Here is a 55206-nt window from a genome sequence, read left to right on the forward strand (position 1 = left end):
TACTATTGCTTATATTAAAGTGAATGTTACTATGAGGAGCCGTATGCGGGAAAGCCGCACGTACGGATCTGTGAGGGGCTAAGATTGAGAGGTCTTAGTCTACTCGACTTACGAGGAGAACACAGTGTACGCACAGGCAGCGATAAAACCGAATACCTTACTCCGTAACGGTGCATACGGCATCGTTATGAGGGGTGTGCAAAAATGCACCTGTGCGGGTGCATCGTTAAGGGGTAGATATTCCGCTCCGTTATGTTGTATCAAATTAGACACGGCAACAGATCCAGCATGTGGCAGTGGTAACTTCCTTACGGAAACATATATTAGCATTCGTAGGCTTGAAAATAAGGTATTGGCTGAGTTGCAGAAGGGCCAGATTCGCTTCGGATTTGAAGAAGCAAATCCAATTCAGGTATCCATTGCTCAGTTTTATGGCATTGAGATTAACGATTTCGCCGTTACTGTTGCTAAGACAGCGCTCTGGATTGCGGAGAGCCAGATGATGAAAGAAACAGAAGCAATCGTATTGATGCAACTTGATTTCTTGCCTTTAAAAACTAATGCATCTATCATCGAGAGTAATGCTTTGCAGATTAACTGGGAAGATGTTGTGCCGAAAATGAGCGTCAATTATATTATGGGTAACCCGCCGTTTGTAGGTGCACGGATGATGAATAAAGTCCAGAAGGACGATATAGCACTCGTTTTCCCAGGTTGGAAAAATGCTGGTAACTTGGATTATGTTTGTTGTTGGTATAAAAAATAGTAGAATTTTCTGCCGTTCCACACAATAAAATTTGATAGGTAAAACGCTGAAAAGCCGCATAAACACTATGTTTTTGCGGCTTTTCGCGTTCCTGCGTCAGCGGTCAAAAAATGCCGTTTGACGCTTTTTTGCCGCCCTAACTCGACGGGGTGATATAAAAGGCTATAAGAAGCGGTAAAAAGATAAGTCGGTCAAAGCTCCATTTCCTTGTGTTTTTTCTTTGTCGTTCCTTTTTCTGTTTTTGCGCCTGCTTCCTTTGCCTGTGCCGGGGCTGCTTTTTCTACTGCGCCGTGGTAGGTGTCCAACACCTCCTTTTTTCGCTCCAGGCGCACATCAACATATCGGGCGGTTACTGCTTCAAAGTTCATGGATAAGCCAAGCGACGCGCCGATACCCGCAAGCGTATGTCCCAAGACTTCGCCCACGGTATAGAAGTCGCCTGTCAGTTGGTGCATATTCGTAGCTGCTGTATGGCGCAAATCGTGAAAACGGATATGCGGCATTTCCAAATCTTCAAGAAGTTTACCAAACTGCGACGATACCCAAGACGCATTGATAGGCGCACCGTCCGGCTTTGCCACAACAAGGTCATTGTCGTAGTAGGGCTTTCCCTCCTTTGCTGCCTGTTCCTTTTGCACTTCCTGCATAGCAAACTGTTTGAGGAAGAACGGACGGGCAAGCTCGGTAATCGGTAGCTTCCTGCCGTTGGATTTTGGCGGTGCCATTTCTTCAATGACTTTTGTTTTCGGCGGCACCTTAAAGGGTAGCTGCTCGGTAACGTCAAAGGTATTGTTTTCTAAATCCACGTTGCGCCAACGCAGCCCCAAGATTTCAGAACGGCGCATACCATAAAGCCCGCCAAGAATAACGGGCATTTCCCAAACTGTCCCCTCCACCCGCTGCATGAGCAGCTTGACTTGTTCCGGCGTGTAGGGGTCGGGTGTCTTATCGCCTTTTCCAAACTTCGTAAGGGTGTCCTTTGCAGCGTTTGTTTCAATATAGCGATATTTCCGGGCATGGCTCAACGCCACGCTCAACACGCGCTTTGCCCCGGCTGCGGTGGACGGTTTCAAGCCCTTGTCAATAATCTGCTGAAACATCTTGTCTACCATAGCCGGGGTAAGCTGATTAAGGGCAACGCCGCCAATGTATGGATTGATATAGTTTGCAATGGTCTTTTTGTACCCGTCGTAGGTAGAGGGGCGCAAGTTTACTCTTGCATAGCTTTCCACCCAATCATTGAGATAGGCGGCGACGGTCTGCTTGCGCTGTGAAGTAATGGAAGCGATCTGCCCCGGATTTTGGAGTTTCGTTTTCATTTCCGCTTCATGCTGCGCCGCTTCGCGTTTGGTCGCAAATCCTCGTTTGGTATAGGATTTTTTCGCCCCGTCGGGGGCGGTGTACTTTATATCAACGTCGTAAACCGTACCCGGTCGCCCGGTCAGTACGCCGTTACTGTCGCGTTTGTTTTTCGCTTGTCTTGTTCTGATTGCCATAGCTTAACCCCCTTGCGTTGCCGGGGGCTTTGCCGCTTTCTTTGCTCTGTGGTACCAATCCCAAATAGCAGCGTCGGCAATCAAGCGGCGGTTTCCATTTTGGATATATTCAAGCTCGCCACTATCCATAAGCTCGCGCAGCTTGTTTTCGCCAATGCCGCTAACCTTGCTCATTTGCTCTACTGTTTTCAGCATAGGCAGCAAAGGGGCGGCATAGCTTGTAGTTTCTTTTTTTGCCATAGAGATTACCCCCTTTCGTAAAAATGGCAAAAGGTTTGTTTACGAAAAGTGGGTTTCATCAGACGGTCGATTCGCTTCTCAACCTCACGGGAATTGCACCCCTGCGCGGTTCTCGCGCAGCCCTACCCATTGCCTGCGACGCTTTGAACGCTCGGACTATGGCGATAAGGGAGTATCATTATGTATTTTGCGCTTCGTCGCCGACAAGCTGCTGTGCCTGTTTTCCGGAGTCGGTGTTGATCGCTCGGCAATCCGGAGCGGGGAAATCCCGCCGGGAATGCGTCATGGCGCACCCGCCGCATGGCTCGACGCAAAAGGAACGTATCTGATTTGCCCTATGCTGCGCCGCCGTTATCTTGCGTCGCTTTCTTTTTCAAGGTACAAAAGACAGAAATATACAAAGAGGAAAGGGGAGGAACACTTTGCGTTTATTTCTCTGTCTTAAAGGATAGGACAGCCCGCATGAGCTTTGCTTGCAGCCGTTCGCGCAAGTCCTCGTCTATGCCGTAATAGGTATTGCCGTTCTCGTCACGGATTTTCCGCATAGACAGGTGGGCTATGTAGCTTTGGTAGTGCTGCATTACAATTTTCATGGCGTCGGGGTCGCCCTTTGTCGCGGCTAAAATGACCGGGTAGGGTAATAAGCCGCGCTCATTGTCATTACAATTCGTTCCATTCATCAGCGCGTTCCTCCAAATATCGTTTTAGCAGTTCAAAAGAGCTTGTCCGTCTATACTGTACTGTGCTGCGGGGTACTTTCATAAGCTCCGCGATTTCAGCGTCGGTCATGCTGAAAAAGTAATACAGTAAAACGGCTTGCCGTTTTTCTTCCGGCAGGGAGTGCATTGCTTCGGCAAGCAACTTCGCCGTAATCTTCAAACCGCCTGCACAAAAAGCGTCCTCGTCCTCATTGACAAAATATCTGTCAACGGTATAAAGCTGCTTTTCCTCATGCGGGGCAAGGTCTGAAAAGTTGACTTCGTGCTTTCGCCGACTTTTGCTTTCCCGGCAGGCGTCAATCAGTTCGTTGCGTAGCGTGTGTTTGCAGTACGCATTAAACTCACATCTTGTCTGCCATTCCAACCGATTAGGATAATCCATGTTCTCACCCCCTTTCGTCCCGGGGGCGGGTTATTTATCCCCTTTCGGCTGCCTTCCACGGACGTGCCGCAGATTTGCCAAACGGAATAGAAAAGTTTTTCAAAAAAGTTTTGAAAAACACAAAATGCGCCCGTCTGCAAGGCGCAGACGGACGCAAAGGAAATGTAAGCAGTATTCAGATGATTTGACAGTTCATACTCATGGGTAGACTTGCCCGGAGGTGGAGCTATGCTTTTTTTAATTGATGAAGCTCATGGGTATTATGGAATACCAAAGTAGACACGGCGGCAACCTCCTAAAATACCGCCGTGTCAGTTCATGGTGTCCGGGTCGTCGCAAGTTTGGGATAGATTGACGAAAAGAAACGGCGGCTCTGAAAAATCAAAGCCGCCGAGATAAAATAAGCGCGTGAAAATATGGCTGCTGCACGACGGCTTTTTTTCTTTTGCCGTCGTCCGGCAGATTACTATTTGCTATCAAAGAAAGAGCCGATAACCGCAAATTTATGTTTTGCGGATTATCGGCTCTGCGTCTGTGCGTCTGGCTCTTTGATAACAGTAATATTCAATTTGTGGACGCTAATAAGATTTTCTTGTTTACACTTTGGGCAATATAAAGGGAAATTTTTAAGCACAGTATCATCTCGAATTTTTAATCTTGTTTTATTGCCGCACACTGGGCAAAATATCCACTCACATTTTATCATTTTTATACCTCACGAACATAATAACAAAAAGAGTACCTCTATAACGCTTGATAAAGGTGTTCTCCTCGCCTATTTAGACAAAGTACCAAAATACTTATTAACAGTAGAATAATGCCGCACACAATATACCCACCCAACAGCAATGAGTTTGAGAAGTATTTCAGAAGCAAATAGCATGTTCCACAGGTTGAGAGTGTTCCAATCAGTGCGCTTAATATTGCAGGTAGACTTTGCTTGATAATATGTGTAATATTTTCCCATTCAAAGTTGGGGAAAAATATGTTTATTAAACATCCTATTATGCCAATAAATAAAGAATATAGAAATGGCATAGCATATCCTAACATGACTTTTTCCAAAGACCAATGCAAGTAAAAAGCCATTACTGTATTCAAAACTAATATAATAGGCCCCGATACAGAAAGATGTAACAGTATCTTTGATTTGATAATGTATTTTGCGGTTATCGGCAAAGATTTCAATATTTCAATTTGTTTTCCCTCAATGGAAATACTGGGATAAGTCGTGCTGGATAATGTTACTAAAACAGTAAATACAAAAATATAAAACACATCATATTCCGCAGGGGCAACTTTCAAGTATTCGGCTAATTGATAAGCATACAGGCTAATTTTGTCTGTCATAAAAACAATTAACACTACAAATATAGCAGCAAACAAAAAACCACAAGCAGTATTTGTTAAATATACAGGCAACGAAAAATAGCGTACTCGTTCTCTTTTTACAAGCGCGGTCATAAGACTGTTTTGCTTAAAAGATTGTTTATTCCGATTAGTATTTTGGTATTTTGTATGATGAATGATGTTACAGTACCAATTTTGATATATTCTGCTTAAACCAAATAGTAACGAACTACCTATGATAAGCACAATTCCAGTATATAATCCTAATGATAAATAATCACAACAAAGAATTAAGTGTACATATCTGCTTCCAGGAATAGAAATAGCTGAAATTGAAAAGTTAAAACCCGTATCTCCCGCAACTATATCAGGAAATTTGCAAAACATGAATGTCATAAATGCAAATAAAATCAATACAGCTCCGATTGTTTTTAATCGTGTAACGAGAGCAGATGAGCTTTTCAATATATGATGAACTTTTGTTCCAACAATCGTTCCCAAAAGACCGGGAATGATAGGAAATAGCAAAACAACCCCTGCCATGACTGGATAATATGAAATTTTCATATCGGCAGTTAAGCCGAATAATACTGCCATAGGAAACAATAGCGTCATATCAAGGACGGCTTGAACTAAATATAAAATGCTTAACTTTGAGATTATTAACACCATTAAAGGAACAGGAAACGCAAGCAGGTTATCTATGTTCGTATCACTAAGGAGTAGTCCACTTCCCCAAAAGATACTGATAAAAACATTGAGTATCATGCAGATTAGGATCACTGGAAGAATAAGATTTATGATTATTTCGTCCAGTGTCCATGATAAAGAGAAAACAATGTTCAAAGAATAACTTAAATATACAAGCCCACCTATCAGGATAGTTCCAACAAAAATGTAGAGATAAATAGTGTTTCTACGCTTCTGGTTATCTGCATAGCGCAGTTGGTTAAGCCGGCACAACTGTATCAAATTATTTTTCAATAGAAGTAATAAAATTTTCATCGCTATTCATCTCCATAAAAACTTCTTCCAACCCCTTTGTTCCGGTGATTTCTACTGTCGGGCCGGAATATAGTAAATGCCCTTGTTTAATGACCGCTACTTTATTGCATACCTTCTCTACCACATCGAGAATATGACTTGAAAATAGAACGGAGCTTCCGTCCGCACATAATTCTTTCATTTGCTCTTTTAAGATTATAAATGCTTCGGGGTCTAAGCCAACGAACGGTTCATCCAAAATCAAGAGTTTCGGTGCATGTGAAAATGCAGCAATCAGCGCAAGTTTTTGTTTCATTCCATGTGAGTAAGAGGAGATTAAACTGTTCAAATGCGGTTCCATTTGAAATGTCGAAGCTAACTTTTCGATAATGTACTTGCGATTTTGAGATGGAACGGCATAAATGTCAGCAATAAAATTAAGGTACTGTATTCCTGTCATATACTCGTCAAGTTGTGGATTGTCTGGTACATATGCCATTTTCTTTTTGCAAACTATTGGTTCTTTGAGTATTGAAACACCGTCTAATAGGATTTCACCCTTGTCAATACCAACTATACCTAAACAAGATTTTAAGGTAGTTGTCTTACCAGCTCCATTTTTCCCAATGAAGCCCATTATGTCGCCGTCCTCAACTATTAAATTTAGATTACATACGGCTTTCTTTTCACCATAGCTTTTGGATAAGTTTCTGATTTCTAACATAGTGTCCTCCATTCTCATTTAGAAAAAAATCGAAATGAAAGTTAAAAAAATAAACCGTTCCGCTATCAATTCTCATTTCATACCTAAATAAATCATAATACCTGTCACAGCAAACGCCACCACTGGCATGATATAAAACATGTATGTCTTTTTATTTTCATGCTGGCTAAGAACTGCATCAACAATCAGATTGAGCAGGACACAAAATGCGGGAACACCAAAGACTACGACATTACGAGGCCAAAAAGAGTTCGCATTTCCGGCAGAATCAAAGTGCACTGGAACAGACTCTGGCAGTTTGCCAGAAAAGGCGATAAGGACTGCCAATGTCAATGCACATAGTACGGTACTGATAATGATATGTTTCTTTACAGATTTCATAAGTATATCCTCCTTAAATTAAGTGTTCTTCTTTCTTCTGAAATAAAGAAAGAGTGAATAGGCCAATGGAACAACGCCAACTAATAGAATAATTAGCGGAACGGTCACAAAGTAAAATTTGTGCAATGGATGTAGGATAAAGACTAATCCAGAAAGAAGCCATGTATAACTTCCCAATTTGTGTGTTTTATACCAACTTTCTTCATCATTGAACAGCCACGGGAATTTCAATCCAACATAAGGATTTATATGATTTTTAGGAAAGTAATTTCCGCTGATAATGAACATTATGCCAACAAACACATAGATAAATGCTTCCGTTATATCCTGCTCTGGAAATAGCAAAGAATAAAACTGGGGAATTAAATATACCACACCCGTAATCGGCATAATCCATTTGCCTAAAAATATCAGACTTTTAGCCCCGTTGGTCGAAGCAACCTTAATACTTAGTCCAAAGTTCAAGACTATATTAAGCAGAATGGCAATTACATAAAGTAGGATATACATGTCAGCATTGCTATTCTTTAGCTTTGAGATTATCAATGTTGTAAAAGATAAAATAATACATGCTATGGTTGAGATGATTAAAGTACGCTTATTTTTCTGGTTCATTCTTATCCTCCTGAAACTGCATAAGCCACATAACGGCGTCTTCAAATACAGAAATGTTTATCTCGTAATAAATGTATTTCTGATAACGTGTTTCAAAAATTAAATCAGCCTTTTTTAGAGTAGAAAGATGATATGAAATAGTGGCATTTGATAAATCAAATTCTGCGGCAATCTCTCCGGCAGACATCTTTCGTTTTTGTTTTAGTTTTAGTAATATTTCCCGTCGAACGGGATCGCTAAGTGCTTTGAATACATTTGGTAAGCTCACGGTATTATCACCTTTGGTTCTTCTCATTTTGATTTATTTCTAAATGACAATCACATTATATCACGGGCGTGCTAAAAATCAATATCATTTTGAAGATTTTCTAAATGAAATCGCTAAAAGCGAACAGTGAAACCAAAATAATGAATTATTTTAGTGCATAGTAGGAAGTATATAGACATATCCAACGAGAAAGGGGAACAGTAAAATGTAACTGGGTGAATGAATATGGCAAAAAGACCAGTAGAAAAATATGACTTCAAGGCTTTCGGGCAAGCAATAAAAGCAGCGCGGACAGCAAGAAAGGAGAGCCGCAAGAAAGTAAGCGACGAAATGTTTATTTCCCCTCGCTACCTTGCGAACATTGAGAATAACGGGCAACACCCAAGTCTGCAAATCTTTTTTGAGCTTATGCTCCGTTACGATATATCCGTAGACCAGTTCCTTTTAGAGAAGCCGGATACGAAAAATACGCAGCGTCGGCAGCTTGACACGTTGCTTGATACCATGAGCGATAAGGGAATACGGATTGTAACCGCAACGGCGAAAGAAATTAAGGAAGTTGAAAAAGAGGACAAATGAAAATGTCCGGCAAAATTGAATATGGATTTTAGGAAGCGTTGTAATCTTTTTTTGAGATTGCAGCGTTTTTCTTTTGGATAAGTTCGGCAAAATAGCTTTTTCTCCGTAGTGGGAAATAAGGACAGAAGAGATAAAAAACTTGAATAGCAAGCATAGGAAGCGGGTACCCACTTCCGTATTTTGCCCGTCCTGCGCTGCGGCAGCGTCGGCAAAATTGCTTGTTGGGAAGTGTCCCAAACCCTCGGAATGGAAAGGAGCATTTACACATGGACGGAAGAAAAAGAACGGTGCAAATCAAGTTCAGAGTAACAGAAGCGGAACGAGATTTAATTCTTGAAAAAATGAAGCTCGTTCCCACCCGGAACATGGCGGCGTATCTTCGCAAGATTGCCATTGACGGCTATATCATACAGGTAGACCATATCGACATAAAGGCAATGACAGCGGAGATACAGAAAATCGGCGTCAACGTCAATCAGATTGCAAAGCGCGTGAACAGTACGGGCAGCGTCTACCAAGAGGACATAGAAGAAATAAAGGGGGTGCTTGCGGAAATATGGCGGTTACAAAGATTAAGCCTATTAAGGGAACGCTAAACAAAGCCCTTGACTATATCCAAAATCCGGCAAAGACCGATGAAAAAATGCTTGTGTCCTCCTTTGGCTGCTCCTATGAAACGGCAGACATTGAATTTACATTTACTTTGTCGCAGGCGTTGGATAAGGGCAACAACCTCGCCCACCATTTGATACAAGCCTTTGAGCCGGGAGAAGTCGATTACAGAGAAGCCCATGAAATCGGGCGGCAGCTTGCCGACGCAGTAACCAAAGGTCAGCACGAATATGTTTTGACTACTCACATTGACAAGGGGCATATCCATAACCACATTATTTTTTGCGCGGTCAATTTCGTAGACCACCACAAGTACAATTCCAACAAGCGCAGCTATTACGGTATACGGAACATGAGCGATAAGCTGTGCCGGGAACATGGCTTATCAGTTGTCCTTCCGAACCGGGGCAGCAAGGGAAAAAGCTATGCAGAGTACCAGGCAGAGAAAACAGGTACCAGTTGGAAAGGCAAGCTGAAAATTGCCGTGGACGCTCTCATTCCCCAAGTGTCAAGTTTTGAGGAATTGCTATCACGGTTAGAAGCGACGGGCTATGAGGTAAAACCGGGGAAATATATTTCCTGCCGCGCTCCCGGACAGGAACGGTTTACCCGCCTTAAAACTCTCGGCGCAGATTATACAGAGGAAGCTATCAGAGAACGGATAAGCGGCAAACGCGCCCGCGCTGCGAAAGCTCCCCGCGCAGATCGTGGCGGCGTTAGTCTGCTCATTGATATTCAGAACAGTATCAAGGCGCAGGAAAGCCGGGGCTATGAGCAATGGGCAAAAATCCATAATCTGAAACAGGCAGCGAAAACCATGAATTTCTTGACAGAACATAAGATTGAACAGCACGCAGAATTGACCGCGAAAATCACGGAAGTTACCAAAGCAAGCGAACAGGCAGCGGACAGCTTGAAAGAGGTTGAAAAGCGGCTTACCGATATGACGCTGCTTATTAAGAATATCACTACCTATCAAAAGACAAAGCCCGCCTATGCTTCATACCGCAAGGTAAAGGATAAAGACAAATACCGGGCAGCCCATGAGAGCGATATTATTCTCTATGAAGCAGCGGCAAAGGCAATTAAGGCGGCGGGGATAACCAAGCTACCAAGTCTTGCCGCCCTGCAAGCAGAGTACGCAGCACTTCAAGAGCAGAAAGAAGCCCTGTATGCCGACTATGGGAAGCTGAAAAAGCAGGTCAAGGAATACGACGTTATCAAGAAGAATATCGACAGTATTTTGAAAGTGGAACGTCAGCCAGAACGGACAAAGGGAACAGAGCGCGGATAAATGAACACAAAAAAAGAACGGACGCGGCAGCCGGTATGTTGGCCACCGCGCCCGTTTTCTCTATGGGTGCAAATTATTTTTTGTTACGCAGTAGAACCGCGATTTTAAGGGAATAGGTATTAAGATATTACCGCCCTTCAAAACGGCTGTCAGAGCCGCATAAAACAAGGCTTTTTTCGCCCCTACTGCGTAACAAGAGCGCGTCTTTTCCTCATGCGCTCGGCTGCCTGTCTGCGGGTAATCCGCTTCCGGCAATCCGGGCAGTATTTGACGCTGTTTGAAGTAGATACAAAGAACGTGCCGCACTCGGTACATTTCTTTCTGTCCTCGGTCTGATTGAGTTCTGCATACAGGAGCTTGTCGGCGGGAAGTACGGCAATCCGAAACCACTTGCAGAGCAGCGAATAGGAAATGAGCTGCGGGCATACGCAAGTGTCCCCGTCGTCCAGTAAGATACAGTTGCCGTTATCGCAGTTGCAGCACTCCCGGCGTACAAGGGTATTGACTTTCCGGCTTTGGGGCGGCGTCAGCCGCTTAATCCCAGTCATACTTCATCAGCGGCGTAAATGGGAAGCCCCGCAAACTCCGCTTCGGTCATGGCTTCCACTTTGGAAAGGGTGCGCTTTGCAAGCTCTCGCATATCCTCGTCCATGAAAGGCAGCGCGGCGGTCATGTTCTCTACAAGCTGCGCTTTGCTTCCCTCGTGGTAAATGCTTAAAAGGTTTGTTTCCTCAACAGTCAATCTATTCATGCTCATACCTCCAAATCGTGATTTTTTGCTTTTGTCGTCGTCTTTTTAGGGGCTGTCTTTGTCTTATCTGCTTTTAGCTGCGCCCGGACAGAGGGGCGTGGCTTTTTAATCTCTTTGTCCCGGTTCTCTCCTTTGTCAATCAGCGCATACGTCCCATGTCTGCCCTCGATTTTGGAAAAGGAAAGGGTCTTGTAGGGCAGCATGGAGAAAAGGCGGTCAATGTCCTTTGTGTTCGCAAGCTGCATGAACGCCGGGGAAAGCTCCACCATGAAATGGGTCTTGTTCGGGCTGTTCGGTGTGTCATTCCGCTTCATTTCCCGCACAATGCGCCGCGCTTCCGTTTCAATCAGTCCGTCATGCAGCGTGGCGATATGTGCCTTAAAATCTCCCGGTAGAAGCTGCTCCCTGTTGCGGTGTTCCTCCCGTAAGAGCCATTTAAGCGCGTCCGGGTCGTTGGGTAGGGCTTCAAAGCGTTCAAACTTCCCAAGCTGCGGGTCTGGACTTCCGTTGAAATACTGTCCGGCGGGTATCGTCTGCTCCCCGCGCTCATAAATCAGCTTGACCGTATCGGCGGGCAGCCCCTTTTCCTTGACGCGCTCATAATGGCGGGAATAGTCAAGCTCATACAGATTGCCCTTGATTTTTCCATGCTCCCTGTCTGTCAGCTCGATTGCATAGGCAAGAATACGGTCGCTTGTCTGCTCCATGTAGAAACGCCAGGTGTTATGGGGCGCGGTGTCCTTTAGGAATACGTCGCGCTCCCGAAAGCAATGCGTCCCGGACGGTCGGCAAAACCATAAGAGGGTCTTGTCCTCTTTACTCGCATTTGCCGCCGCCCTTGCGATAATCTCCCTGTCAATGTCAAAATCGCTCTGATAAAATCCTGTATTCTGCTTTAATATCGCATGGAGAGAAGCAAGTACGTCCACATTTTCAAATTTATTCTGTTTCGGCATGGGTCAGCTCCTTTCCAAGTCCTGTGACTTCTGCTTTGTGTTCTTCTTTTTCCCCGTCCGTTCCTTGTCAGCTTTAAGCTGCGCCCGGATAGAGGGCTTTTCTTTGCCGCGTTCTTTGTCTGCCTTAATCGCTTCTGCAAGGTCAACAAGGGAAATCTGTTCCCCGGCTTTTACCTTTGCTTCCAGTTCGTCAACCGTAGGGGTGTTGTTGATGATACCGTCAAAGTTGTTGTCGTTCTGCTCGATTGTGTCCTCGACGTGCTTTAGCGGGTTTATCTTTTCCGGCTGTTGTGTCTGCTCCTGCAAAAACTCCGGCACTTCCTTGTAGCCGAAACTATCTACATAATGCGCCGCGTCCTGTCCGTTCTGATGAAGCACTACCACGTCGGAAACGGAAAGGCTGTGTCCCTTAAAATCTTTCGGGTGTTCGATATTGAAACGGGTGTAAATATCTTCAAGGGAAGTACCCGGCGTAAGCTCTGCGGAATAGACAAGCTCATAGTTTGCCTTATCAACCACATTTCCCGCCGCCTGCAGGCGGTTGTAAGGCTCAAAGCGGAAGTCCCGCGTTTCGTCCCCTTGCTTTAGCTGATAAATGGAAAAGGTGTCTTTGTCGGCTTCGGCTTCCTGCGCCTTTGCATATAGCTCCTTTACTTCTCCCTGCGTCAGCTCTCCGGCGTTCAGCCGCCCATGAGTTCCCGGCATTTTGCAAGGCTGCCGATATACAGCACGTCCCCGATTTTTGCCCTGCCGTTTTCCTGCGGGAGATAGGCTTGCAAGAAAAAGCGGTCGTTGTCGCCCGTTGTGCGGGGGTTGGCTTCAATCTTGTAAATGTACTCCGGCATGGCGGCTTTCTCCCTCGGCGCGTCCTGCACCTGTTCCTTTTGCAGTTCTGCGATATGTTCATCAATGCTGTTGATGATTTCCGCTGCGGTGCTGCGGATTGTTTCAAGAGAGCTTTTCAGTTCGGTAAGCTCCCGTCCGGCACTCCACCCGGCAACATACCCAAAGGAATAATCAGAGGTATCAAGCCCGTAATGCTGGCACACGGTATAGGCGATACTTTCTGCCTGTACCTCACGGGTGCGGCGGTCGGGTCTGTTCTCCAAGTCCTCTAAAGGGGCGTTTAGGTCAATGTCGTGCAGCTTCGCATGGGCGATTTCATGGATAAGTGTCTTTAAGGTTTGCAGCTCGCTCATGCCCTCATCAAGGGCAATACGCTTGTCCTCCAAGTGGTAGTAACCATGTGCGCCGCCCTCGATTTTTTCAAAGCCAACAGGAACAGGAGAAGTCTTTTCAAGGGCAGCGAAAACCTCCTTGTAATGCTCCACGTCCCCGGTCAGCATATTTACGGCAATATCGGGGATTTCCCTGCCCTCGGTCTGCGATACGTCAAAGACCGATACCACCTTAAAGGCGGGGATTGTGATTTCCTTTTCCTCGGTTACGGGCTTTCCGTCTTTGCCGATAATGGCTTTCTGTGTCTGCGGGTCGATTTTCTCCATTTCTTTTTTAATCTTGAACGGCGACGGGGCAAGGATTTTGATACCCTTTTGTCCTTTCATCACGTTTCGTCCAAAGTTATTTTTCCATGCGGAAAATCCGGCGATAAGGGAAGCGTCGGGCTTTTGCATGGCGATCAGCAGCGTATTGTTAAAGCTGTAATTATGAAACTTTGACATGACGCGCAGATATTCCTTGTAACGCTCGCTGTCGAACAGTTCCGTAATGCCTTGCTCCAAGCGGTCGGTTATCTCTTTGAGCTTTTCGGCGGGCTTCTCGGAAGTTAAGACAATGGGGATAACCGGGCGCGGCTCCTGCGGCGTTGCTTCGGGAACAGTCGCCTGTACTGCCGGGGCTGCGTCCAGTTCGACGGTTGGCTGCGGGTAGCTCATAATGCGGTAGTCCTCCGGCACATCGCGCCCCTCAAAGTGCTGCTCCCATGCGTCGCCGCTTTCCACAAGGTAGCCGTATTCCGTAAAGCTGCCTTTTTCCTGTGCGGCGGCGTTTCGTCCAAAGGCGATAAGGTCAATGCTGTTTTTCCATTCAGCGGGCATTTGCACCATGCCGGATTTGTTAAGGTAATAATCGCCCAATTCGCGGAGATTATGTACTTCGGGGATATGCACGAAAAAGTCCTCGTTATAGGTAAAGTCAATGAGCTGCCCGATATTCTCAAAACCATTCCTGCGCTGCGTGGCGGCGTTCAGCGCGGTAATCCCGGAAGCGTCAAGGGTTTCCAGTCGTGCCGCAAGGAAATTCAGCTCGTCCACCTGTGCCGCGCATACCATGTCATACGGCAGGGCAATGTGTCTGTCCTCCCGGTCAGAGTAGCCGTGAATGAAAAATTCCTGCGGATTGTCTGCGGTAATGCCGACGCTTTGCATGGCTTCGTGAAGTTCTTCCTTTGTGGCGGGCATGGATAACCAGCAGCCGCCCGGTTCTCCCGTTTCAAAACGGGTGCGGCTGTCAATAAGGATTGCAAACTGTTCCGTATCCTGTCCCGGTTCGGTTCTCGGTGCAGCGGCGGGAATGTCGGCAGCGGGCTGCTTGATTTCCTCGCCCTCTACGGTATAGCCCGGTAAGAGCTGCCCGTTTACCTTAAACTGTTCCGCGTATTCCGGCGGGATAGCCGGGGAGATTTCCGTAAAAAGTTTTTCATACGCCTTGATACGCCCATTCAGATATTTTTCCATAGCCGCCCGGTCAGCAAATACCTTTCTGTCCTGTCCGGCGATTTTCGCCTGTCCGTACCCGTGGGGGCTGTTGGTGTAGATGTTCCAAGACAGCGTATAGGAATACGGGATAGATTTCTGTGCTGCCTTGTCGTAGCGGGTATTTTCATACACATGGTAGCTCATTTTATATACCCGGTTGCTGATGGTGTGGCGGTCGTTGTCCTCGTCCTGCCACTTGTTCGCCGTATGCTTCACTTCGGGTATTCTCGCATACTCAATCGCCTTGTCAAATAGCAGGGTCTTTCCTGCCTGTTCCTCCCATGCGGAAGCCTGTACTTTCAGATTTTCAAAAACAGTCTGCTCCGCAGCCGCGCTTTCCTCCCGCAGCTTCACAAGCTCGGCAAGAGGTAAGGCGGTCAGCGGGGAAATATCCGCGCCTTTCGTGTCAAAATAGATACCGCGCTCAATCTTCATCTTGTCGGCGGCTTCCAGTCTGTCATGGTCGTATGAGGAATAACCTGTTTTCCATTCGTCCATTTGCTCGCTCCTTTCTTTTTCAATCATGCGGTGCATAAGCTCGTAGTCCTCAATACTCATGCTCCCGTCAAATACATAAGGGTCAAAATCTTCCCCGTCCCGGTAGGGCTTTTCGGAAAAGGGAAGCCCCGCTGCATGGGCGGCGGCTTTTGCTTCCTCGATAAGCTCCGGGGGAAGTCTGTCGTCGTGGGCTTCGATAAATCCGGCAACGTCATTTGTGCCGTTTTTGTAGTGGTGGCGCACTCCGGCGGTCAGCTCGTCAAGGCTCATATTCTCGCCTAAATGCCCGCAGTAGTAGCCGTTTAGAATAACGGCGGCGGGGTCAGCCGCCTTGATTTCCTCTAACCGGCTCCTGTCAAACGGTTCTAAAGTACCGTCCACTTCAAGATGAAACAGCTCGGCGTTCCATGAACGTCCCTCTTTCCAAAATGCTACCCATGCAATACCGTCCCTAAGTTCCTCTTGATAGTCCTTTACGCTGTCGCGCAAACTTGCCATGTGTAAAACCTCCTTTCGCGTATGGCAGCGCGGACGCTGCGTTTGTGGTTACATAGTCCTACTACGGTGCGCCCGCATTTCTGCCAAAGATTTTTGAGGATTTTTAGAGGGTTTGGGAAACTTCCCAACAAGCAAAATCCCCGCCAAGCTCGGTTAGAGTGGCAGGGATTTTACGGAAGTGGGTACCCGCTTCCTATGCTTGCTATTCAAGTTCTTTGTCCTTTGAAATGGTTACTTTGTAATTCACATACTTGCCGCCCGTATCAGCTAAAAGTACCGTTCCGTCATAGGTTTTGCCTGTTTTCGGAGAGTACAGCTTTTTGACTTTTACCTTGCCGGATTTTAAGAGTGCTGCGGCAATCGACCGGGTAAAGACGGTTTTACGTTCCTCAAAGAAGCGGTCATTTTTCCACATGGTAAAGCCGCACTCTTTGTTGGAACAGTAGTAGTTTTTCTTTCCCTCATAGACCGGGGACTTGCAGCGGGGACACTTCCCAATCTCTGTTTTTTCTGTCTTGAAAAGCTCTTGTTTCTCACCCAACACGGAAGCGTAGGTTTTTACAAGCCCCTGTGCCATTGCTTCAATTCCCTGCATGAAAGCGGCAGGGTCGGCGTTGCCCTTTGCAATCTGCGTCAGATTGTTTTCCCATGCAGCCGTAAGCTGCGGAGAGGTCAGACTATCCGGCAGGACGCAGACAAGGTTTGTGCCGTCTTTGGTGGGAAATAGCTGCTTGCCCTTGCGCTCCACAAAGCCGCCTTTGACTAACTTTTCAATGACGGCGGCGCGGGTGGCAGGCGTACCAAGCCCCCGGCGTTCTGCGTCCGGGTCGGTGTCCTCATTCCCGGCGCGTTCCATAGCCGACAAAAGACTTGCTTCATTGTGGGGCTTCGGGGGCGTGGTGGCATGCTCTGTCACTTTTGCCGCCGGATTTTCAAAGGTCTGCCCCTCGGAAAAGTCCGGCACATCTAACACAAGCTCGTTTTCGTCGTCGCTGTCCGGCTTCTTTTTGAGGGTCGCCCGGTAAAGCCGTTCAATCTCTTTCCACCCGGCAGCGATTACCGCCTTTCCCTTTGCCGTAAATTCATGGTCGGCGCAGGAGAAAACCGCCGTTACCGCTTCGTAAACGTGCGGCTCTGCGGTTGCCATAAGCAGACGCGCCCCGGCAAGGGTCAGGATATTGCGCTCGCTTTCCGGCAGCGCGGTAAGGTCAGCCTTTGCAAGCTCCATAGTGGGAATGATTGCGTGGTGGTCTGATACCTTTTTACTGTTCAGCACCTTTGCAATCTCCGGCGAAAAATCCGCGCCCTCCATAAAGGAAAGTTTCTCACAAAGCACCTTGATAATGCCCGTCGCTGTTTCTCCCATGTCGTCGGTCAGAAATGCGCTGTCCGTTCTCGGATAGGTCAAGAGCTTCTTTTCATAGAGCTTGCGCCAGGTCAAGGGTCTGCTTCGCGGTGTACCCGTAAATACGGTTTGCTTCCCGCTGTAAACTGGTAAGGTCAAAGAGCTTCGGCGGGGCAATGGTTTTCTTTTCTTTCACAAGGGAAGTACAGACAGCCGCCGACGCTTCGCAGGCTGCTTTCAGTTTGCCCGCTTCATCAGCGGCACAGATCTTCGCGCTTGCCGCTTCTGCGCCGGGGAGAGTAAGGCGCACATGGTAGTAGGTTTCTTTCTGAAAGCCTGTAATCGCAGCGTCCCGGTCTACAAGCATTTTGAGGGTCGGGGTCTGCACACGCCCCACGTTCAAGGTCTTTCCATACAGGCAGGAGAAAAGGCGGGTCGCGTTAATGCCGATAAGCCAGTCAGCCTTTGCCCTGCATAGTGCGGAATGGTAGAGGCGTCGTATTCCCGCCCGTCCTTCAGATTGTCAAAGCCACTTCGGATTGCTTCGTTTTCCATTGAGGAAATCCAAAGACGGGTAAAGGGCTTCTTGCAGCCCGCTTGATGATAGACAAATCGGAAAATCAACTCGCCCTCGCGTCCTGCGTCGCAGGCGTTCACGACTTCCGAAACGTCGGCGCGGTGCATGAGGTCTTTTAAGATTTTGAATTGTTTTCCCTTGTCGGCAGCTACGGTGTACTGCCATTCCTGCGGCAGAATGGGTAAGCTGTCATAGCTCCATTTCTTGTACTGTTCCCCATAGGCGGCAGCTTCGGAAAGCTGTACCAAATGCCCGATACACCAAGAAATGAGGTAGCCGTTTCCCTCGATATATCCGTCTTTTCTGCCCGTAACGCCAAGGGCGGCGGCAACCGCCGCCCCGACGCTGGGCTTCTCACAAATCACAAGTTTCATGCTTCCTCGTCCTCCTGTTCGGTATCTGCGCTGTCAGCTTCTTCCTCCGGCTCGTCCTCGTCGTATTCGTCAAAATCAAATTCGTCAAGGTCGGTGCCGCCTTTTACGCTCTGCTTCGGTTTCATAAACTTAACGTAGTAGAGGGCTGCGCCGCCGCCAAGAAGTCCCACAACAAGGAAAATGAGAAGCCCGCCCATGCTGTTTTTGGGTTTCTCCGGCTCTGCGGGTGCTTCCGGCTCGGCTTCCTTGCCTGTGCAGTTATTCATGGCTGCGGAGCAGACGGGGCAGGCGGTGTTTACTTCGCCCGCCTTGCATTTCTCGGTACAGTTGCAGACAGCCGGGGGCTGCTCGGTCTGTTCCTCCCCGATAATCGCCATAAGGTCGCTTTCGTCTACTTGATTTAGGAAGTGGACGGAATTTTCGCCCTCGGCTGCCCGGTCAACGATAATGTAAAAATAGTTGCCGCCTTTGCTTTTCACGACGATAAACTGCTTATCCTCGGCAGCGTCCCCGTCGATGTCGTCCACAAGGGTCATGTTGCCCTCCGGGGTAAGGGGCTGCGGTTCGGTTTCCACGATTACGCCGCTGTCGTCGGTTTCCTCTGTCGGGGTCTGCGCGTAGGCAGTAACGGAAAAGCCGCCCACAAGGACAAGGGCGGCGCAAAGTGCGGTAATGCTTGCAAGGATTTTATTCTTCATCTGCATTGTCCTCCTGTTCGTCATAGTCTGTGGGCATAGGGCAATGCCCGGAATACCGTTGCCGGAAAGCATAGCGGTAAGCTCCTGCGGGGTCAGACGCATAGCGCGTACAAGCTGCACGATTTCAAGGTTTTCCGCTTCGGTTTTCTGTGCTTCCAGTCCGCGCAGCTTGTTCTGATACTCCGTGATTTTCTCACGGGTCTTTTGGATTTCCTTTTCAATTCTTTCGATTTTACTCATTGCCATAAATTTTTTCTCCTTTCGATTTTCAAAAATGTGTCAGTTCCAGTTCATCAGCCCGTACCCTTTGATACAGGCATAGTCAAGGGGATAGCTCTTAATCTTGCAGGCGTCGCCGGAATTGCCCTCCACGGTATAAACGCGGTTTGCGTCCCTGCCGATAACAAGCCCTACATGGTCTGCGCTTCCGTCTAAATCCCAGTCAAAAAAGATAGCGTCACCGGGGGCAATGTTCTCATAGCCCCGCGCGCCCCATTGCCCGTGAGAGGTAAACCACGGAATACCCTGCGACTGGCAGGCGGCAAAGCGCGGCTCGGAAAGTCCCATTTGCCCGTAGCACCAGGACACGAAACAGGCGCACCATTCCACGCGGGAGTTGAAGCCGTACCAGCTCCAATACGGATAGCCGCCCACATTTCCGACTTGCTGCTTTGCAAGGTCAACGATAGCGGTATTACCGGGGCGCGTTCCGTTTACAAAGTCCACGCCGCTTAAATCCTCGGACGCGGAAGTGTCGGGAGAGCCGCCGCCAAAGATAAGGGGCTTGTTCCCGCTTGTCTGCAAGTACACCCGGTACATTTCCAGTTGTTCCGGGGGCAGATTATTTTCCGCAATGGTGGATAGCGGGGTGTTCGTCATCTTGACGTTTAAGATGTAATACTCATAAGGCACTTGTACCGTATAGGTGTCCGTATGCTCGTTGCCGTCCTCGTCTGTCCATGTGTCGGTGCGTTCTTCCTCCCGGTAGCGTATTTCCACTTCCTCGGTCAGCGTCAGCTTGTATTGCTGATTGAAAATCCGTTGTAATTCGCTCTGTACCTCGGCGCGGGTGTAGCTTTGGTATTTTGCGGTCAGATAGGACGCTAATTCGTGGGGGTTATGCCCGATATTTGCAAGGTCATAGCGGTACTCGTCATAGCCGGGGTGGGTGCTTTCGATAGCGTCAATCTCGTTTTGCAGCCCGCTTTCCAGTCCGGCATAGGCATTTTCCACTTCCACAAGGTCGCTGTCCTCGGAGGTATAAGACGTTCCAAGCACGCCGTTTAACGTGCCGGAAAACATTGCACCACAAGAGGACAGCCCGGACAGAAGCATAATGAAAAGTAGCAGCGCCCCGACAGCGATTGCCACGCCCGCCGGGTGTCTTGCCACAAACGCCGCTGTCTGCTTCGTTTTCTCGGCGGCTTTGGCTGCCGCTTTGCGGGTGCGTTCCGCTGCGCCCTTGATACCCTTTGCAGTATTGCGGGCTTCCTTTGCATACTGCTTTTTAATCTGCTGTTTCTGCCAAAAACGGGAAATAGGGTTAGAGGTAAGCTGTGGGTTATCATGCAGGGTCTTATGATACTGAAAATCCACGTTTGCCTTGAAAGCAGCTTTTTCAGCCTTTGCCGCTTCCCGGTAGGGTTTCAGCTTATGGTTGCGGTAGCCCTGCTTGATTTTCCGCGCCCCGTACTTCAATCCCCGTTCTGCGGCTTCCTCGCTCTTGTGTGCGCCCTCCACGCCGGAATTATCCTTTTCGACAGAATGGATTTTGTTATGTACCAAAATCCCGGCTTCCTGTGTGGGGCGGGATAGCGGGTTGTGCTTCTCCTTAAATCCGGGCGGCTTGTCCTTTTCCTCAAAGTGCAGGCGGGTCTTGCCTTTCCCGGTGGTTTCGTCAAAGGTGCGCTCTTTTACCAGTTTCTTTTCTTTGGGGATAGCTGCCTTTGCCTTATCCAAGCGGTCGGCGGCTTTGTCGGATTTCTTGATATACTTTTCAAGCTCCGGGGCAGCGCGTTCCTCGTCGGTAAATTGCAGCCGGGAAGATTTCGTCCCGGCGGTAGCTTCCGCCTGTGCCTTTCGTACCGCTTTTTTAGACGCTTTGCGGGTATGGGCGGCTTCGATATGCTCCATGACGCGCTCCGTTTTGCCTGTGTCCGCTTTGGGGGCAGCTCCCGGCACATGGGGCAAGGGAGAAGTCGGGGAAGCTGCACCTTGTAGCTGTGCTGCCTGTTGCTCCGGGGATTTCTGAAAATCCGCGTCCTGCGTCCGCTTGCTGATACGTTCCGTGTCTCCCGTGGTCTGATTTTCTGCGATAGCCCCGTCGCGGGTCATTTTCTGCGTGATTTTATCACGAGGTTTGTATTGCTTTATGGTTCTGCACCTCCAATCCGCGCCCCTGCAAGGGCGCAATACTCGGCGTTCAGTTCAATGCCGATATAGCGGCGGTCAAGGCTTTTCGCTGCAAGCCCGGTGGTGCCGCTTCCAAAGAAAGGGTCAAGGACAACGCCGCCTGCCGGACAGCCCGCCAGTATGCACGTTTCCGCGAGCTTCGGGGGATAGGCGGCAAAATGCCCGCCCTTATACGGTACGGTATTGATAAGCCAAACGTCCCGCTTGTTCCTTGTGGTCGGCATAAGAGCGTCGTCATAATAGCCGCCGCTGCGGGTTTTATTGATACCCTGTACCTTGCCCTGTCCGGGTATTTCCTCGGCATATTTGTGTCCTGCGCCGCGCCCCTGCCGGTACCGCGCAGCCGTTCCCGGCGCAATCGGCTCTGCAATGGCGGCAGCGTCATAGTAATATTTCTTTGATTTCGTCAGTAAAAAGATATGCTCATAGCAGCGGCTCGGTCGGTCGCGGCAGCTCTCCGGCATAGGATTTTCTTTCAGCCAGATAATATCGCTGCGTAAATACCACCCGTCAGAGCGCAGGGCAAAAGCAAGCTGCCACGGAATACCGATTAAATCCTTTTGCTTGCAGCCCGCTTTCATGCCTGTGCCGCAGTAAGTGTCTGCGATATTCAGCCAAAACGTCCCGTCGTCTTTGAGTACCCGGCGCAGCTCCCGGAATACTTCTACAAGCCTGTCAATGTACTGCTCCGGCGTGTCCTCCCGTCCAATCTGTGCGTCAAGCCCGTAGTCCCTAAGTCCATAGTAGGGCGGGCTTGTGACGCAGCAGTTCACGCTTTCACTCGGCAGCTCCCGCAGGGCATAGAGGCGTCGCGGTTGATGATTACGTCCGTTTTCATGGCTTGCTCACTTCCTCCGGCTTTGTCGTAAGCAGACGGTAAAGCTCGGTGTCGGTTGGGAAGCGGTCAATGAACGGCAGCACCACATTCCCGTAAAAGATAAGCCCCTCGCCTGCTTCGGTGTGGGTTACATACTTCATCTGCTGCGGGGAGATGTTAAGCTGCTTTGCAAGGATAGCCCGGTCGCCTGCGGCTTGATTGAGCATGAGGACAAAATCGGAGTTTTCAAAGATATTCTCGACTTCGCGGCTGCTTAAAAGGTCTTTGACGTTCTGTGTGATTGCCGTCGGTATGCCGCCCCATTTACGAAAACGCTTCCAAATCTCCACGGAATAGGCTGCGGTCTGTTCCTCTTTCAAAAGCAAATGAAATTCGTCCATATAGTAACGGGTTGCCTTTTTCTCGGCGCGGTTTACGGTAACGCGGTTCCACACCTGGTCTTGCACAATGAGCATACCTAATTTCTTGAGCTGCTTTCCAAGCTGCTTAATATCAAAGCAGACAAGGCGGTTAGAAAGCTCTACATTCGTTCTGTGGTTAAAGACGTTCAGACTTCCCGAAACATAAAGCTCCAATGCCGCCGCAATGCGGGCAGCTTCCGGCTCCGGCTGTTTCAGCAGTTCGTTGTAGAGGTCGCCCAAAATCGGCATTTTTGCCGGGTCGGGGTCTGCAAGGAAAGGTCGGTACACATTCCTAACGGCGCGGTCAATGACGGTCTTTTCCACGGGCTGCAAGCCCTCTTTGCCGCCGATAACAAGCTCGCAGAGGGAAAGGATAAAGTCGGATTTCAAGGCAAGCGGGTTGTCGTCCTCGGAGTAGTTGAGGTTAATATCCATAGGGTTCACATACTGGGGCTTGCCGTCCATGCCTTTTCCGGCAGGCGACAGACGTATCACTTGCCCGCCCAAACGCTGCACAAGGGAAAAATATTCTGCTTCCGGGTCGCAGATAATAATATCGTCGTCGGTAATGAGAAAGGCGTTTGTCATTTCCCGTTTTGCCGCAAAGGATTTACCGCTTCCCGGTGTTCCAAGAATAAGCCCGTTGGGATTTTTCAGTTGCTTGCGGTCGCAGAGTATCATGTTGTTACTAAGGGCATTTAAGCCGTAGTAAAGGGCTGCACCCCTTTGGAAAAGCTCCTGCGTGATGAACGGGATAAAAATAGCGGTGCTACTGGTCGTAAGCCCTCTTTGAATGGGGATAAGGTTCTCCCCAAGAGGAATAGAGGACATAAAGCCCGCTTCCTGCAAATAGTCAAGGCGGGTCAGAGCGCAGTTGTTTTTCTGTGCAAAGCCCGCCGTAGCAAATACGTCATTATCTAGTTTCCGTTTTGTGTCTGCCATGTTTACCACAAGGAACGTCAGCAGAAACATTCGCTCGTTGCGGCTCTGTAAATCCTGCAACAGATTTTTTGCTTCGCTGCCGAAAGTAGCAAGGTCGGACGGAATTATATCCATGTCATACCCGCTGCGTACCGCTTTTTTCTGTTCCTCAATCTTCATCTTGTCGAGGTCGGTTATCTTGCGCTTGATAGTCTTGATTGCTTCGCTCTGGTCGATACTGCGGATATGCATATTGACGATTATCCCGTTTTCAAGGTCGAGAATGTCCGAAAGCATACGGTCATTCAGCTCCGGCGCAAGGATTTCAAGGAACGATACCGCACCAAGTTTTCGCCCCATGCGGAACGTGCGCCCGTCGCCAAAACGGAACGAGGACGGGGCGATAAAGTCCTTTGTAGAAAGCCCCGACGGCACAAGCCAGTCCCAAGAGAAGCGGAACGGCTCGCCCTCCGGGTGGAAAATCCCATGCAGGACGTTCAAGCGTTCCTGTCCGTTCATGGGGCGGGCGGTTACACCAAGCACCTTAAAATTATTCAGTACATCGGTTTCGATACGGGAAAGGCGGGCTTTTGCCGCCGCAAGATTGTCCGCTTCAATGGAAAAGGTAATGTACTTGCACTTTTCCAGTCCGTTGTTGCCTTTTTCAAGCTGATTTTTCAGCATATCCGCGTACTCCCTGCGGATAGAGTTAAAAGCGTCGTCCTGTGCCGGAATTTCGATAGCCGCCTGTGCCTTTTCCTTTCTTGCGCCCTGATTGATGAAAGAGAGCTGCACCGAAACGGAAGCGTCAAAGTAGTTGAGAAAATCGCACCAGTTTTCAAAAATGGCGGTCTTATCATCTGCCTGTGCAAGCTGATAGTTAATATCTTCAAAGACAAGGCTTTTACTGTATTTCTTTTCCGTTACCCTGCAAATCCCGTCCGGGTACATCTGCAAGTAGGGAATGGTCTGCTGCGCGGTGTGGGGCTTCCCGTCGCCCTTTGCCGCCTGTATCACGGCGGCGATTTCTTTCTTTTCTGCGCGGGTCAGCTTACGCTTCACGGGATTTTTTACCGCGCGGGTCATGGTTTTTCGTTCTGCCATTGACAATAGCCGATACCTCCTTTTCCAGTTTTCGTTGTTTTTCTATGACGGCATAAAAATTTTCCGTCTGATAGGGGCGTTCCTTTGGTCGGATAAACTTTGTCTGAATGACGTTCTTTATCACGACTTCAAGGGGCTGCCCGTGTTTTTCATACATTGCCAAGAGGAAGCAGGGAAGCATAACGACAATCATTGCAAATGCCGCCATGCTTGTTCCCGCGCTGTCTTTGAGCAAAAAGAAAAGCGGTAGTCCCATAGCGAGGGCTGCCGCAAAACATATAATCTGCCGCTTTGTCAGATTAAAAGCGACTTTCGTTTTGATTTTTGATAAGTCTTTGGGTACGGGTACATACGCCAAGTGAAAACCTCCTTTCGGTCTTTAGTGGGCGTTAAAAATTGACTTCGCAAGTGTGCCTGTTTTGAATAAAGAGAAGCACAAAATCACGGTGTAGGCTGCAAGGGAGAATATCGCGCTGTGTAGGTTATCCGCTACAATCATGCTGCCAACCAAAACCGCATAAATGCCGACGCATATCATTATGAGGAAGCCTTGAAAACCGAGGGCGAACAGGGCTTTTAAGTAGTTGTTGCCTATCTGCCCCCACTCTCTGTTGGTCATAGTTGCAAACGGGATAGGCGATACCGAACAGTAAAGGTAAATTTCTATCATTCTGCCGTACAGAATAACCGTGATAAGCACCGACATGATTTTCATGCAAAGGCTCACAAGGCTTGTTTCCATAACGAGCAAAAGCAGTTCGGGGATTTCCATAGCGTCAAGTCCGGCTTGCATGGACGAGAGGGCGGCGTCAACGTCGATATTCGTATTGCCGCCGATCACGCCCGCCGCGCCGGAAACAACGTGCTGCGCCATATCGAACACCGCCATAGTGATAGTAAAGGTGTGGGTAACGAGATACACCGCTACCCACGCCTTGAAAAACCACTTAAAGAACATGAACGTGTCAATATCGTGCATATTGTTCTTTTCCGTTACCATGCTGATAGCTCCACGCATAGAACGTAGGTAATGACAAGCCCCGCAATGGGTACAATCACATTTTCCGATAAACTCTGTATCATGGAAAATATGCCTGCGTTCCACCCCTGCGGGGTCTTGCCTACCTCTGCGGCGATAGTTCCGACTTTTTCGTTTACGTCCCCGAACATAGTTGACAGATTACCGTTAATGGCTCCAATGAGGATTTCCTTTATCCATTCGTTAATCGCGTCAAGTATGCTCTGCATAGGCAGTTACCCGCCGCTTAACCGAACAGGCCGGAAAGCAGAGGTACAAGGGTGCCACCGATAAGGGCAACGCCGCCGCCCGCCATGAGCTGTTTCATACCCAAATAGGTGTAGGAAACCGGCTCGATGGCGGGCGGCGGCGTGTCAAGAAATATCTATGGAGTTTTTTTAGAACCGCCCCGGCGGGGCAGGTCAGGCTGTGACCTGCTCCACTTCCGGGAGGGGTTTGAGATTAAAATGAATTTCGATAGAAATGTGTCTTGTTTTATCGCTGTCTATGCTCTCATGGACAACGATTTCTTTAATCAGGCGATTAAGGGTAGCTGCGTCCAGTTCCGTGATGTCGGCGTATTCCTGAATGGCTTCTACCCACTGGCGGGCGTCATACGCAAGCCGGATTTCATCGGCCAGCTTCTTCCGGCCTTCCTCAACCCTCGCCTTCAACTCGGCCTGTTCCTTCTGCGTCTTTTCCATCAGCAGATTGAAGTTTGCTTCGCTGATACGTCCGGCAACCATATCCTCATACAGCCGCAGAACCATCTTTTCCAGAACGTCAATCCGTTCCTCGTCTTTGGCAAGGGAGCGTTCCAACGCTTCCCGCTGGCCTTTCTGCTCGGCTTCGCAGGTGTCGGACAGCTTCCCGGCAACGGCTTCCCCGTCCATCAGGGCGGCTCTGGCACACTCCCGGATTTTGTTCAGTACAAGCCGGTACAGGGTGTCGTACTCAACCCGGTGCTGGGAACAGTGCTGTTTCCCGTAGGCATTGTAGGTCTTACAGGAATAAATCTGCTTCGGGTGCTTCTCGTTGGTGTAGCGGATAGTCAGCGACTTCCCGCACTCGCCGCATTTGATAAGCCCCGCAAACAGGCTGATTTCCCCGGTCTGGCGGGGGCGCTGCCGGGATTTCAGCTTGCGCTGCACGATGTCAAAGGTCTTGCGGTCAACAAGCGGCTCATGCTGGTTCTCCACGACAATCCATTCCTCCGGCTTCTTCTCCCCGATGGTGCCGATTTTGAAGCGGTATTCCTTCTTCTGGGAAGCGATAGCGCCGGTATAGACGGGATTCATCAGGATGTCCTTAATCACGGTAAAGTCCCAGATATACCGCCCATTTACCGGGTCTTTCTTTTCCCACTTGGTTGACACGTTCCGCAGCCCCCGTACCCGGTTCCAGTAGGTCGGGCAGGGGATTTTTTCTTCTTCCAGCCTGCGCCGGATGTAGTTGGGGCCGTGTCCTTCCAGCGCCCACGCAAACAGACGCCGGACAATGGGTGCCGTTTCCTCGTCAATCAGCAGGTGGTTTTTGTCCTCCGGGTCTTTCTGGTAGCCGAAGGGGGCAAGGCAGCCGGTAAACTGGCCTTTCTGCGCTTTCAGCAGATAAGAGGAATGAACCTTCTTGGAAATGTCCTTGCTGTACATCTCGTTGAGGATGTTCTTGAACGGCGCAATGTCGTTGTTGTCCCGCATGGTGTCGATACCGTCATTCATGGCGATATAGCGCACGCCGTGGCGGGGGAAGAAATCTTCAATCAGGAAGCCGGTCTGCAAATAATTCCTGCCTAACCTCGATAAATCTTTCGTTATCACAAGGTTGGCCTGCCTGCGCTCGATGGCTTTCAACATCCGTTTCAGGTCGGGGCGCTCCATGTTCAGCCCCGTGTAGCCATCGTCCTGATAGACTGCAACAACCTCCCATCCCTGCTTCTCGCAGTAGTTTTCCAGCATATCCCGCTGGTTTGCAATGCTGGCGCTCTCCCCGTCAAGGTCATCGTCCTTGGAAAGCCTGCAATAAATAGCCGCCCGGAAGCTGCCCGCCAGTATTGCGTCCATGCCTGTATATTCCATTCCGTTCATCATAACCGTTTACCCGCACAATCCAGACGGAACACGGTCATGCTGAACCTTGTCTTTATTATACTCTAAATCTTGCTTTTTCGCAAGATATTCTTTATCATTTCTCTGGCTGTATTTCTGTGCAATCAGGCTCACGAAAACGTCCGTAGCGTCCAGTTCGCCGTCAAATACCGTTGTGACATGGATTTCAGTTTTGTTTTTTGCCATAGGCAGTTACCTCCATAAATGAAATAAGCCAGACAGGAGAGGGTCGGCAACGAAGTCCGGCAACGGGCTTCAAAAAACCTCGAAAACAATCTCTGTCTGGCGGGTTATTGTTTATTTACTTTTTCTTTTATTTTTCTGTTGCTTTGGTTGTCAGAGGGGAGAAAAGCCCGCAGTTACGGGCTTTTTCCCGGCAACCGGCTCGGCAACGGGATAGCAACGGGGTCGGCAACCGGCTGTGATTTTCCCGGATATTTCAGAAGGGAAGTTCCATCTGCTCCGTGACTTCCACAAATCCGTCCGGCGTTTTTTCACGTCCGTTGTCAGCGCCCGTTGCCGGGGCTTCCTGTTCCCAGCCCTTCTGCCTGCCGTATCCTTCAAATATCCGGGGATTGGAGAAATACTTCCATCCCGTGATACAGTGGTTCATGATGTCATTGACCTCCCGGATTTCCCATTGCTTCGGCTCGTCAAAGGGGTGGTTCAGGGCTTCTTTGAAAAGCTGCTTGGAGCATACGGCGCTGCCAGTGTAGCGGTCAAGGTATGCCTGTATCATCCCGGCCTTGGTGTCCTCCGGCATGAAATCCCGCTGGTGTTCTTTGAGGTACTGTATCATTTCGGGCGTAAAAGACAGCTTAAAATCGCCACTTTTGTAGGTTGTCATGGCTTCCGCCCATACCTGTTCAATATAGGCTCTGGAAGCGGCTTCATCGTCCAAAATGTGTATCTCGGCCTGTCCGGGGTAGACCATGACCGGCAGGAAGCGCCGGTTCCCGGAACGGTCAAGGGGCAGGAAGTCCAGCGCATTGGAAGTCCCGCCGAACACGCATTGCCGCAGCCTGTCCTCCGGGTGGGTTTCGTAGGGGATTTTATAGACCTCCTTCTGGCGGCTTAAAAATGACTTGATTTCCTCTATGCTCTTGGCGTTTGCGGTGGCAATCATCTCCGACATTTCAATTATCCAGTGGCCTTGTAGCTTGCGGTACACGTTATCATCGTCCAACTTCCGCAAATCATCGGAAAACCACTCGTCTTTTACGGCCAGCAGCCGGAAGAAGGTGGATTTCCCGGCTCCCTGACCGCCAACCAGACAGAGCATGACCTCAAACTTACAGCCGGGGCAGAAAGCCCGGTGGATGGCTCCCAGCAGGAACAGCCGCAGGGAATGGTAAGTGAAGTTGTCTGTGTCGGCTCCCAGAAAGTGACGCAGGCAGTAGCGGATACGCTCTTTCCCGTCCCAGACAAGGCCGTTCAGGTAGTCCCGGATGGGATGGTAGCTGTTGGCGTCTGCGGCCAGATCAGCGGCGTCTGCTATCTTTTTCTCGCTTGTCAGGCCGTAGGTATCTTCCAGATACAGCCGGATATATTTCATGTCCGTGTCGGTCATGGCCTTGCTGCCGGTTCTGCGTTTCCTGCCGATGGGCTTTAGAAGGTCAATACGCTCGGTCAGGAGATTTTTTGCAACCGCCCCGGAAAGAATGGGGTCATACTGGAACACGGTCAGGCAGTTGTGGATACTGTTCCGCACGCCGCCTTTCTCGGTGCCCTCCAGCATGGCCTTGACTTCCTCAACGCTCCGGGGCGGGGGTGCGGCTTCGATGGTGTCCGTCACGGCCTGCCGCAGTTCGGGCGGCAAGGTCTGCCATTCTCCACTCAAGGTTCCTCACTTCCTTTCCGTAGCTGGTAATCAGGGCAGCCCGTTCCCCTATGTCGGAGAACAGCAGCACATCCAGCAGATATTCCACATGGGATTGTTTCTGCAAGGCTTCCACGAAAAGCGGGTGCCATTCTTCCTCCGGCGTCTTGGGGGCATAGTCCCGCTTCCAGCGGCGCAGCAGATTGTGATAGTCGGACAGTACCCGGAAGCAATATCGCTCCATGCGCTTAAATTGCTGTTCCGGGCTTTCCTTCCGGGGATTTCGCTTCGGGCGGCTCCTGCTTGGTGGCTCCTTATCCTCATAGGGGATGGAGAAGTCCTGCGCCAGCATGAGGGCGGCTTCCCTGGGGCTGACGTTTTCCAGACGGGAAACAAAGTCAATCACATCCCCGTCTGCCTGACAGCCGAAGCAATGGAAGCGCCGGTCAACCTTCATGCTGGGGTTTTTATCGTCATGGAAGGGGCAGACGCACATCCCGTTTCTCCCTACCAGGATACCGTAATGCTCGGCAGCCTGCCGGGTGGTAACAGACTGTTTCACGGCTTCAAATACATTCAATAGGCAAATCCTCCTGAAAATAGAAAAAGCGCCTGTCATTCTCACGGGGAAAATGGCAAGCGCCTGATTGGTTAAAGTTCCATATCCTGTTTTTGCTGGCGGCGGGGCTGCTGGTGTTTCTCTGCCTGTTCCTCCCGGATACGCTGCTCCCGGCCTTTGACCGCCTGCTGGATGGACGGTTTCTTTCCCGGCTCTGCGGTCTGGCGGTACTGCTCGGATGGTAAAACCTGATTGAGCCAGTGGCGCACATCCCGCAAAATCTTTACATCCTCCTGTACGGCAGTCAGCGCTTCCGTCTTGGAAGCGATATTCTCTGAAAGCTGTGCCTGTTCCCCGGCCAGCTTCTTTGTGCTGTACTTCGCCCCATCAAGGTGAACCTTGAAATACCGCAGGGCAGCGTTGTAGGCGTCCAGTTCCTCCTTATGGTCGGCGGCAAATTTCTCCTTGGGTTTCTTCCAGCGGATAGCGGCATATTTCGCATGAACCGGCTTGTTTGCTTCAAAGTTCCCGATATGGAAAAGCAGCCGGTCAATCTCTTTCACACGTTTCTCCATCGGCCTGATTTCCTCACGGATGGAAACGGCCTGTGCGCTGGCTTCATCCAGATAGGCGTCAAGGCTCTCTACGGTGGAAATCTCTTTCTGCCGCAGGAAGTCAAGGGCTTCCATAACCTTGTTGAAATCGCCAACGGTTCCTTTTAACTTCCCCTTGGAAGTCCAGCCGGTACGTTCCTCGCTCCGTTTATCCAGATACCGGGAAAGCAGTTCGGGGATGGTCGGCTCCTTTGCCTGTTCCAGCGCTTCCAGCAGCGCCGCCTTTTTCTCTTTCAGGCCGGACAGCCAGCCCTTTAAGCTGCGTACCATCTGCCGGATAGACTGCATGAGGGAATTGGCGGCTTTGATGTCCCGGTTCAGGTTGCCGATGTTGGTCTGTATGCCTTTTTTCTCCAACTGGCTGACCGCTGGTCCCATGTGGACAGTGGGGATTTTATCAATCCCCTGTCGGACATAGGAGCGAAGGTCAAGGCGCTCCGGGCTGCCGATGGCTTCCAGATAGCGGTTCGCTGTGTCAGCCCAGCCCTGCCGCCATATCTCAGCGTACTTCTGGTCGTTCCAGTCCACGGTATCCTCCTTGTGGCTTTTCCATCTGCCGGACGCAAGCCGGATACGCTCGCCGTTCTCGTCAAGGTCGTAGACTTCCGGCTCTTGGGAAGCCACTTGCCCTGTTCGTCCATCGCCCGCATGGTAAGAAGGATGTGGGCGTGGGGATTTCCGTCCCCCTTGTCATGGATGGCAAAATCGGCAATCATGCCCTTGGAAACGAAAAACTCCCGGCAGTAGTCCCGGATAAGGTCGGCGTACTGTGACCGGGGAAGTTCCCTCGGTATGGCAAGCACGAACCTCCGGGCAAGCTGGGAGTTCCATTGTTTTTCGATGGCTTCGGCGGCGTTCCACAAGGTATTCCGGTCTGCGTACTCCGGCGGGGCATGGGGCGGCAGCATGATTTCGGTGTGGACGATTTCGCTTTTATGGGAATAGTATTTCTGTTTCTGGTCGTATTCGGAAAACAGCCGTTCCCCGCTCTGGTAGGCGGCAGACGCAACGGCTGACTGGCGCTTGCTGCGCTGGATGATTTTCACATCAAAGTGCGGGCATGGCAAGTCGTGTCCTCCTTTCTCCCGGCGTCCGGGCAAAAGAGCAGGGAACCTGTTTCAAGATTTCCTGCTCGGTGGTGCCGCCGGTGGGCGGCTGGTATTCAGTTTTGAAAGTTCGGGTCAGGTTGGCCCGATGATGGGATATTTTACAACTCAAAATTCCTATCTCAAATCAAAAAGAACGCTTTCATAGTCCTTTACGAAATACTTTATATTTGTGCGTCCTTTCTGAATAATTGTGTGGCCTTCTGCTTCCAGTTTTTCCTTTTGTGCTTCTATACCGCCGGGATATTTTGCGTTCAATTCCCCGTTTGCCTTTAAGGTTCGCCAATACGGGGTTTCATCTTCGGAACGCTGGTAACTCGCCCATGCTGCAATAGATACAAAAATTCCTGCTGTAATAGGCTCTGTGAAATCCGCTCCATTCAGTTCAGCAAAATATTCACGGATTTTTCCGACAGTAATTACTTTGCCATAAGGAATTAGTTTCATTACCTTGTCATAATCGATTGGCGGGGCAAAATACATTCTGCTTCCGCCATATTTCTCAATGCTTTTCTGGTCGGTAATGGTCTGAAATTTAGGCATATCCTTGCTATCGTGTAGCATGGCATTAAAATCTTTTTTATCTTCATTCGCCATTTCTCAACACCTCCTGCCTTAATTATAGTGGAGTAGACTACTCCATGCAATGAGACGGTTTGAAAATAATCTTGAAAAATGTAATTGTGATTGGATTTGAATAAACTTGCTGAACGGGAACAGCTTGCAGCGCAAGGTGTTTCCGGGCGGCAAGTCCACAAAGGGGTAGCTGGCGGCAGCCAGCGCAGGGGAAGTGTAGCTTCCCCTGTGATGATTGGCTGGAGCCGGAACGCTGCGGGCAATCATCCGCTTTCCGCAGGAAGCCCCGGCAGGGCGCAACACACTACCTCAGGTGGTGTATAGTTGCGCCCTCTTTCAGAGGGGCAGTCCACGGGCTGCGGCTCTGAAAGCAATCATGGCCGTTTCCGGCCTGCGTCCTCTCCCTGAAAATTACCGTTACCGGCAAATACTTTTTCCATGAGCTGACGAGTGCTGTCTTTGTGGAACAGCAGCTTCAAGAACAAACTGACCTGTTCATCCGTGATGGCTTCCGGGTGGGGAAGGTAGCTTTCCAGCATGGCGGCTCTGGTGCAAAGCCGGTGCGTCCGTTCCTTCCGTGTCAGCGTCTTTATCTGGTGTTCCAACATCTTTTCTTCATGCTGCGCCCTCTGCAGCTTCTTTTCCGTTTTCTCTATCTCCTGATTGAGTGCTTCCAGCTTTTCATTCATAGGCGGCTGTCCTCCTTTTTCGGAATGAGTACATATATCTTGTTGGGTTCCCCGAAGCCCTGACGCACTCGCAGTATCAGTCCGGCGTCCTCCAATTCATTCAGGGAACGCTTCACGGTCATGGTGCTGCGGGCAAGTGCCGCCGCCAGTTCCACGATGGGGAAATGGATAAATAAAATCCCATTGGTGTCCTCTATGCCGGATACAAAAACAATATCCAACATCCGGGCGTACATGACCTTGGCGGTGCTGCTGATCGGGAGCCGCAGCATGGCTCTCGGCAGCGGCATACAGGGCGGCAAGGGGGTGTCTGCGGTCATAAATTCAACTTCCATTCAATCGGTGTCCTCCTTTACTTTTCGTTTTGAGCGTTTGGAAAGATAATGGGGGCAGTCCACAATGACCGCCCGGAAACTCTGCTTGCAAGTACGCTGGCATTTCCGGCAAAGGTCGTTGTACGTTACCCGCCCCCGTTCATTGAGGAAGAAAGACAGTTCCAGCTTCCTCTTTTTCGGCATTCTCGGCATGGTGCTCCTTAAACAAAAATCCGCCCATTTCAGCCGTAACAGCCGCAATAGACGGATAACAGATTTTAGTGTTGTGTTTCGGGGCGATTTTCAAGGGAAAAGCGGCCATAGAGCCGCCCGGAAATCCCCCGTAGTATTACGGATAGGGTAGACTATGCCCTATCGGATTGTTGTGTTTCGGTATCAATTCGGTGTTCATTTTCGCCGGTTCTCCCTGATGTCGTTCCTGCCCCTGGCTCTCACAACGGCGTTTCGCTCCCTTTGGTACGCTCGTTGCGGTCATGGTTCCTCCATTTCCCTGCCGCAAGTCGTTGCGCTACATCGCCGAGGAGCATATCCCATACAGGCCGGTCATTCGATTGGAATAATCCATCGATGAACTAAGCCCATTATGGCACATTTTTGAGCCTTCTCCCGTATATCCACAAAGTAGGAAAACCGTCCCAAAAACGAAAATTTCCACGATTGCGGAACGGGTATGGTATAATGGGATGGACGGCGGCAGCCAGCCGCAGGAAGGAGCGATGTATCTATGAAAACCCGCATTTCCGTACAGGAACGCCTGAAAGATTTACGGGTGGAACGGGGCTTAAATCTGGAAGAACTGGCGCAGGAAACCGGCATTTCAAAATCAGCCCTCGGCAGCTATGAAAACGACAACGATGAATACAAGGAAATCAATCACGGCAGCCTGTTGAAGCTGGCAGACTTTTATCAGGTGTCCGTTGACTATCTGCTCGGCCTTACCAACAATCGGAAATATGAAAACACGCCGATAGAAGAATTACATTTGAGTGATGAAGTCGTGGAACTGCTGAAAAGTGAACGCTTCAACAACCGGCTGCTGTGTGAGATTATCTCCCATGAAAAATTCAGGGAACTGTTGGCAGACGCAGAAATCTATGTGGACGGGATAGCAACCATGCACTTTCATGACACAAACAGCTCACTGGCTGCTTTACGGGCTATGATACTGGAAGAACATCCCGAAGCTACGGCAGACCGGGCAATCAAAGTATTGGAAGCCTGTCAGGTAGAGGAAGAAGATTTCTTCTGCCATGTGACGCACAAAACATGGGATGCCATTCTCCACGACATACGCAAGGCGCACGAAAATGACAGTGAAAGTGCGCCGGATACCACGCCCGCCGATGAACTGATACGGGAAGTACAAAAGGCCATGCAATCGCCGGGGGACAGGGTTCAGCAATTCACGGAGATATTCTGCAAGGCGTTTCAGCTTAAATATAAGCGGCTCTCACAAGAGGAACGAAGCCTTTTGAAGAAGCTGTTCAAGAAATCCCCGCTGATAAAACAGTCCGGTATGAACTTCCGGCGCAGGCCGTGGAAATGAAAACTGCCGTTGTGGGAATGGTTGTTCCTGCAACGGCAGCTTTGATTATATATGAATTTGGAAATCCTGAAACTTAAACAATCCATTTCCCTGTTTGAGTTTTCCGGCTCTCTCTAATTGTGCAAATCCGGCTTCAATATCGGCTATCAAAGAAACGGGAATATCCAACTGATGGTGTCCGGGCAGAACTTTTTTTATATTGTATTTCCGTATTCGCCTTATAGATTGATAGAATAGCTTCGGGTCGGTAGTTGGGTAAAATGCGTCCAGGCTTCCCTTGTATATCAAATCCCCGGAATACAAATAGTTTCGTTCTGGTTCGTAAAAGCAACAATGTCCGGGAGAATGTCCCGGCGTGTGAACAACTTGAATTTCCCGCCCGCCTAAATTTAGAAAATCGCCATCGTGTAAAATTCTTTGTGGGATACCTTGAAAAATCTGATAAGCGTTAATATCAAAATCTCTTGGAAAATCACAAGGAAGCCTTGTCAAATTATTCTTCACAACTTGCAATGGTATCGGAAACCTGACCGATAGCCAGTCCTTTTCCGCTTCATGTACGGCGATATTATCAAAATACTTATGCCCGCCAATGTGATCCCAATGAACATGAGTTGTAACTGTCATAACAGGCAGCTTTGTCAGAGAGTCCACAATTTTTCTGATGTTGGAAACGCCTAAACCTGTATCAATGAGAATAGCATATTTTTCCCCACATAATAGATAACAATGTGTTTCTTCCCAGTGCTTGTATTCGCTAATAGAGAATGTATCACGGTCTATTTGCTCAATGGTAAACCAATTATCCATTCCACATAATTACCTCCAGCAACTGAATTTCCAGTTAAAACCACTTTGCATTTTCATCTCTGAAATGTGGTATATTGCCATCTTTATAAGGGTCATACCGATTTTCGTTACAACCAAATTCTTTTAAGAGAGCAATCTTGCCATCTGGCGTCCATTCTATCAGTGACATTCCATCAAACGCTTCTACGTTACCGGCGTCCATCTTATTTTTGAAATACCATTCAACAATGGTTTGATTGCCTTTATGGAAAAATTGCTTGATGTCCCATTGCAAGACAGTTCCACGGGTATTCCATTCCTCAAACCAAAGTTTTATTTTCTTGGAGCCGTGGTACTCTGGCCCCCAACTTTCAATATATACGGCATTATCAGAAAATACATTAAATATACCCAAATCTTTTTTTGCAAGCCACATATCAAACCAAAGTCTGATAATTTTTTCTCTATTGTCCATTTCGCAGCGCCTTCCTTGTCAATTTAATTTTTCAGCGTCTTTGTCCTGCTCTAATTCAATTACATCCAAAATGCCACAATTCAGGGCTTCGCAGATACGAACCAGCGTTTCCATGCTGATGTTTTTGCCTTTACCCATGTTGGCAATCATATTTGTGGTAAGACCGGCGGCAATCCGCAAGTCCTCTTTCCTCATATTGCGCTCAACCAGCGTGTGCCAGAGGGGTTTATAGCTTATGTGCATTTATCCTCCTGCCTTTCTCCCGGTTCCGGGGTTTCTGTTCCCATTATATCAAAGTTCTTGCTATTCCACAAATATTTCTTGACACAACCGCCGGTTCCGTCTGGATTGTGCTTTTCCTTTCTTTTCTTGATTACATCTACTTAGCCATGAGCTGCTTCATGCCCTGGCTTTTTGCACCTGGGTTGTCATTTCCGTAGCCCTCCAAGAGGTTGATAACGCCCCAAATGCCAAGACCTGCTCCGAGAGCGATAACGAGTGTCTGTAAAACGCCTACTGCGCTGTTGAAAAATGCCATAATATAACTCCTTTCTGCCGCTGTGCGGCTGCCCGAAAAAGGGCATAAAAAACGGCGGTCAGTTTTCGATAACTGCCGCGGTCATAAGTCCCCGCGCTGCGTTTGTTGCTGCGGCGCGGCGGTATTCAGTTGTAAGGGTGCGGCTTCCTGCCGCGATACGCGCAAGGAGTAGGGGCGCGTACCATGTAGCCCGTGTTTATTATTTTTACTTTAAGCTCCCTCCTTTTCAAAAAGTGGTGTGTAGACAGGCATAATGCCGTACTGCCGTTCCCGGACAGCTTCGATATACTTGATATAGGAAATACCTGCCTGTCTTGTCCTGCGTTCCTGTTCCCGCTGCATTTCCTCGGCAGCTTCCACAAGCCCGCTGATAGCCCGGATTAGCTGCTGTTTTGCCTTTTTCTTTCTGATACGCTTATTCATTTTCTGTGTCCTCCTGCAAATCTGCTTCGTCAACTTCGTAATAGTCAAATACCTCGTCCGGCTTTACGATTGCAGGACGGCGGCGCAAGTGCTTTTCCATGTCAAAGGCATTTTTCTTGTCAAAGTCGGAAAGGTACTTGTACTTCGGGTGTTTGGTAATATCGTATTTTTCGGAGAAGAACGGACGCACCCCGCGTAGTTGCAAGATACATTTCCCGCCGTCCATGACCGCAATTTCATCTTCGCTCATAAGCTGCTTGCCTAACTTCTGATAGTTCAGCCCGTGGGAAAGCTCCCGTCCTCTTGTTTCGGAAGTGTTGAAGCTGTCAATGGTTTCTTTCCCCAAGATTTCCGACATTTCTTTAAGGGTCGTTTTCTCCTTGCCGCCCAAGAACAGGGTCGTATCGCAGTTGCCGACAATGGTATCGGCGTTGTCCTTGTAGATAGCCTTTAGCTGCGACTGGCTCTGCAAGATGATGGACGCGGAGATTTCGCGGCTCCTTATCGTGGCAATGAGTTTTTCAAACTTCGGTATCTGCCCGATATTTGCAAACTCGTCAAGCAGACAGCGCACATGAACAGGTAGCCGCCCGCCGTACACATCATCTGCCTTGTCACAAAGCAGATTGAAAAGCTGTGTGTAAAGGATTGATACAACAAAGTTAAAGGTGTCGTCGGTGTCGGAGATAATAACAAAAAGCGCGGTCTTTCGGTCGCCTAAGGTGTCAAGCTCCATTTCGTCGGTTTCCATCAGCTCGCGCAGTTCCCGAATGTCAAAGGGGGCAAGACGCGCACCGCAGGAAATGAGGATAGAGCTTCTTGTTTTTCCGGCAGACAGCAAAAACTTCTTGTACTGGCGCACCGCAAAATGTTCCGGGTCTTTTTCCTCCAAGCGTTCAAACATGAGGTCAACGGGGGATTGAAATTCCGGGTCGTCCTCGCGGGCTTCCGACGCATTTATCATTTCAAGCAGCGTCGTAAAGTTTTTCTCATTCTCCGGGGCTTCGTACCAGATGTAGCCGATAAGGGCGCAGTAAAAAAGCCGTTCCGATTTCACCCAAAAATCCTCGCCGGATTTTTCCCCGTCGCCTTTGGTGTTGGCGATAATGGTATTTACCAGTTTCAAAATATCCTTTTCGCTGCGCAGATAGGCGAAGGGATTGTACCGCATGGATTTCTTGAAATTGATGGTGTTTAGCACTTTGATTTTGTACCCGCCCCGCTGCAAGAGCTTCCCGCACTCGATTAAAACCGTTCCTTTCGGGTCAGTGACTACATAGCTGCTGTGCATTTGCATTAAGTTGGGCTTTACAAAAAACCTCGTTTTGCCGCTGCCGGAGCCGCCGATGACAAGTACATTTTTGTTTCGTGCATATTTCGGGTGCTTCGGGCGGCTTGACATCATCAGCCGTTCGGTCTGCGTCAGCAGCACGTTATTTTCAAAAATGGGGTCGATATACGGCTTTATATCCTCGGCATTGCCCCATGAAGCGTTTTGTCAAGTGCTTTTTAGAGTTATTGACGCGACATATGCTCTTTTTTCCACGATAAAGCCCCACGCGGTCATACATGGGGCTGTGGGATTATGGTTGAAGTGGCGAAGTGGCAAAGTGGCAAGGTATCTGGGTTTTGCCACTTGGATTTTGCCAGTTCACTTTTTTAGGGCGTGATACCATGCTGCGCCGATACGCTTTGAGGTAATGCGCCCGTCAAGGTTTTTCTTTGCCGCCCGGACAGTACGGGCAGAAATTCCCGCGTCGGCTGCGGCTTTCTCTATGTCCTCGCTGGCAAGTTCTTTTCCGTCTGCCAGTAGGTCAAGTATCAGCTTTTCAGCCTGTTCGGTTTTGGTGGCGTTGTTGCCGCCCGCGCCGGACAGCAGCTCGTCGGCAGTTATATCATATTCGCTATCCACTCAAAGCCTGTTTCCGGGTCAAGGCAAAAGGCAACGGGCTTTCCCTCCGGCGCAAGGGAAGATTTGTCGTGAATGATAACACGCACATTCGGCTCACGCTTCACGCGCCCGATTAAAAGGACGCTCCTTGCTGCGGCTCTAAAGTCGATAGAACCTAAGCCCCTGTATGCGCTCTGTCCTCCGGCAGCTTTGTTAAGGTGTCCGATAAGGATAACGGCGCACCCGGTACGCTCCGCAACTTCGGCAAGGCGGCGAAAAATGGGGCGCACCTCGTTTGCCTTGTTCATGTCGGCTTTGTCGCCATATACGCCTGTATGGGGTCAAGGATAATCAGACGCGCCCCGTTCTGTATGATTGCTTTCTCTATGCGCTCGTCGGACAGGGTAAGCTCCCGTTTTGCTTCATCAATCACAAGCACCCGGTCAAGGTCTGCGGCGGCTTCTATCAAGCGGGGTTTGACGGTATCTCCCAAACCGTCCTCGGCGGTCTGATAAATAACTTGAAACGGCTGTATGGGCTTCATGCCCGGAAGCGTCCCGCCAGTGTACAGGCAGCGGCAAGGCGCAGCGCAAAGGTGGTCTTTCCCTCGCCGGGGTTGCCCTGTACTATGGTTACTTTCCCAAAGGGGATATACGGCTCCCATAGCCATTCAACGGTCTGTGTGTCAACCTCGCTCATGCGGATAATCTCAACGGTTTCTTCCTGTGGCGGTTCTTTCAATCCATAGACAGCTTCCCGCAGATATTTCCCGTCTGTGATTTCGCCCCGGCGCGTCTGCACCTCGTTCCAGTCTTTGAAAAGAGGGATAAGGCGGTGGACGGTCAAGCCCTCCGGCATAAGCTCCACAAGGCGGCTACAAGCGTCGTTTCCGGCTTGGTCGCTGTCAAGGCAGAGATATACGGTCTTGATGTTCGGGCGGTCAGAGAGAAAGCGCATAAGGGCTTTATCTCCCACGCCACCCAGCGCAAGATAGCTTTGCTTCTGCCAGTCCTTTTTGAACAGACAGAGAAAAGATAACAGGTCAATAGGGGCTTCAAAGACAAACAATCTTTCGCCCTCGCCCCGATAGCAGAAGTTAAAGGCTTTGTCGCTGCCTTTCACATCAAGCCGGAAGTTCCCGGCTGTGCCGCGTTGGTGGGCGTATCGTGGTACTCCGTCCTCGTCCCGTCCTACGAATACGGCGTTATGGTGGGCGGCTTCCTCGTAAATATCCCCGGTGGAAAAGAAAAAGCCCGACACATCTTCATCAATGTGGCGGGCGGCTGTGAGGAAGTTCCTCGCTATGTGGTTGTCGGTGTTGTGGGGCGGCAGTCGAAAGTCAGAAAAGGACGCGGGGCTTGGTCTGTCCGGCGGCGGTGCTGCGCCTTTTTCTCCTGTCAGCAGTTCTACGGCTTCGGTAAAGCTCTTTCCGAAAAACTCCATGACAAAATCAATGGGTGCGCCGCCTTTGCTCTGGCTGTGCCTGTACCATTTGTTTCCCCGAATAGTCAAGCTGTCATGCCGTTTCCAGCGGTATTCCTGTCCGGCGCGGGTAAGCTGCTCGCCCTGTCCTTGCAGAAAAGAAACAAGGTCGGCTTGGTTGGCGCAGTCTATTTGTTCTTGGGTGTAATACATAAAATTTCAACTCCTTTCAGCGGTCTATATCGTGCCGCTTGGTGCGGCTCTGTGTTTGCTCCGGCTGCTCGGCTTTCAGCGCAATATCGACGCACTTGCGTATCTTCTGAAGCTCGGCAACTTCGGCGCGGGTAGCTTTCAGTTTGGTGTAGTCAGTATCTCTCTGCTCTTTGAGGTCGGCGTATTCCTGTTTCCATTTGGAGATAGGCAGCGTCTTTGTATCCGTCAGATTTGCATGGAGATAGCGGCTTGCTGCGTTCCATAAGGTCAGCTCGGCGCGGTGGGCTTCCTCATACTTATCCCGTTTGTTCGTCCAGCCGTTTTTCAGCTTTTTTAGTTCGGCATGAATGGGCTTATACTGCAAATAATTCTCTCCGTTCTCTATCAGCTTTTGCAGCTCTTTCATGCGCTGCTCGGCGGCTTTCATTCCCTCCCGGATAGAAAAGGCTTCATCACTGACAGAGGAAAGAGAAGCGTCCAACTCGTCAAGTGTAGAGATACCATGCTCCGCAAGATAATTGGCTGCCTGTGATATGGTTTTCAGTTCGTCGGCTGCGTGTTGGTGCTGCCAGCTCTGCGAATACTTCCGGCTCTTTTCCCTCTGAACGCCCAAATACTTCATCAGAAGATTTGCAAGGTTCGGAGATTTTGGCGGTTGTTGTTTTCTTGGGGAAGTTTCCCACGCCGCAAGCAGTCCGGCAATCCATTCTTTGAGGTTGCCGATCTGCGCCCGGATTTCCTTTATCAGTCTGTTTGATTTGCGGATAGCCCGGTTCAGTTCGCCTTTCTCGGTGGCTATGCCTTTCTTCTCCATTTGACAGGCGGCTACGCCCATGTGGACAGTAGGTATCTCGTCAATTCCTCTCTCGGCGTTGCTGCGGTGGTCGATACGCTCTGTGCTTCCGGCGCGTTCAAGATAGCTGTTTGAAATATCAGCCACGCTTTGCGCCACAAGAGGGCGTTGCCTTTGTCGTTCCAGCCTGTGAGGTCAACCTTGTGGGTCTTGTATCTGCCATTCGGCAAGCGTATGCGCTCCCCGTTTTCATCAAGGTCATATTCCTTTTTAGACTTCGCCGCCCACGCGCCGCGCTCGTCAAGTGGTCGCATGGTCAGCATGATATGACAATGGGGGTTGCCGCTGTCGGTGTCATGGATAGCAAAATCCACGCACATTCCTTTAGAAACAAATTGAGAGGAACAGTATTCCCGGACAAGCCGTATCTGTTCCTCTCGTGATAATTCTATGGGGAGTGCTGCGTCAATCTCACGCGCAAGCTGGGCGTTCCCGGCTTTCTCATAAAGTTCCACGCTGTTCCATAGGGTAGAACGGTCAGAGAAAGAGGGCGGGGCATGGGGCGGCAGCATGATTTCGGTATGGACAACGCCGCCTTTGCGGGTGTAGTCGTGGGTCATTCCGTCCCACTCGTTTGTCAGCTTTTCGCCGCTTCGGTAGGCGGCTGCGGCAACTGCTGATTTGCCTTTGCCCCGACTGACTATGCTGATGTTACAATGGTAAATGGCTATGGGTATCACCTCCAGTATAGCGGATATAAAACTTGTGGAAAATGAATAGCTTGCGTAGCAAGGTGTTCGGTTTCCGCAAGTACACAAAAGGGTAGACAGCGCAAGCTGTCGCAGGGGAAGTGTAGCGTCCCCTGTCTGCGGCAAAGCCGCCAATCGTAGCGCGGGGTAAAATCCCTGTGCTTAAGATAAAGCCCTCGGCAGAGCGCACACGCCCGTTAGGGTGTATAAGTGCGCCCTTAGTGTCTAAGGGATTTATTCAGCGTTCCCGTTCTCGGCTCGTTTTTTCAGATATTCCCGTACCAGCTCACTCGTCAGTGCAAACCTAAGAAGTGCTGCGGCTTCCTCGTCGCTCATGTTCTTTGCTTCCGGCACAATGCTTTCAAAGACTGCGCCTCGGACAATAAGGCGGTGGCTGCGTGTCCGGCGTTCCTCTTGCGACAGCTTTTGCCGCAGCACCTTTTCCCGGTTCTCAAACTGCCGGATTTTCTTTTTTCCGTCCTCGATTTCGGCTTGCAGTTCCTCGCGGGTTTTCTCTCTTGGCTTTGTCATGGTTGATCGCTCCTTTCTGCTCATAGCATAGAAAAGAGCAGCCGTTTTTGTGTGAAAAAGGCTGCTCTCATTGAATTATTTGGTTTGTATTTATATCGGTAACTACGAAAACTTATTGACTTATGCTTTCTAAAGGGAAAGTAACACTCCAATTTCCTTCGATATGTGTATCGCTCGTAACAAAATATCCATATACTTTATATTGGGTTAAATCAACATCTGACAAATCATAAACATATTCCACATACCGTTCTTGATGTTCACTATCAGTAGAAAATGCAATATTTGCGATACAGTGGATTTCCTCTCCTTTGTCATTTTTGAAATAGATATAGCCATGATTATCCGTTTCTAAACTATCCTCGTACTTGACTTGTATATGCAATTTCCCATCCACATATCCCATGGCTGTAATATCTACCTCAGCAATAGGGGAACACAGAATACCTGTTGTTTTCAATGCCTGAAAATTGTTTTCCATTTCATTGTAGTTTGTTCCCCCACCACCCCAAATTTGAGTCGGGGTAATTGTTTTTGGTGTAGCACTAATTTGGGTCAAATCCAAATCTGTCAATATCGCATCATATTCCTGCTTATTGCTCAGCATTTCTCGGACACAAAAAGTAATTTTCTCACCAATAATGTCTTTTTCATTCCATTGTGATATAGAAATTAGGAAAGTGGCGGTTTTTGTTTCGGTGTCATAGCTTATATTTTCACACGAACTGCTACAATCAAAAGGTGTATTGATACTAAAGCTATCAAACAAATCTGTCGTTTCATCAATTCTATCTCCGTCAATATCTTGTACGGAAATAAAAATCTTTGCTTCGCTACCCTCAACATAAGCCGAAATTACTTCAAACTTAATCCCATTATCCTCGCAGGACATACTAACAGGCTTTAACTTTTGGGCAATTGCCGGAGATACCTTGTAGAGTAGATTATAAGCTGGTCCAAAATCTGCTGCCGCTAATGCTGGAACAGACATGGTAAAAACAAGGAGCAAACTGGCTACCATAGCTCCCCATTTAATCCAAATGGGCTTCTTGACCTTTTTCTTATAGTTAAGGGCTTCGTCAATGTATTTGTTGTCAAGCTCGCTCATAGCGTCGGAAAACTTCTTTGCGTTCATATAAAGACCTCTCTTTCAATTAAATATTGTTTCATCTTTTCGCGGATACGGGTCAGCCGGACAGAGACATTTTTCTCTGAAAGCCCCACAACCTCGGCTATGTCTTTGTAGCTGTCAGAAAACCAATAGCGGCGCATGAAAATAACGCGGTTTTCAGTAGTCAGCGTATCTAAAAAACTTTCAATGATACGGGCTAATTCTTTAGCTTCAATTTCTGCTTCTACTGTGTGAGTATCTGCTACATAGGTTTCAATTTCCTCCAAAGCAATCGTGTAATGGCTGCTTCGTTTGGCTGCTTCCTTTCTCCAATAAATTTTGATTGAAATGTTCCGAACGATTTTCAGAACATAGGATAAAAGTGGGTTAGGTCGTGCAGGGGGAATAGTGTTCCATACACCTAAATAAGCGTCGTTTACACATTCCTCTGCGTTCTGCCTACTTCCTACGATATGATAGGAAAGATTGTGGCAGACTGTTCCGTATTTTATATCCAACTCCCGTATGCCTTGTTCTGAACGTTCAAAAAACATTTCTATGATTTTTTCATCCTCTATCATTGCACCGCCTCCTCTCCGGCTTCACCTATATACTACGGTTTTAACGACGAATACTACATCAAATCTCAAACTTTTTCAAAAAATTATACCACACTTCGCGTGAGATTGCTTGCGTTAGCTTTCGCCGCTTCGCTGGCGGCTCTCCGGCGTTGCTCATTGTATGGGGCGGTCAGACGGAAAGAGAAACGCCCCTTTGCAATATCAAACTCCATGCAGCCTGTTTCGTGGTCTGTGTCGGTCTGGTAGCACTCGTCGGGGTACTGCTCGGCATAAGCGGCAAGCCGCTTTTTGAGGTTGGTGTTGTGGGTGCGGATATGGATAAGGGGGTCTTTCTCGTCAAACCATATATCGGTGGTCTTTTCCTGTTTGGTAAGCCCTGTTCTCATGCAAGCTCCTTTCTGCGTCCCTGTTACGCAATAGGGGTGTTTTTCGGGTGTTTTCCTCGGCTCTTGACTTGGGGAAAACTGCGTTTTTGACGATAAAAACCGCCCAAACGGGGAATGTATCGTCGGGGCGGCTGTTATCGCAAGATTTCTGTTTTTTCCGGCTCTTGACCGTCAGACGCAGAAAAACGCAGACTGTCGGCAAGTATCGTTTTCAGCAGCTTGTCGGAGAATGTTTCTGTGGCGTTGTGGTTAAAAAACAGCTCCGCAACAATGGTCTGCCCGTTTCTCTGTGTCGTGATAACTCCGTCCGGTTTGGTCGGCGGGGTGGGTGTTCCTTTCTTTTCTGTCAATAGGTTACTCCTTTCTCCGGGCGTAAAAAAGGGACTTCCCGTAGTTCGGAAAATCCCTCTATGATGTTGCTATTCTGTTTTATGGTGCGGACAGTGCGGCGGCAGCCTGCGCCTTTTTCTTCGCCCGATATTCCCGCGCTTTGATACGGTCGTACTCCCGCCTCTTTTCAAGATTTCTCGCCCGGTATTCTCTTGAATAGTTGCGGTGGTAGGCGCGGCTCTTTTCCTTTCTTGCTTCTTCGATTTCCTCACGCATTTGCCGGATTTCCTGCTCTGTCGGCTCTGCAAGCTGTGTCAGTTCATTTTCAAATCTGCCGATATGGTTAAAATATATCCCGATATGCTGAATAGCCTGTTTCGCCCTTTTCTTGTCACGCTCATGCACTTCAATCCGGCTGATAAACTCGTTGAGGATAGTCGGGGTAAGGTCGGTAAAGTCAGCGTAACGGTCTATCAGCTTTACAAACTTCTGCGCCCGTCCTCCCGCGTTCTCAAAAGCGGATAGCTGTTCCCTAAGCTGTTCAAGCTCGGCTTTCAGTGAGTAGTATTCTTCGGAATACTTCTGCGACATCTGCTCATAGCGGTCTTGTGGGATAGTACCCAGCGCGTTGTCCTCATAAAGTTTATTCAGCACCTTGTCAATCTGTTCAAGGCGCGTCGTGATTTGCGGGATACGCTTCTGCTGTTTCTTTGTCTTGTCGGTCTGCTGCATGGCAAGGCTCTTTTTCACTAAGGCTTCAAACTCTGCCCGGTTGCTGATAGAGTATTCCGCGATTTTTTTCAGCACATCTGCGACGGTCTGCATAAGCAGATCCGCGTCCATGATGTGCGGGGAGCTGCACTTGGGATTTTTGGCTTTTCCCTTGTGGTACTCGCTGCAATAGGCAACATGGCGCTTGCCGCCGTTTCGGTAATCTATGCGAATGTGCATTTTTGCACCGCAGTCTTTACAGAAAAGCAAGCCGGACAGAGGGTGGATTTCTCCGTCCCCGTTGGGGCGTTTGACAGGTGCGTTTTCCAAAATCCGCTGCACATTTTCAAAGTCGGTGCGGTCAATAATCGGCTCATGCACATTTTCTGTGATGTGCCACTGGCTTCTGTCTACATAGTGGTTTCGCTTATCCCGGAAATGCTTTGTGGTCTTGAAGTTGACTACATCGCCGCAATACTCCTGCCGCGTGAGGATATGGGTCAGCGTGGCTTTGTTCCACTTGTAACGGTTATCCTCGTTGAGCGTCTTATTTTTACAAGTTCCCCGCCCGCGGTCTTTCATGTAGAAAGTGGGGGTTGGGATTTGCTCCTGTGTCAGATATACGGCGATTTGGTTTCGGTTTTTCCCGTCCAAAAACAGACGGAAAATAAGGCGTACAACCTCGGCGGCTTCCTCGTCGATTATCCAAAAATCCTTGTTGTCCGGGGCTTTGATATAGCCGTAAGGGGCTTCGGTGGCAATCGGCTTTCCACTCATGCCTTTGGTCTTAATGCCCGTTTTCACTTTCTTGCTGATGTCCTTTGCGTACCACTCCGACATGATATTGATAAAGGGGGCAAACTCTAATGTGTCGGGGTTTTCGCTGTCTATACCGTTGTTGACTGCGATAAAGCGTACATTGTTCCGTCTGAAAATCTCCATAGCGTTGCCAACTTGGAGATAGTCGCGCCCCCAGCGGGTAAGGTCTTTCATAATGCAGACACCGATTTTGCCGCTTTCCACATCTTCAATCATGCGGGAATAAGCGGAACGGTCAAAGAACCTGCCGCTTTCGTCGTCGTCAATGTAGTGGCGGATATTGGTTAGGTGCTGTCCTTTGGCGTAGTTCTCTAAAAAGATTTTTTGGTTCTGTATGCTGTTGCTCTCGCCGCCGTCCCTGTCTTCGTCGCCTACGGAAAGGCGGGAGTAAAGGGCTGTGATTTTATTGTAATTGCTCATGTGCATATCCTCCTGCGTCCATAAAGTCGTTGTTTACAGTTAAGATTATGCACTCCAACGTGCAGAGCCGTACTCCATGCCCTTACGGTATTTCTTTGCGTTCTTGCCTTTCACATAGACCGCAAGCCGGATAACGACAGCCCCGACAATGCCGATAAGCAAGTCCATAGGGGCGAAACTCGGCAGGGCATTTGAAAAGGCGGCAGAAAAGCCGCTGCCAATGGAAAGCAGCTTGCCGGAGAGGTCAGCCCCCGGAGAGAGCCGCACCGCCTGTCCGACTTTATCAAAGAGATACACAAAGAGCAGATAGGGGGCGTTTAGGATAAGCAGCTTCTTGATATTCGGCTTCATAGCGATACCTCCCTGTCCTTGTGTTTTGTCTTTTGACGGTTCGCATTAAGCTGCTTTGCTGCGTCCCGGAATGTGGCAAGTGCCTTTCGGATAGAGGGCTTTTGCTCCTGTGTCAGCTTCTTTGCGGAAAACTCCTTAAAGGCTGCGGTCAGAGCGTCCGCGTCCCGCCCCTTGAAAAATACAAGATAACGGGGCGGCGTTTCGGTGCTGTCTTTCTTTAGGGCAAAGTCGATACCGTATTTTTTTGCCGTCTGCTCAAAGGCTTTGATATTGCCCTCGGTTATCTCAATGTTGGAAAGCCCCGCGTTCTGCTTCGCAAGCTGCTTTAGGGTCTGCTTCCCGTGGGGCTGTTTTTCCTGCTGCTTTTTTGCCTGTGCAAGCATGGCTTTGATTGCCTTTTGCAGCATTTCAGCGGTCAGCTTTGCTCCCTTGACAGAGAGCGCAACCACTTTTTCGTTGATTTCATCTTGCAATGTTTACCGTTCCTCCTTTCCCGATAGTGATAGTGTTCTTTTGGGCGTGAAAAAAGGGCGTCCGTTCTTCACGCCGCCCTGTTAAATCCGTACCCGCAGCCCGTTCAAATCCTCGGCGCGGATACCTACAAGATACCAGTTGTCCCCGTACTCAATGCGGGTAGGCTTCCATTTGCCGCCTGTGAATACGTCCATGCACTCGCCGCAATGCAAGCCGCCGTAATAGTCGGCAATATCAAAGCGAATGTCGTAGCGGTCAGCGGTTTCATCAAAAATCAAAGCTCCTGTTTTCTGTGTCATGTGGTAAATCCTCCTTTTTTCGTTTACAGGCTTTCGCCTCATTGTAGGTGTAATAGTCCGGGTCGCCGTACTTCGGCTTTCTCGGTGCAAGTGCGCCGCTTGCCATATCGTGAGCGACAAGGGAAGTATAGTAGCTGTCAATGGTAGACGGGGCATTGAAAAGCACCGCCTTTAGGTACTGCTTGATGTTGCGGATTTTGGTGGTGTTCTCCTGCATACAGTCAAGCACAAAGCGGATATGTTCGCTGTTCAGCTTCATAAACTTTGACTTCACAAGTTCGGCGGGGTAATCGTCCCCGGCAATACGGATTTTCTTTCTTGACGTACAGAGTGTTTCAAGGATAATGTCAACAATCTCATTCAGACGGTCATGGTCAAACTTCATATCCTGCAAGAGAATGTCATACTCGATATTGTCCTTGATGATTTCCTCATACACTCTATAAGCGTCGTTCCTTTCCGTTCTTTTCCTTTCCTGCGGCTGTGCCGTTTCGTCCTCGCCATAAGGCAGAGGGATAGGCGTTTGTTCCAAACGCCCGGAATGGATAGGAATGGAATGGGTAATTGATAAATCCGTATTTGATTTTTCTTTTTTTGGTAAGTTAGTTCTTGATATATCTTTATTTATTTGCGTTGGATTTTCCGACGTCGGATTATCCGTTGTCGGATTTTCCAATATCGGGTTAGCCGCTGTTGGATTTTCCAATATCGGATAATCCAATCCCGGCGGCTGCGGCTGCTCGTAAATGGTGTACTCGATAGCGGTCATTTTTCCTTTCTCGTCGCGCCCCTGCCGCCTTGTGATATATCCGGCTTTTTCAAGCTCCCAAATGGCGGTACGGATAGCGTCGATACTTTCCCGGTTGATGTAGGACAGCCCCGCAAGGGTATAGTCCCAATTTTCGGGAAGTGACAGCATTTGAGAAAGCAGCCCCTTTGCCTTTAGGGTAAGCTCCTTGTTGCGTAAGTGGTGGTTGCTCATTACGGTGTAGCCCGTTGTCCTTTCCACGCGGAAAACTGCCATAGCTTCATCACTCCTTTGCTGTGGATTTGTTACGCAGTAGAACGGCGATTTTGAGGGAAAAGGTATAAATCCCTTACCGCACGAAAAACGCGCCCGCAAAACCGCATAAATCAAGGCTTTTTCTGCTCCTACTGCGTAACATGAGGGCATAAAAATAGCGGCGTTCCTGTTCTCCCGGTGTGGGAGTAAGAAACGCCGCCTGTGCGGGTCTGTATTTAATTGTCGTCGGCGATTATGTCCTGCATGACTTCGCCAAAGTCAGCCGTAAGGGAAAACAGGAAGTATTCCAATACGTCGGGGTCTGCGCCCATAGGCTCGGCTTCCTCAGAAAAGGGCAAGCCCATAAGCCCGTACAGCAGCTTGACAACCTTAAAAAGTTTTTCCCTGTCTGCGGGGGTGTTCATGGTTACAAATACGTCCGTCAAGCGGTTAATGGTTTCCATGTCGCCGCCTGTCGTTACCCATACCATTTCCGCGAACGGCTGCGTGATTGCTCCGGCTACAAGGTTGATTTTATCCTTGTTGATTTCGCCGGACGGGAGTATAATACCCTTGTCTAAAAGTACGTTTTTCATGTCGTCCTCCTTCATTTTCGGTGCTGCGCTTGACGCTTTTTTGCCGCCCGCGCTTACAAAACGAGATTATGTGGAGATACGGCAAGATAAATGACGATATGCGGAAAACCTTGATTTTAAGCCATTTTCGCAAGGTTTTATAAACATTTGCGAGGACTTATAAAAGGTTTTGCGTCTATCAAATCAATAAAAAATGCACGGATTTTATGAAAAATACAGCTATACGCAGCGCATTAGTATCTACCAATTCTGTGTCACAAGGTGAAAGCGTTGCGAATTTGTGGAAGCCTTTATTTGAGGAAGGAGTTCATATTGATTTTGCTTATCATACATTTAGATGGGATAGTGAGGCAAAAATTAAAGCCCATGTTCATTGTGTAATCATTGGATTTAGCATTGCTGTGAATACGAAACAGAAGAAATTATTTACAGAGGAGAGGTACCAAGCTGTTAAAAATATCAATGGTTATCTGCTTGATGCTGAGGATATTTTTGTTGAAAGTAGAAATAAACCGCTTTGTAATGTCCCAGAAATAGGCATTGGAAATAAGCCGATAGATGGTGGATTTTATCTATTTGAAAAAGAAGAAATGGAGGATTTTATAAAAAAGGAACCTGGATCAAAAAAATATTTTCGACCTTGGTATGGATCCAGAGAATTTATAAATCAAGCACCACGATATTGTTTATGGCTTGGAGAGTGTAGCCCAGCTGAACTTAGAAAAATGCCTTTGTGCATGGATAGAATTAATAAGGTAAGGGAGTATCGTCTTGCCAGCCCAAGTGCAGGTACAATAAAATTAGCTGAAAGACCGACGCGTTTTCATGTTGAAAATATGCCAAAAGGAAACTATATTGTTGTCCCAGAGGTTTCGTCGCAAAGACGAAGATATATCCCGATAGGATTTTTTACACCGGAAATTTTTTACAGCAATCTTGTAAAAATCATTCCGGACGCTACATTATATCACTTTGGAATACTTACCTCAAATGTACATATGGCCTGGATGCGTGTTGTATGCGGAAGATTAAAAAGCGATTATCGATATTCAAAAGATATCGTTTATAATAATTTCCCATGGCCATTACCAACGGAGCAACAGAAGCAGAAAATTGAGCAGACAGCGCAGGCTATTCTTGACGCACGTGCCATCTATCCTGATAGCAGTCTCGCAGATCTATACGACGAACTAACCATGCCCTCAGAACTTCGAAAGGCACATCAACAGAATGATAAGGCAGTAATGCAGGATTACGGCTTTGATATTAGGACTACTACGGAAAGCAGTTGCGTAGCTGAACTAATGAAAATGTATCAGGAATTAACAGAAAAAGAAAATGCCAGAGGTAGAAAATGACCAGAGAGGAAGTGTTCGATTATTGCCGCCAGCAATACAAAACTGAACCGGATTATCCATGGAAAGATTACAATGCCGTGTTGAGGCACTCGGATAATAATAAGTGGTATGGTCTGGTTATGACAGTATCTTTCTATCGCTCACCGGACGACCATCCAGAAGCAGTTCGTTGTGGAATTTTAACTGCCGATCACCAAATTTTCCGTAGGGAACGATGGACAGTTTTAAAGATTTTGCGTGTAAAAAGTGAGAGCAGTCCACTGTTTCTTCGATGCGATAATCCCTTAGTTTTAAGCCATTTTTTCGTGTATCAGGAGACGGAGCCGGATATGCGCTTGGGTGCTGCGTCAATTGGGATTATGACTGATGACAATTATAACATCTTTGAGGACGGTATTGATTTGATGGTAGGTGGTCGCATGATGCCTGTACCTGCTTATCCGGAGTATGAGCACAATCCAGAGCTGCTTGAAGATATGGAAAAGATTAAGTATGTGTTGGATGGAGGAAACCTGTCTTACCGGCCATCACCGCATCGTTTTATTCGCACCAATAGACCATCGACTTATGCTATGGATGAGATGATAGAAGAAGCAAAGCAAGGGCTGAGAAGAGAATTTCCAAAACATGGGAAAAGGACAGAATATACTGTTGATTGGCTGGAAGTACGGCGGAAAGCATTAGAACTCTATAAGCAGATTTATGGCAGAAAAGGCGTTGCCGGTATGGTGTATTTTGATCCAGATTTAGTGAGCGTGGAAACAGCAGAATGTAAAAACGGCTGGGAAGTGCCAGTAGGAAAGAAAAATTGTGTGAAGCTGTTATGCTTTGAAGAGCAGCAAAGTACGGCGGAAGACCTCATTTGTACCGATCCAGCTGAGGCAAAAGGGTATGTTCGCTTTGCATCTGGATATTGTACGGATCTGGATAAACAAGTGAAACAATGGAAGAGAGAATACGGAACAGACGAGCCGATGGAGATAGTCCGTGATATCTATAAAGAAACCCCTCATGTGCATCGGGCTTACCGGGAGATACTTGGTCAGCACGCAGTTTTTCGGATGGAGGGGCAGATTGATGATTATATGGATATGGTCAAAGATAAGCTGGCAAGCTCCGCACCGGACATTGAGATTGGTGCTAAGACGCAGAGAATAGAAAAACGAGGAAAAAGTTACAGTCGATAAGTATTTATATAGAACAGAAAGGCAGGATTTTGGTCCTGCCTTTTTCATATCTGTCAGTGGTTGCAAACAAAGTCCGCCACTTCTTTGTTGAATTTATCTGCTTCGTCCCAGAAAAGCATATGCCCGGAATCCTCGAAGAATACAGTCTTGGCTCCCGGAATGTTTTCGCCAACCCAGGCACTACCATGCCAGTCGAAAATGTTACTCTTTTTGGCAACACAGACAAGGGTAGGCAGGTTGATGTGCGGGATAAAGTCGCGCCAATCCAAATTTGTATGATCACGCATAATTTCAATGCGTGCATAAGGCGGGCACTTATTGGCTTCGGCTGCCAGCATCTTGGCATCTTCTGGATCCGGTGTATGATTTAAGCATCCAGTGATCAGTCCAGCTGCAGAGCCTTCTGGATCCGCTTGAATTCCACAGCACAATCTGATAAATGACTCAACATCATAGCAACCTTTCTGTCCCCATTGCCAATCAGGTCCGATATACTGAGCAGGAGACTGGTCCACGCAAATCAGTCCGCTTAGTCTATCGTTTCCAAAAAGTTCGATGTAGCTCCACCAAATTGATGCGCCCATGGACCAGCCAAGTCCAGTAACATCTTTGATATCCAGATAGTCCAGCAGATTCTTCACATCCATGGCATACCGAGAAATTCTATGGCTGTGCAGAACTTTTTCGGACTCTCCGTGTGCGCGAAGATCCATGGTGATCACCTTACAGGATTTTGCCAGTTCATCAACATTCTTTTTCCAGAATTTTGTCGAGCATGTCCAGCCCGGCAGCATCAGCAGCGGTCTTCCTTCTCCTTTAATGTCATAATAGATTTCCACGTTGTCATTTGTTTTAAATGTGCTCATATAGTAAACCCTCCTTTACCATAAGCAAACGCTACAATTCAGCTACCATCATTGTATCACAATTAATACAAACCAGAACGAAAGAATCTATTAAATTTACTAATCACCTACAAAAATATAGTATTTTACCTATACCGAAATTTCAGTAAATCAATGTAAAAATGAATATTTTACATTGAATCACTTCAAACTCCCCAAATCGATTTATTTTCTATCCCATTCTCCATCATATATATTAGAAAGGATGGTGTATAACTATGGCAGAAAGATTATATTAAAAGGATGGTTCTCTGCAAGGCTCAAACTTCAACAAGGAGATGCAGAGGACATTGAAAATGGAACTGGTTTTATCCGTGAAGAAGAGAAGGGTTTGGACTTTTCTGCTACACTTGGTGATGATTTCAAAATTGCAAAAGACAAAGAGACACAAAAAGAGTGTGTTGAAATCAAGTTGCAGGGCACTTAGTTGCTGCTTAGGAACAGATACTTTTGAATACACAATAAAAACAATCAAAAAAGCAATCGTAAAAAAAATACGATTGCTTTTTTGCGTATTTCTGCATATAATATATTCAATAAGACAGAAATGGAGGCGATTGGTATGCGTGAAACAAGAATATTAGAGTTCAAGGAAACAATCACGAACACATTTTTAAAAACAGTCAGTGCCTTTTCAAATTATGACGGAGGAACCGTCCTTTTTGGTATAGATGATGATGGAAATATAAAAGGTTTGCCGGATGTAAAGCAAGCATGTTTGGATATTGAAAACAAAATCAATGACAGCATTACACCGCAGCCGGACTATACGCTTGAGATAAAGAATAATGACCAGACGATAAAACTTACTGTGAAAAGCGGACTTCAGAAGCCATATCTATATAAATCGAAAGCATACAAGCGGAATGATACAGCAACGATAGAAGTAGACACTCTGGAGTTTTCAAGGCTCGTACTGGATGGGAAAAATATTCGATTTGAAGAATTGCCTTGCAAAGATCAGGAACTGTCTTTTGAAATTTTACATCGTAAACTGAAAGAAACTGTCCGGATTGAAAATTTTGACAAGGACACGCTGAAGACATTGAACCTGTATAACGATGGAAATGGATTCAATAATGCAGCAGGGCTTTTGGCAGATAAAAATCATTTTCCCGGAATTGATATTGTCAAATTCGGAGAAAACATCAGCATCATTCAAAAGAGATCAACCTTTGAAAATGTATCGGTTTTAGAGGTATATGAAAAGGCAATCGAGGTATTCAGAGACTATTATCAATACGAAGTAATACAAGGTGCTGATCGAAAGAAGATGGAGAAAATACCGGAAGCAGCTTTCCGAGAAGCAATCGCCAATGCTCTGATTCATAGGGTATGGGATGTGGATTCGCAAATCAGAGTTTCGATGTTCGATGATCGAATCGAAATTGTTTCTCCTGGTGGGTTGCCGTCTGGAATAACGGAAGAAGAATATTTGGCAGGAAAACTTTCTGTGTTAAGAAATAGAAATCTTGCCAATGTATTTTACAGATTAGGATTCGTAGAGATATTCGGAACGGGAATCACAAGAATAAAACAACTGTATGCAGAAGGCTTGATAAAACCGGATTTTGAAGTTTCAGAAAATGCCATAAAAATTGTACTTCCGATATTTGAAAAAAATGCTGATTTAACGGAAGACGAAATAGTGATTTATAAGCTTTTGAGCAAGACGATGCTGAAGCCAATCAGCGAAGTTGCACCGTATGTTCCTTTTGGCAAATCAAAGACAACAAAGCTACTGAAAGAAATGTGTCAAAAGGGCGTGATTACAGTGGAAGGCAAAGGCAAAGGCACAAAATATATCATTAGTTAAGATTTAACGTAACACTGCAAGAATTCTCCCATCCTCTTCAGGTGGTGGGATGAATTGCTTGCTTTTGATTCCTGATATGCAATAACTGGCATGATTCGATAGTGCACATATCTGTGCTGGCAGAAAAAGAACATACATTCGATAAGAATATAGACATATAGAGCAATA

The 55206-nt window shown here is 48.2% G+C and carries 55 protein-coding genes and 10 pseudogenes; 9 read left to right on the forward strand and 56 right to left on the reverse strand.

The genetic code is table 11. From position 1 onward, the window contains the following. Positions 1 to 124: 124 nt before the first annotated feature. Entirely contained in the window at positions 125 to 766 is a 642-nt protein-coding gene (locus DXA97_RS14775; RefSeq protein ID WP_347561641.1) for a DNA methyltransferase, read from the forward strand. A 191-nt stretch (positions 767 to 957) separates the two neighbouring features. On the opposite strand, the gene DXA97_RS14780 is transcribed toward DXA97_RS14775, so the two are convergent. The 10 genes from DXA97_RS14780 to DXA97_RS14825 all read right to left on the reverse strand — a co-directional run bounded on the left by DXA97_RS14780 (position 958) and on the right by DXA97_RS14825 (position 7925). After that, positions 958 to 2262 (reverse strand): tyrosine-type recombinase/integrase, encoded by a 1305-nt coding sequence (locus DXA97_RS14780; RefSeq protein WP_118720944.1) that lies wholly within the window; start codon positions 2260 to 2262, stop codon positions 958 to 960. Positions 2263 to 2265: 3 nt separating this feature from the next. After that, positions 2266 to 2502, reverse strand: a complete 237-nt coding sequence (locus DXA97_RS14785; protein WP_118660533.1) for a helix-turn-helix domain-containing protein — start codon at positions 2500 to 2502, stop codon at positions 2266 to 2268. Positions 2503 to 2930: 428 nt separating this feature from the next. Continuing rightward, entirely contained in the window at positions 2931 to 3182 is a 252-nt protein-coding gene (locus tag DXA97_RS14790; protein ID WP_118660531.1) for a helix-turn-helix domain-containing protein, read from the reverse strand. Continuing rightward, positions 3163 to 3603, reverse strand: a complete 441-nt coding sequence (locus DXA97_RS14795; RefSeq protein WP_118592104.1) for an RNA polymerase sigma factor — start codon at positions 3601 to 3603, stop codon at positions 3163 to 3165. Before DXA97_RS14795 ends, DXA97_RS14790 begins: the two co-directional genes overlap by 20 nt. 517 nt (positions 3604 to 4120) lie before the next feature. Next, a complete protein-coding gene (locus DXA97_RS14800) occupies positions 4121 to 4309 on the reverse strand; it encodes a cysteine-rich KTR domain-containing protein (protein WP_118660529.1) in 189 nt (62 codons plus the stop codon). Between the two features lie 38 nt (positions 4310 to 4347). Then, positions 4348 to 5958, reverse strand: coding sequence for a hypothetical protein (locus tag DXA97_RS14805; RefSeq protein WP_118660527.1), 1611 nt, complete (start codon positions 5956 to 5958; stop codon positions 4348 to 4350). Next, complete coding sequence (locus tag DXA97_RS14810) at positions 5927 to 6661, reverse strand: ABC transporter ATP-binding protein (RefSeq protein WP_118660525.1); 735 nt, start codon at positions 6659 to 6661, stop codon at positions 5927 to 5929. The genes DXA97_RS14805 and DXA97_RS14810 overlap by 32 nt, the downstream gene beginning before the upstream one ends. 72 nt (positions 6662 to 6733) lie before the next feature. Then, positions 6734 to 7042 (reverse strand): DUF1648 domain-containing protein, encoded by a 309-nt coding sequence (locus DXA97_RS14815; protein ID WP_118660523.1) that lies wholly within the window; start codon positions 7040 to 7042, stop codon positions 6734 to 6736. 18 nt (positions 7043 to 7060) lie between these two features. Then, entirely contained in the window at positions 7061 to 7657 is a 597-nt protein-coding gene (locus DXA97_RS14820; RefSeq protein ID WP_118660521.1) for an SdpI family protein, read from the reverse strand. Next, a complete protein-coding gene (locus tag DXA97_RS14825; protein ID WP_243107696.1) occupies positions 7641 to 7925 on the reverse strand; it encodes an autorepressor SdpR family transcription factor in 285 nt (94 codons plus the stop codon). The genes DXA97_RS14820 and DXA97_RS14825 overlap by 17 nt, the downstream gene beginning before the upstream one ends. 225 nt (positions 7926 to 8150) lie before the next feature. Between DXA97_RS14825 and DXA97_RS14830 the strand changes: the two genes are divergently transcribed. From DXA97_RS14830 to DXA97_RS14840, 3 genes are all read left to right on the forward strand, one after another. Beyond that, positions 8151 to 8504 (forward strand): helix-turn-helix transcriptional regulator, encoded by a 354-nt coding sequence (locus tag DXA97_RS14830; protein WP_118660535.1) that lies wholly within the window; start codon positions 8151 to 8153, stop codon positions 8502 to 8504. A 266-nt stretch (positions 8505 to 8770) separates the two neighbouring features. Continuing rightward, positions 8771 to 9100 (forward strand): plasmid mobilization relaxosome protein MobC, encoded by a 330-nt coding sequence (gene mobC, locus DXA97_RS14835; protein ID WP_118660517.1) that lies wholly within the window; start codon positions 8771 to 8773, stop codon positions 9098 to 9100. Then, on the forward strand, positions 9061 to 10410 hold the full coding sequence (locus DXA97_RS14840; RefSeq protein WP_118660515.1) for a relaxase/mobilization nuclease domain-containing protein: 1350 nt from the start codon (positions 9061 to 9063) through the stop codon (positions 10408 to 10410). The genes mobC and DXA97_RS14840 overlap by 40 nt, the downstream gene beginning before the upstream one ends. A gap of 182 nt (positions 10411 to 10592) precedes the next feature. On the opposite strand, the gene DXA97_RS14845 is transcribed toward DXA97_RS14840, so the two are convergent. The 22 genes and pseudogenes from DXA97_RS14845 to DXA97_RS20295 form a co-directional block, all read right to left on the reverse strand. Further along, on the reverse strand, positions 10593 to 10958 hold the full coding sequence (locus tag DXA97_RS14845; protein WP_118660513.1) for a cysteine-rich VLP domain-containing protein: 366 nt from the start codon (positions 10956 to 10958) through the stop codon (positions 10593 to 10595). After that, positions 10955 to 11161 carry a transposon-transfer assisting family protein gene (locus DXA97_RS14850; protein ID WP_118660511.1) on the reverse strand — a complete coding sequence of 69 codons (207 nt, stop codon included), beginning with the start codon at positions 11159 to 11161 and terminating at the stop codon, positions 10955 to 10957. Before DXA97_RS14850 ends, DXA97_RS14845 begins: the two co-directional genes overlap by 4 nt. 2 nt (positions 11162 to 11163) lie before the next feature. Next, positions 11164 to 12117, reverse strand: a complete 954-nt coding sequence (locus DXA97_RS14855) for a hypothetical protein (RefSeq protein WP_118660509.1) — start codon at positions 12115 to 12117, stop codon at positions 11164 to 11166. Positions 12118 to 12120: 3 nt separating this feature from the next. Continuing rightward, positions 12121 to 15830: pseudogene (locus DXA97_RS14860) on the reverse strand (YodL domain-containing protein). Between the two features lie 202 nt (positions 15831 to 16032). Next, positions 16033 to 18126: pseudogene (locus tag DXA97_RS14865) on the reverse strand (DNA topoisomerase 3). Next, positions 18123 to 18824, reverse strand: coding sequence for a DUF4366 domain-containing protein (locus tag DXA97_RS14870; protein WP_170158610.1), 702 nt, complete (start codon positions 18822 to 18824; stop codon positions 18123 to 18125). The pseudogene DXA97_RS14865 and the gene DXA97_RS14870 overlap by 4 nt, the downstream one beginning before the upstream one ends. Before the next feature lie 105 nt (positions 18825 to 18929). Next, positions 18930 to 19070: pseudogene (locus tag DXA97_RS21090) on the reverse strand (DUF4315 family protein); the annotation flags it as partial. A 33-nt stretch (positions 19071 to 19103) separates the two neighbouring features. After that, on the reverse strand, positions 19104 to 21158 hold the full coding sequence (locus DXA97_RS14880; RefSeq protein ID WP_118660503.1) for a CHAP domain-containing protein: 2055 nt from the start codon (positions 21156 to 21158) through the stop codon (positions 19104 to 19106). A gap of 35 nt (positions 21159 to 21193) precedes the next feature. Next, positions 21194 to 22074: pseudogene (locus DXA97_RS14885) on the reverse strand (site-specific DNA-methyltransferase). Further along, positions 22071 to 24500 carry a VirB4-like conjugal transfer ATPase, CD1110 family gene (locus DXA97_RS14890; protein ID WP_118720945.1) on the reverse strand — a complete coding sequence of 810 codons (2430 nt, stop codon included), beginning with the start codon at positions 24498 to 24500 and terminating at the stop codon, positions 22071 to 22073. The pseudogene DXA97_RS14885 and the gene DXA97_RS14890 overlap by 4 nt, the downstream one beginning before the upstream one ends. Then, positions 24448 to 24858 (reverse strand): PrgI family protein, encoded by a 411-nt coding sequence (locus DXA97_RS14895; RefSeq protein ID WP_035290041.1) that lies wholly within the window; start codon positions 24856 to 24858, stop codon positions 24448 to 24450. The genes DXA97_RS14890 and DXA97_RS14895 overlap by 53 nt, the downstream gene beginning before the upstream one ends. 21 nt (positions 24859 to 24879) lie before the next feature. Beyond that, positions 24880 to 25748, reverse strand: a pseudogene (locus DXA97_RS14900) (CD0415/CD1112 family protein). 17 nt (positions 25749 to 25765) lie between these two features. Next, a pseudogene (locus DXA97_RS14905) lies at positions 25766 to 25849 on the reverse strand (Maff2 family protein); the annotation flags it as partial. 91 nt (positions 25850 to 25940) lie between these two features. Next, positions 25941 to 27605, reverse strand: coding sequence for a recombinase family protein (locus tag DXA97_RS14910; protein WP_015514789.1), 1665 nt, complete (start codon positions 27603 to 27605; stop codon positions 25941 to 25943). A gap of 6 nt (positions 27606 to 27611) precedes the next feature. Further along, a complete protein-coding gene (locus DXA97_RS14915) occupies positions 27612 to 27809 on the reverse strand; it encodes a hypothetical protein (RefSeq protein WP_015514788.1) in 198 nt (65 codons plus the stop codon). Between the two features lie 253 nt (positions 27810 to 28062). Then, entirely contained in the window at positions 28063 to 29361 is a 1299-nt protein-coding gene (locus DXA97_RS14920) for a virulence-associated E family protein (RefSeq protein WP_025579734.1), read from the reverse strand. A gap of 13 nt (positions 29362 to 29374) precedes the next feature. Beyond that, positions 29375 to 30022, reverse strand: a complete 648-nt coding sequence (locus tag DXA97_RS14925; RefSeq protein ID WP_182436923.1) for a CHC2 zinc finger domain-containing protein — start codon at positions 30020 to 30022, stop codon at positions 29375 to 29377. A gap of 71 nt (positions 30023 to 30093) precedes the next feature. Beyond that, positions 30094 to 31682 (reverse strand): annotated as a pseudogene (gene mobQ, locus DXA97_RS14930) (MobQ family relaxase). Positions 31683 to 31838: 156 nt separating this feature from the next. After that, positions 31839 to 32318 (reverse strand): MGMT family protein, encoded by a 480-nt coding sequence (locus tag DXA97_RS14940; RefSeq protein ID WP_015514786.1) that lies wholly within the window; start codon positions 32316 to 32318, stop codon positions 31839 to 31841. Positions 32319 to 32671: 353 nt separating this feature from the next. Then, positions 32672 to 32986 carry a DUF3847 domain-containing protein gene (locus tag DXA97_RS14950; RefSeq protein ID WP_025579729.1) on the reverse strand — a complete coding sequence of 105 codons (315 nt, stop codon included), beginning with the start codon at positions 32984 to 32986 and terminating at the stop codon, positions 32672 to 32674. Next, positions 32983 to 33321 (reverse strand): DeoR family transcriptional regulator, encoded by a 339-nt coding sequence (locus DXA97_RS14955; RefSeq protein ID WP_025579728.1) that lies wholly within the window; start codon positions 33319 to 33321, stop codon positions 32983 to 32985. The genes DXA97_RS14950 and DXA97_RS14955 overlap by 4 nt, the downstream gene beginning before the upstream one ends. Next, a complete protein-coding gene (locus tag DXA97_RS20295; RefSeq protein ID WP_172455309.1) occupies positions 33322 to 33513 on the reverse strand; it encodes a hypothetical protein in 192 nt (63 codons plus the stop codon). It abuts the gene before it with no gap. A gap of 532 nt (positions 33514 to 34045) precedes the next feature. On the opposite strand from DXA97_RS20295, the gene DXA97_RS14970 reads away from it, so the two are divergent. After that, complete coding sequence (locus tag DXA97_RS14970; RefSeq protein ID WP_025579723.1) at positions 34046 to 34867, forward strand: helix-turn-helix transcriptional regulator; 822 nt, start codon at positions 34046 to 34048, stop codon at positions 34865 to 34867. A 45-nt stretch (positions 34868 to 34912) separates the two neighbouring features. On the opposite strand, the gene DXA97_RS14975 is transcribed toward DXA97_RS14970, so the two are convergent. From DXA97_RS14975 to DXA97_RS15065, 23 genes and pseudogenes are all read right to left on the reverse strand, one after another. Next, on the reverse strand, positions 34913 to 35677 hold the full coding sequence (locus DXA97_RS14975; protein ID WP_015540951.1) for an MBL fold metallo-hydrolase: 765 nt from the start codon (positions 35675 to 35677) through the stop codon (positions 34913 to 34915). 34 nt (positions 35678 to 35711) lie between these two features. Next, entirely contained in the window at positions 35712 to 36131 is a 420-nt protein-coding gene (locus DXA97_RS14980) for a nuclear transport factor 2 family protein (RefSeq protein WP_025579721.1), read from the reverse strand. An 18-nt stretch (positions 36132 to 36149) separates the two neighbouring features. Then, positions 36150 to 36374, reverse strand: a complete 225-nt coding sequence (locus tag DXA97_RS14985; RefSeq protein ID WP_015540949.1) for a helix-turn-helix domain-containing protein — start codon at positions 36372 to 36374, stop codon at positions 36150 to 36152. A 142-nt stretch (positions 36375 to 36516) separates the two neighbouring features. Further along, a pseudogene (locus DXA97_RS14990) lies at positions 36517 to 36669 on the reverse strand (Maff2 family protein); the annotation flags it as partial. Between the two features lie 210 nt (positions 36670 to 36879). Then, positions 36880 to 37092 carry a hypothetical protein gene (locus tag DXA97_RS14995; RefSeq protein WP_005928546.1) on the reverse strand — a complete coding sequence of 71 codons (213 nt, stop codon included), beginning with the start codon at positions 37090 to 37092 and terminating at the stop codon, positions 36880 to 36882. Beyond that, positions 37085 to 38587, reverse strand: a pseudogene (locus tag DXA97_RS15000) (type IV secretory system conjugative DNA transfer family protein); the annotation flags it as partial. The pseudogene DXA97_RS15000 and the gene DXA97_RS14995, both read right to left, overlap by 8 nt. A gap of 156 nt (positions 38588 to 38743) precedes the next feature. Continuing rightward, positions 38744 to 39004, reverse strand: coding sequence for a hypothetical protein (locus DXA97_RS21095; RefSeq protein WP_243107698.1), 261 nt, complete (start codon positions 39002 to 39004; stop codon positions 38744 to 38746). Then, positions 38983 to 39291 (reverse strand): helicase RepA family protein, encoded by a 309-nt coding sequence (locus tag DXA97_RS21100; protein WP_243107699.1) that lies wholly within the window; start codon positions 39289 to 39291, stop codon positions 38983 to 38985. Before DXA97_RS21100 ends, DXA97_RS21095 begins: the two co-directional genes overlap by 22 nt. Continuing rightward, the gene (locus tag DXA97_RS21105) at positions 39288 to 39554 is read right to left on the reverse strand and encodes an AAA family ATPase (RefSeq protein ID WP_243107701.1); all 267 of its coding nucleotides are present in this window, start codon (positions 39552 to 39554) and stop codon (positions 39288 to 39290) included. Before DXA97_RS21105 ends, DXA97_RS21100 begins: the two co-directional genes overlap by 4 nt. Next, the gene (locus DXA97_RS21110) at positions 39524 to 40618 is read right to left on the reverse strand and encodes a toprim domain-containing protein (RefSeq protein WP_243107700.1); all 1095 of its coding nucleotides are present in this window, start codon (positions 40616 to 40618) and stop codon (positions 39524 to 39526) included. The genes DXA97_RS21105 and DXA97_RS21110 overlap by 31 nt, the downstream gene beginning before the upstream one ends. Positions 40619 to 40634: 16 nt before the next feature. Further along, on the reverse strand, positions 40635 to 41558 hold the full coding sequence (locus DXA97_RS22345) for a MobA/MobL family protein (RefSeq protein ID WP_347561642.1): 924 nt from the start codon (positions 41556 to 41558) through the stop codon (positions 40635 to 40637). Beyond that, positions 41444 to 42151: a MobQ family relaxase gene (gene mobQ / locus DXA97_RS22350; RefSeq protein WP_347561643.1), complete on the reverse strand. Its 708-nt coding sequence runs from the start codon at positions 42149 to 42151 to the stop codon at positions 41444 to 41446. The genes DXA97_RS22345 and mobQ (DXA97_RS22350) overlap by 115 nt, the downstream gene beginning before the upstream one ends. A gap of 243 nt (positions 42152 to 42394) precedes the next feature. Next, entirely contained in the window at positions 42395 to 42691 is a 297-nt protein-coding gene (locus DXA97_RS15015; RefSeq protein WP_117628576.1) for a DUF3847 domain-containing protein, read from the reverse strand. 112 nt (positions 42692 to 42803) lie between these two features. Further along, positions 42804 to 43826 carry a DUF4179 domain-containing protein gene (locus DXA97_RS15020; protein ID WP_055304257.1) on the reverse strand — a complete coding sequence of 341 codons (1023 nt, stop codon included), beginning with the start codon at positions 43824 to 43826 and terminating at the stop codon, positions 42804 to 42806. Beyond that, positions 43823 to 44383, reverse strand: a complete 561-nt coding sequence (locus DXA97_RS15025) for an RNA polymerase sigma factor (RefSeq protein WP_055304255.1) — start codon at positions 44381 to 44383, stop codon at positions 43823 to 43825. Before DXA97_RS15025 ends, DXA97_RS15020 begins: the two co-directional genes overlap by 4 nt. A gap of 83 nt (positions 44384 to 44466) precedes the next feature. Beyond that, a complete protein-coding gene (locus DXA97_RS15030; RefSeq protein ID WP_055304253.1) occupies positions 44467 to 44769 on the reverse strand; it encodes a hypothetical protein in 303 nt (100 codons plus the stop codon). Between the two features lie 134 nt (positions 44770 to 44903). Next, positions 44904 to 45119 (reverse strand): transposon-encoded TnpW family protein, encoded by a 216-nt coding sequence (locus DXA97_RS15035; RefSeq protein ID WP_055304251.1) that lies wholly within the window; start codon positions 45117 to 45119, stop codon positions 44904 to 44906. A 79-nt stretch (positions 45120 to 45198) separates the two neighbouring features. Then, complete coding sequence (locus DXA97_RS15040; RefSeq protein WP_055304249.1) at positions 45199 to 47049, reverse strand: recombinase family protein; 1851 nt, start codon at positions 47047 to 47049, stop codon at positions 45199 to 45201. Positions 47050 to 47103: 54 nt separating this feature from the next. Next, positions 47104 to 47400 (reverse strand): annotated as a pseudogene (locus DXA97_RS15045) (type IV secretory system conjugative DNA transfer family protein); the annotation flags it as partial. Continuing rightward, positions 47397 to 47873, reverse strand: a complete 477-nt coding sequence (locus tag DXA97_RS15050) for a PcfB family protein (RefSeq protein ID WP_117853068.1) — start codon at positions 47871 to 47873, stop codon at positions 47397 to 47399. The pseudogene DXA97_RS15045 and the gene DXA97_RS15050, both read right to left, overlap by 4 nt. Before the next feature lie 81 nt (positions 47874 to 47954). Next, on the reverse strand, positions 47955 to 48173 hold the full coding sequence (locus DXA97_RS15055; protein ID WP_118235264.1) for a DUF5348 domain-containing protein: 219 nt from the start codon (positions 48171 to 48173) through the stop codon (positions 47955 to 47957). Continuing rightward, positions 48142 to 49197, reverse strand: a complete 1056-nt coding sequence (locus DXA97_RS15060; RefSeq protein WP_118720951.1) for a DUF6017 domain-containing protein — start codon at positions 49195 to 49197, stop codon at positions 48142 to 48144. The genes DXA97_RS15055 and DXA97_RS15060 overlap by 32 nt, the downstream gene beginning before the upstream one ends. Before the next feature lie 215 nt (positions 49198 to 49412). Beyond that, positions 49413 to 49772: a hypothetical protein gene (locus DXA97_RS15065; protein WP_118235262.1), complete on the reverse strand. Its 360-nt coding sequence runs from the start codon at positions 49770 to 49772 to the stop codon at positions 49413 to 49415. A 182-nt stretch (positions 49773 to 49954) separates the two neighbouring features. On the opposite strand from DXA97_RS15065, the gene DXA97_RS15070 reads away from it, so the two are divergent. After that, on the forward strand, positions 49955 to 51130 hold the full coding sequence (locus DXA97_RS15070; protein ID WP_347561644.1) for a type IIL restriction-modification enzyme MmeI: 1176 nt from the start codon (positions 49955 to 49957) through the stop codon (positions 51128 to 51130). Continuing rightward, positions 51127 to 52317, forward strand: coding sequence for a hypothetical protein (locus DXA97_RS21115; protein WP_243032225.1), 1191 nt, complete (start codon positions 51127 to 51129; stop codon positions 52315 to 52317). Before DXA97_RS15070 ends, DXA97_RS21115 begins: the two co-directional genes overlap by 4 nt. Before the next feature lie 53 nt (positions 52318 to 52370). On the opposite strand, the gene DXA97_RS15080 is transcribed toward DXA97_RS21115, so the two are convergent. Beyond that, positions 52371 to 53183, reverse strand: a complete 813-nt coding sequence (locus tag DXA97_RS15080) for an alpha/beta hydrolase (protein WP_118720953.1) — start codon at positions 53181 to 53183, stop codon at positions 52371 to 52373. Between the two features lie 175 nt (positions 53184 to 53358). Between DXA97_RS15080 and DXA97_RS15085 the strand changes: the two genes are divergently transcribed. Then, positions 53359 to 53649, forward strand: coding sequence for a hypothetical protein (locus DXA97_RS15085; protein WP_147355580.1), 291 nt, complete (start codon positions 53359 to 53361; stop codon positions 53647 to 53649). A gap of 135 nt (positions 53650 to 53784) precedes the next feature. Continuing rightward, the gene (locus DXA97_RS15090) at positions 53785 to 55038 is read left to right on the forward strand and encodes an ATP-binding protein (protein ID WP_118720955.1); all 1254 of its coding nucleotides are present in this window, start codon (positions 53785 to 53787) and stop codon (positions 55036 to 55038) included. Positions 55039 to 55206 lie beyond the last annotated feature (168 nt).

This window comes from Clostridium sp. OF09-36 (genome assembly GCF_003481985.1).
Lineage (GTDB): Bacteria > Bacillota > Clostridia > Lachnospirales > Lachnospiraceae > Brotaphodocola.

Excerpts from the sequence above, each read along its gene's own strand:
- DXA97_RS14955 (WP_025579728.1), bottom strand. The coding sequence starts at position 33,321 with ATGGAAGTTGAATTTATGACCGCAGACACCCCCTTGCCGCCCTGTATG.
- DXA97_RS20295 (WP_172455309.1), bottom strand. The coding sequence starts at position 33,513 with ATGCCGAGAATGCCGAAAAAGAGGAAGCTGGAACTGTCTTTCTTCCTC.
- DXA97_RS21115 (WP_243032225.1), top strand. The coding sequence starts at position 51,127 with ATGACCAGAGAGGAAGTGTTCGATTATTGCCGCCAGCAATACAAAACT.
- DXA97_RS15060 (WP_118720951.1), bottom strand. The coding sequence starts at position 49,197 with ATGGCAGTTTTCCGCGTGGAAAGGACAACGGGCTACACCGTAATGAGC.
- DXA97_RS15020 (WP_055304257.1), bottom strand. The coding sequence starts at position 43,826 with ATGAACGCAAAGAAGTTTTCCGACGCTATGAGCGAGCTTGACAACAAA.
- DXA97_RS21110 (WP_243107700.1), bottom strand. The coding sequence starts at position 40,618 with ATGTATTACACCCAAGAACAAATAGACTGCGCCAACCAAGCCGACCTT.
- DXA97_RS14840 (WP_118660515.1), top strand. The coding sequence starts at position 9,061 with ATGGCGGTTACAAAGATTAAGCCTATTAAGGGAACGCTAAACAAAGCC.
- DXA97_RS14795 (WP_118592104.1), bottom strand. The coding sequence starts at position 3,603 with ATGGATTATCCTAATCGGTTGGAATGGCAGACAAGATGTGAGTTTAAT.
- mobC (WP_118660517.1), top strand. The coding sequence starts at position 8,771 with ATGGACGGAAGAAAAAGAACGGTGCAAATCAAGTTCAGAGTAACAGAA.
- DXA97_RS15015 (WP_117628576.1), bottom strand. The coding sequence starts at position 42,691 with ATGACAAAGCCAAGAGAGAAAACCCGCGAGGAACTGCAAGCCGAAATC.
- DXA97_RS14940 (WP_015514786.1), bottom strand. The coding sequence starts at position 32,318 with ATGGCGAATGAAGATAAAAAAGATTTTAATGCCATGCTACACGATAGC.
- DXA97_RS15090 (WP_118720955.1), top strand. The coding sequence starts at position 53,785 with ATGCGTGAAACAAGAATATTAGAGTTCAAGGAAACAATCACGAACACA.
- DXA97_RS14870 (WP_170158610.1), bottom strand. The coding sequence starts at position 18,824 with ATGAAGAATAAAATCCTTGCAAGCATTACCGCACTTTGCGCCGCCCTT.
- DXA97_RS14975 (WP_015540951.1), bottom strand. The coding sequence starts at position 35,677 with ATGGATAATTGGTTTACCATTGAGCAAATAGACCGTGATACATTCTCT.
- DXA97_RS14890 (WP_118720945.1), bottom strand. The coding sequence starts at position 24,500 with ATGGCAGAACGAAAAACCATGACCCGCGCGGTAAAAAATCCCGTGAAG.
- DXA97_RS14815 (WP_118660523.1), bottom strand. The coding sequence starts at position 7,042 with ATGAAATCTGTAAAGAAACATATCATTATCAGTACCGTACTATGTGCA.
- DXA97_RS15030 (WP_055304253.1), bottom strand. The coding sequence starts at position 44,769 with ATGAGAACAGGGCTTACCAAACAGGAAAAGACCACCGATATATGGTTT.
- DXA97_RS14985 (WP_015540949.1), bottom strand. The coding sequence starts at position 36,374 with ATGCACATAAGCTATAAACCCCTCTGGCACACGCTGGTTGAGCGCAAT.
- DXA97_RS21100 (WP_243107699.1), bottom strand. The coding sequence starts at position 39,291 with ATGAACAAGGCAAACGAGGTGCGCCCCATTTTTCGCCGCCTTGCCGAA.
- DXA97_RS14805 (WP_118660527.1), bottom strand. The coding sequence starts at position 5,958 with ATGAAAATTTTATTACTTCTATTGAAAAATAATTTGATACAGTTGTGC.
- DXA97_RS14970 (WP_025579723.1), top strand. The coding sequence starts at position 34,046 with ATGAAAACCCGCATTTCCGTACAGGAACGCCTGAAAGATTTACGGGTG.
- DXA97_RS14950 (WP_025579729.1), bottom strand. The coding sequence starts at position 32,986 with ATGAATGAAAAGCTGGAAGCACTCAATCAGGAGATAGAGAAAACGGAA.
- DXA97_RS14810 (WP_118660525.1), bottom strand. The coding sequence starts at position 6,661 with ATGTTAGAAATCAGAAACTTATCCAAAAGCTATGGTGAAAAGAAAGCC.
- DXA97_RS14910 (WP_015514789.1), bottom strand. The coding sequence starts at position 27,605 with ATGATGAACGGAATGGAATATACAGGCATGGACGCAATACTGGCGGGC.
- DXA97_RS14785 (WP_118660533.1), bottom strand. The coding sequence starts at position 2,502 with ATGGCAAAAAAAGAAACTACAAGCTATGCCGCCCCTTTGCTGCCTATG.
- DXA97_RS14820 (WP_118660521.1), bottom strand. The coding sequence starts at position 7,657 with ATGAACCAGAAAAATAAGCGTACTTTAATCATCTCAACCATAGCATGT.
- DXA97_RS14780 (WP_118720944.1), bottom strand. The coding sequence starts at position 2,262 with ATGGCAATCAGAACAAGACAAGCGAAAAACAAACGCGACAGTAACGGC.
- DXA97_RS14800 (WP_118660529.1), bottom strand. The coding sequence starts at position 4,309 with ATGATAAAATGTGAGTGGATATTTTGCCCAGTGTGCGGCAATAAAACA.
- DXA97_RS14980 (WP_025579721.1), bottom strand. The coding sequence starts at position 36,131 with ATGGACAATAGAGAAAAAATTATCAGACTTTGGTTTGATATGTGGCTT.
- DXA97_RS14855 (WP_118660509.1), bottom strand. The coding sequence starts at position 12,117 with ATGCCGAAACAGAATAAATTTGAAAATGTGGACGTACTTGCTTCTCTC.
- DXA97_RS14830 (WP_118660535.1), top strand. The coding sequence starts at position 8,151 with ATGGCAAAAAGACCAGTAGAAAAATATGACTTCAAGGCTTTCGGGCAA.
- DXA97_RS14845 (WP_118660513.1), bottom strand. The coding sequence starts at position 10,958 with ATGACTGGGATTAAGCGGCTGACGCCGCCCCAAAGCCGGAAAGTCAAT.
- DXA97_RS14850 (WP_118660511.1), bottom strand. The coding sequence starts at position 11,161 with ATGAATAGATTGACTGTTGAGGAAACAAACCTTTTAAGCATTTACCAC.
- DXA97_RS15040 (WP_055304249.1), bottom strand. The coding sequence starts at position 47,049 with ATGAGCAATTACAATAAAATCACAGCCCTTTACTCCCGCCTTTCCGTA.
- DXA97_RS15080 (WP_118720953.1), bottom strand. The coding sequence starts at position 53,183 with ATGAGCACATTTAAAACAAATGACAACGTGGAAATCTATTATGACATT.
- DXA97_RS14995 (WP_005928546.1), bottom strand. The coding sequence starts at position 37,092 with ATGAATAAGCGTATCAGAAAGAAAAAGGCAAAACAGCAGCTAATCCGG.
- DXA97_RS15065 (WP_118235262.1), bottom strand. The coding sequence starts at position 49,772 with ATGAAAAACGTACTTTTAGACAAGGGTATTATACTCCCGTCCGGCGAA.
- DXA97_RS15025 (WP_055304255.1), bottom strand. The coding sequence starts at position 44,383 with ATGATAGAGGATGAAAAAATCATAGAAATGTTTTTTGAACGTTCAGAA.
- DXA97_RS14920 (WP_025579734.1), bottom strand. The coding sequence starts at position 29,361 with ATGCTGGAGGGCACCGAGAAAGGCGGCGTGCGGAACAGTATCCACAAC.
- DXA97_RS14790 (WP_118660531.1), bottom strand. The coding sequence starts at position 3,182 with ATGAATGGAACGAATTGTAATGACAATGAGCGCGGCTTATTACCCTAC.
- DXA97_RS14880 (WP_118660503.1), bottom strand. The coding sequence starts at position 21,158 with ATGACCCGCGACGGGGCTATCGCAGAAAATCAGACCACGGGAGACACG.
- DXA97_RS14915 (WP_015514788.1), bottom strand. The coding sequence starts at position 27,809 with ATGGCAAAAAACAAAACTGAAATCCATGTCACAACGGTATTTGACGGC.
- DXA97_RS15055 (WP_118235264.1), bottom strand. The coding sequence starts at position 48,173 with ATGACACAGAAAACAGGAGCTTTGATTTTTGATGAAACCGCTGACCGC.